Origin of the sequence: Nonomuraea sp. NPDC051191, assembly GCF_044455665.1 — a bacterium.
Lineage (GTDB): Bacteria > Actinomycetota > Actinomycetes > Streptosporangiales > Streptosporangiaceae > Nonomuraea.
This window is the reverse complement of sequence record NZ_JBITEZ010000002.1, coordinates 280,656-335,491: the sequence shown is the minus strand read 5'-3', so window position 1 is coordinate 335,491 and position 54,836 is coordinate 280,656. Positions and strand designations below refer to the sequence as shown.

Here is a 54,836-nt window from a genome sequence, read left to right as displayed (position 1 = left end):
AGTCGGTGGGGGCCGCTTTAACTACCCGGAATTTCGTGCTAAACGTGGCAATATCCCGTTCGGAGTTCCCATCAACCGGCCATGCCGGCCTGGCGCCCTGCTCTGATCACCGTCCAGGCCGTTGTCACAGAACGTCACAGAACGTCACAGAACTTGCACGGCGTACGCGTTCACCCCCCCCCAGGACGCCCGGCGCCCGCCCGCGTGCGGGCGCCGCCTCCTGCTGGACGAGAAGGGGAACCACCATGACCCTGCCCCTCGCCGCCACCCCCGCCGTCGAACCCGCGCCCGCCCGCCGCCGCGGGCTCGTGCTGCTGCTCAGCGCCCTCGCCGGATTCCTGCTGACCGTCGTGTGGTCGGCCGAGTTCGTGGACCAGACGATCGGCTCGACGGTCGCCGACACGATGCTCGGCCACGACGCCGACGCCACCCCCATCGCCGGGACGCTCTCCGGCATCGTGTTCGCCTTCGCCTCCGGCCTGGCGGGCTCGTTCACCGCGTGCAACATCGCCGCGCTCGGCGCGGTCGCGCCCCTCGTCGGGGCCAGGCCGTCGGTCGGCGCCCGGATCCGCGGGACGCTGCGCCCGCTCGGCTGGCTGGCCGCCGGCGCGCTGACCGTGTCCGGCGCGTACGGCGTCGTGGTGGGCATCGTCGGCACCTCCATGCCGCAGTTCGCCACGGCCAGACCCGCGCCGGGCACCCTGTCCCCCGGCCTGGTCCAGGCGATGGTCACGTTCGGGCTGATCGGGCTGGCCTTCCTCTACCTGGGCCTGGCCGCGCTCGGCTACCTGCCCGACCCGCTGTCCCGCCACCCGAGCGCCCGCATGGCCGTCATGGGCGCGCTGATCGGCGGCTTCCTGATCGGCCGCCCGTTCCCGCTGTTCCGCCAGCTCTTCAGGGACGCCGCCGAGAGCCACAACCCCCTGTACGGCGCGCTGGCCTTCATGCTCCAGTCGGCCGGCAACATCGTCGTCATGGCGGTCCTGTTCATGCTGCTCGCCCTGGCCACCGGGGGCCGCGCGCACCGCTGGCTGACCGCGACCCCGGCCCGCCTGGCCCTCATCACCGGCGCGGCGCTGGTCGTGGCCGGGGTCTTCACCCTTCTGTACTGGGACGTCCGGATCCTGGCCCGCCGCGACCTCATCTGGTACCCGACGGCGCCCTGGAGCTGAGCGGCGCGGCAGCCCGCTTCCTGGCGGGCTACCCGCCGTTTCTGCGGGAAGGAGGAAGGTGACCGTGGGAGGTGCGCGATGAGGGCCGTCATGAACGCCGCGATGCTGCGGATCCGCAGGCACCGGCCGGACCGCAACCCGTTGCGCCGCCGCTCCGACCGGCTGGAGAGCGCCGGGCTGGCAGTGGCGGTGCTCCTGGTCCTGCTCAGCGTCTGGCCGGCGGTGCTGGCCGGCCGGGTCGCCTACGAGGGCGGCCTGCGCGACGCCCGCGTGGGCCCCGGCCACCGCCAGCAGGTGACCGCGACGGTGCTGCGGGAGCCGCGGCCCGTGCGGCCGGGGTTCGGCGAGGCCGCGACCTCCACGGTGCCGGCGAGCTGGACCACTCCGGCGGGCTCGGCCAGGACCGGGCAGGTCCAGGTCCCGGCCGGTACGCGGGCGGGCCAGACCGTGCCCCTGTGGATCGACCCCGAGGGCGACCCGACGACGCCGCCGGCCGGCCACACCGACGTGGTCCTGCGCGGCGTGGGCCTGGCGGCGTTCGTCCAGGTGCTGGCGTGCCTGCTGGTGCTGGGGGCGGTCGCCGCGCTGCGCCGGCTGCTGGACCGGCGCAGGTACGCCGACTGGGACGCCGCCTGGCTGCGCGCCGACGACCGGTGGCGCCGTCCTCGCCGCCCGTAGCCGGGCCATCCGGTTTACCGCCGTACGTCCGGGCAGCCGTACGGCGGAGGAGGCGAGAGATGGAAGCCAAGGAGTGGACCGTGCGGATCCGACTCGCCGAGGACGGCGACGACACCTCGGCGCGGGCGGTCCTGACCACCCCGGACGGCACGACGGCCGAGGGCGCGGGCCACGCCCGCCGCAACCCCGCCGACCCGTCCATGCCGGTGGTCGGGGACGAGCTGGCCGTCGCGCGGGCGCTGGCCGACCTGGCCGGCCGGCTGGCCGGCGACGCCCGGCACGAACTGGGTGACGGCGGCCCGGTGCCGACCCAGTCCTGGTGAGAGCGGAGGCGGCGAAAACGGTTTGACGCGCCTGCCCCCGGCCCGCTGACATGGGCCTCGGACCGTACGGACCGAGGGGGAGCGCATGGGCGGCAGGATGCACGCGGACGAGGCCGACATCGACGAGGCCCTCGTGCGGCGGCTGCTGGCCGCGCAGTTCCCGCGCTGGGCCGGCCTCCCGCTGCGCCGCTTCCCCTCCTCCGGCACCGTCAACGCGGTCTTCCGGCTCGGCGACGACCTGGCCGTCCGCCTGCCGCGCGTCGGGAACGGCGTCGGCGACGTCGCCAAGGAGCGGCGGTGGCTGCCGCTGCTGGCCCCCGCGCTGCCCGTCCCGATCCCCTCGGTGCTCGGCCAGGGCTCACCGGGAGAGGGTTTCCCCTGGCCGTGGTCGGTGTGCCGGTGGCTCGACGGCGAGAACCCGGAGGCGGGCGCGCTCTCCGACGCCGAGGCGCTGGCCGCCGACCTGGCGGCGTTCGTCGCCGCGCTGCGCGAGGTCGATCCCGCCGGCGCCCCCGACGCCTACCGGGGCGGCCCGCTGGCCCGCCTCGACGACGCGACCCGGGCCGCGATCGGCGAGCTCGACGGCCTGATCGACACCGCCGCGGCCACGGCGGCCTGGAAGGAGGCGCTGAGCGCGCCCGGATGGCAGGGCGGGCCCGTCTGGGTGCACGCCGACCTGATGCCGGGCAACCTGCTGGTCCGCGACGGGCGGCTGAGCGGGGTCATCGACTGGGGCACGCTCGGCGCGGGCGACCCGGCCTGCGACCTGATCCCGGCCTGGAACCTGCTGCCGCCCGCCGCGCGCGAGGTCTTCCGCGCCGCGCTCGGCGTCGACGACGCCACCTGGGCCCGCGGGCGCGGCCGGGCCCTGTCCATGGCGCTCATCCAGCTCCCCTACTACAAGGACACCAACCCGGCCATGGCGGCCAACGCCCGGCACGTGATCCGCGAGGTGCTCGGCCGGCCCGTACGCTGACGGGATTCTTGGGTTTTTTCCGGCGAGATGATTGTCTGTCCGGAGGAACTACGAGGAGGCCACCGGTGAGCCGTCAGATCGTTTCAATCGTGGGTGGGAAGGACACCACCGGCGAGAGCGTGTACGAGTCGACCAACCCCGCCCGCCCCGGCGAGGTCGTGGCCCGGGTCGGCCTGGCCGACGCCGCCGCGTTCGCCGCCGCCTGCCGCACCGCCAAGGAGGCCCAGCGCGAGTGGGCCAAGGTGCCGGCGCCGGTGCGCGGACGGGTGATCGCCTCCATCGGGCGGCTGGTCGAGGCCAACGCCGAGAGCCTGGCCCGTCTGGTCACCCGGGAGATCGGCAAGCCGTACGCCGAGGCGCTGGGCGAGGTGCGGGAGATCGTCGACACCTGCGACTTCTTCCTGGGCGAGGGCCGCAGGCTCTACGGTCAGACCGTCCCCTCGGAGATGCCGGACAAGAACCTGTTCACCTTCCGCAACCCGGTCGGGGTGGCCGCGGTGATCACGGCGGGCAACTTCCCCGTGGCCGTGCCCTCCTGGTACCTCGTGCCCGCGCTGCTGTGCGGCAACGCCGTGGTGTGGAAGCCCGCCGAGTACGCCGCCGCCTCCGCCGAGGCCATGTACCGGCTGTTCGCCGCCTCGGGGCTGCCCGACGGGGTGCTCAACGTGGTCTTCGCCGACGGCGCCCAGACCTTCGCGGGGCTGGAGCTGGCCCTGGAGGAGGGCAGCGTGCACAAGGTCGGCTTCACCGGGTCGAGCGAGGTCGGCAGGAAGGTCGGCGAGCTGACCGGACGCCACCTGCAGTCGGCGTGCCTGGAGCTCGGCGGCAAGAACCCGATGGTGATCATGCCGGACGCCGACCTCGACCTGGCCGTCGAGGGCGCGCTGTTCTCCGGCTTCGGCACCGCCGGCCAGCGCTGCACCAGCCTCGGCACGGTCATCGTGCACGAGAGCGTGCACGACGAGTTCGTCGAGCGGTTCGCGCGGGCGGCCGGGGAGGCCAGGATCGGCGACCCCGAGCAGGACGTGCTGGCCGGCCCGCTGCTCGACCAGAAGTTCGCCGACCGGTACGAGGAGTACCTGACCTGGATCCAGCCGCACCACGAGGTCGTCTCGGGCCGCACCGGCAGGATCACCAAGGACAACCCGCGCGGCGACTTCGACGGCGACGGCGGCCTGTACTACCACCCGGTCATCGTCGACGGCGTGCGCCCCGGCGACCGGCTGTTCCTGGAGGAGACGTTCGGCCCGCTCGTCGGCGTCACCACCTTCACCACCCTGGACGAGGCCGTCGAGCTGGCCAACCGCCCCGGTTACGGCCTGTCGAGCTCGATCTACACGACCAACCCCAAGCACGCCTTCCGCTTCCGCGAGGGCATCTCGGCGGGCATGGTCAGCGTCAACAACTCCACCTCCGGCGCCGAGGCCCACCTGCCCTTCGGCGGCAACGGCAAGTCGGGCAACGGCAGCCGCCAGTCGGGCGTGTGGGTGCTCGACCAGTTCACCCGCTGGCAGGCGATGAACTGGGACTTCTCGGGCCGTCTGCAGAAGGCGCAGATGGACGTGGCGGAGATCGTCCCGGATCTGGAGTTCCGGATCTGAGAAAGGCGAAGCCGCCCCCGGGCGCCGGGGGCGGCTGTCACGCGTACGGGCGGATCAGACCTGGCCGGCCTTCTCCAGGGCCGCGCAGCAGGTGTTCACCAGCAGACGGGTGACCACGTACGGGTCGACGTTGGCGTTCGGGCGGCGGTCCTCGATGTAGCCCTTCTTGTCCACCTCGACCTGCCACGGGATGCGTACGGACGCGCCGCGGTTGGACACGCCGTAGGTGTACTTGTTCCACGGGGCGGTCTCGTGGTGGCCGGTCAGGCGCAGCTCGATGTCGGCGCCGTACTGGGAGACGTGCTCCATGGGCTTGTCGCCCTCGCCGAGCGACTCGCAGGCGGTGATGATGGCGTCGTAGCTCTCGCGCATGGCCTTGGTGGAGAAGTTGGTGTGCGCGCCGGCGCCGTTCCAGTCGCCGCGGGCGGGCTTGGCGTCGAGGGTGGCCTCGACGCCGAACTCCTCGGCCGTCCGGTAGAGCAGGTAGCGGGCGACCCACATGTGGTCGGAGACCTCAAGGGGGCCGGCCGGGCCGATCTGGAACTCCCACTGGCCGGGCATGACCTCGGCGTTGATGCCGGAGACGGCCAGGCCGGCCGTCAGGCAGCGGTCGAGGTGCAGCTCGACGATGTCGCGGCCGAACACGGCCTCGGCGCCCACACCGCAGTAGTAGTGGCCCTGCGGGGCGGGGAAGCCGCCCTCGGGGAAGCCGAGCGGGCGGCTGCCCTTGAAGAAGGTGTACTCCTGCTCGATGCCGAACCAGGACTCCTGGTCGGCGTACCGCTCGGCGATCGGGCGGAGCAGAGCGCGGGTGTTGCTGGAGTGGGCCTGCCCGTCGATCTCCTCGACCTCGCACAGGACGAGCACGTTGTCGCCGCCGCGGATCGGGTCGGGGCAGGTGAACACCGGGCGGAGCACGCGGTCGGAGGCGTGGCCCTGGGCCTGGTTGGTGCTGGAGCCGTCGAAGCCCCAGACCGGAGGCTCGGCACCGTCGGCCAGGATCTTCGTCTTAGAGCGCAGCAGAGCCGTGGGCTCGGTGCCGTCGATCCAGATGTACTCAGCCTTGTAGCTCACGGTGTTCCTTTCGGGATTTCTCTCAGCCACGCCGAGTCTTATGGACGGCCATTTCCCGGTTTTTGCCCGAATGTGAACGCCGTGTTAATCGTGCCGCCAACCGTGTCCTTATTAGGGGGTAAATCCAATAAGGGCGGTTAGCTGGGGCAGGTCGGCCGTCCGGGGGACGGCGGCCGTACGACGATCGAGGCCGGGGGATGATGATCATGGAGGATGTCTGGTTCGGCGCGTTCCTCGCGCCCGAGGCGGCGGGCGCCGACCGGGTGATGCGCCACGCGGAGCTGGCCGACCGGCTGGGCCTGGACCTGGTCGGCGTCCAGGACCACCCCTACCAGGCGGGCTTCCTCGACTCCTGGACCCTGCTGGCCTCGATCGCGCAGCGCACCGAGCGCGTCCGGCTGGTGCCCGACGTGGCCAACCTGCCGCTGCGCCCGCCCGCCGTGCTGGCCAGGGCCGCCGCCTCGCTCGACGTCCTCAGCGGCGGCCGGGTGGAGCTGGGCCTCGGCGCGGGCGCGCTCTGGGACGCCATCGCCGCCATGGGCGGGCGCCGCCTCTCCCCCGGCGAGTCGATCGACGCGCTGGCCGAGGCGATCACCGTCATAAGGGCGCTGTGGACGCCGGGCGACCCGGTGACCTTCTCCGGCGCCCACCACCGCCTGGAGGGCGCGCGGCCCGGCCCGTTCCCGCCGCACCCGATCGGGATCTGGATCGGCGCGACCAGGCGGCGGATGCTGGAGCTGACCGGGCGGACGGCCGACGGCTGGCTGACCTCCTCCTTCCACAGCCCGCCCGACGCCGTGACCGCGCAGGCCAAGATCATCGACACGGCCGCCGAGGACGCCGGACGCGACCCGGCCTCGATCCGCAAGGTCTACAACCTCTGCGGCAGCCTGTCGCCGCTGCGTGGTGAGGGCTTCCTCGACGGCCCGGCCGCCCTGTGGGCCGAGCAGCTCACGGAGCTGGTGTTCGAGGCGGGCATGAGCGGGTTCGTGCTGGCCCCGGGGGTGGAGGCCGAGCGGGACCTGCGGGTGTTCGCCGAGGAGGTCGCGCCCGCCGTACGGGAGGCCGTGGCCGGGGAACGCGGCCGGCCCGCGCCAGAACCGGTCCGGCGGCCGGTGCTGATCCCCGACCTGGACGAGGCCGGCCGCCCGAGGACGGCGGAACGCGCCCCCGGCCCCCTGCCGCCCGGCCAGGCCCGGCCCGGCCGCCGCCTGGTGGACGTGCACGACGGCTACCGCGCCCAGCTCCGCCAGGTCAGGGACGCCGTCGAGCAGGTCGCGGCCGAGACGGCGGCCCCCCACCCGGACGGCGGCCGGCTCGCGGTGCGCCAGAACCACTGGACGCTGGGCGTGTTCTGCGCGACCTTCCGCCGCCTGCTGACCATGCACCACGAGATCGAGAACGGCCGGACCTTCCCGGCCCTCACCGAGCACGACCCCGCCCTGGAGCCGGTGGTCAAGAAGCTGGAGCAGGAGCACGAGGTCATCGCCGAGCTGCTGGCCCGCCTGGACCGGGCGTGCGCGGAGCTGATCGCCGACCCGGCCAGGATCGACCGCGTGCGGGCCGGCGTCGAACGGCTCTCGCAGGCCCTCGCCTCGCACTTCGCCTACGAGGAGGAGGAACTGGCCGAGGCCGTCGGCAGCCTGGAGATCGGCCTCTAGCCCGAGGAGCCGTCGTGGACGTGTCCGCGCCCGTGTGGTGGCTGACGATCCTGGGGATCGCCGGCCTGCTGCTGTTCGACTTCTTCTTCCACGTACGGCGGGCGCACGTCCCCACGCTGCGCGAGGCGGCCGTCTGGTCGAGCCTGTACGTCGGGATCGCGCTGCTGTTCGGCGTGGGCGTGTGGGCGTTCGGCGGCGCCGAGCCGGGCGCGGAGTACTTCGCCGGGTACGTGACCGAGAAGGCGCTGTCGGTCGACAACCTGTTCGTCTTCCTCGTCATCATGGCGAGCTTCCGGGTGCCGCGCGCCGACCAGCAGAAGGCCCTGCTGTTCGGGATCGTGTTCTCGCTGATCGCCCGGACCGGGTTCATCCTCATCGGGGCCGCGATGATCGAGACGTTCGCCTGGGTGTTCTACGTCTTCAGCCTGATCCTGCTGCTCACCGCGGGCAACCTGCTGCGGCCCGAGGGCAGCGAGGGCCACACCGACAACTTCATGGTCCGCCTGGCCCGCAGGGTGTTCCGCGCCTCCGACACCTACGACGGCGACCGGCTGTTCACGGTGCGGGACGGCAGGCGGGTGATGACGCCGATGCTGCTGGTCATGGTCGCCCTGGCCGGCACCGACGTGCTGTTCGCGCTCGACTCCATCCCGGCCATCTTCGGCCTCACCCAGAACGTCTACCTGGTCTTCACCGCCACCGCCTTCTCCCTGCTGGGGCTGCGCCAGCTCTACTTCCTCATCGACGGCCTGCTCGACCGGCTCATCTACCTCGCCTACGGGCTGGCGGTCATCCTGGCCTTCATCGGCGTCAAGCTCGGGCTGCACGCGCTGCACGAGAACAACGTGCCGTTCGTCAACGACGGCGAGCCGGTGAACGTGACCGAGATCAGCACCGGGCTGTCCCTGTCGGTGATCGTCGGCGTGCTGCTCGTCACCGTGGCCGCCTCGCTGGCCAGCCCCCGCGGCCGGGCGCAGAACGTGCTGTCGGCCGTGCGCCGGCACGCCCAGGACTACCTCGACGTGGAGAAGGACCCGGCGCGGCGCGAGGAGGTCTACCGCGACCTGCTCGCGGCCGAGGCGCGCCTGGGCGAGCTGCCGGACCGCCAGCGGGCCCACGCCACCCGGGACGAGTCGCTGGCGGCCCTGGTGGCCCGGGCACACGCCGAGCACGACGCTTCTACGTCTGGGTGACCTGACGGGAGGTCAGCGGCGCCGCGATGTGCTCCAGCGGGGTTCGCTCCGCCTTCACCCCGAACGCGATCTCCACCAGCCCCGCCGCCACCATCATCGCCGCGCCGAAGCAGTAGCCGTAGAACAGCCTGGTCGGGTCGGGGTTGTGCTGGTCGCCGATGAGCGAGGCGAAGACGGTCGGCCCGAACGCCCCCGCGACCTGCCCGAGCGCGAAGAAGATCGCGATGGCCTGCGCCCGCAGCTCGATCGGGAAGATCTCGCTCACGGTCAGATACGCCGAGCTGGCCGCCGCCGAGGCGATGAAGAAGATCACCGACCAGAGCACGGTCTGCGTGACCGCCGTCAGCAGCCCCTCCTTGAACAGCCACCCGGTCACCGCCAGCAGCAGCCCTGAGGCGATGTACGTGCCCGAGATCATCTGCCTGCGCCCGACCGTGTCGAACAGCCTCCCCAGCAGCAGCGGCCCGAGCAGGTTCCCGGCCGCGAAGGCGAACATGTACTGCGGCACCGAACCCGCCGGGACGCCGTAGAAGTGCGTCAGCACCAGCGCGTACGTGAAGAAGATGGCGTTGTAGAGGAACGACTGGCAGATCATCAGCGTCGCCCCCAGCACCGAACGCTGCGGGTAGGTGCGGAACAACGTCCTGGCGACCTGCGACAGCGGCGCGTGGTGCTCGGGGACGACCTCCAGCGCCTGGTCCTGCGGCACCGGCTCCAGCCTGACCCGGTCCTCCCGCTCGACCTCCCGCTCGATGCGGCCGACGACCTCCTCGGCCTCCTCCTCGCGGCCGTGCGTCATCAGCCAGCGCGGGCTCTCCGGCAGGTGCCTGCGCAGCCGCCAGATGGCCAGGCCGATCACCGGCCCGACCACGAACCCCAGCCGCCAGGCCCAGTCGGGGTCCAGCGGCCCGCCCGGGTGCAGCAGCAGGAACGTGGCCGAGGTCGCCAGCAGCGACCCCAGCCAGTACGTGCCGTTGATGGCCAGGTCGACGTGGCCCCGGTAGTGGGAGGGGATCATCTCGTCGATGGCGGAGTTGACGGCCGCGTACTCACCGCCGATGCCCGCCCCGGCCACGAAACGCAGCAGCAGGAAGCTCCACACGTCCCACGACAGCGCGGTCAGGCCGCTGGCGACCAGGTAGATGCCGAGCGTGAGGATGAACAGCTTCCTGCGGCCGAGCCGGTCGGACAGCCAGCCGAAGTAGAGCGCGCCGACCACCTCGCCCATCAGGTAGACGGTGGCCGACAGGCCCACCTGCGTGGAGGTGAAGCCGAGCGTGTCGGGACGCTGCAGGAACGCCCCGACGTTGCTGGCGATGGTGATCTCCAGCCCGTCGAGCACCCAGGCCACGCCGAGCGCGATCACCAGGCGGGTGTGGAACGGCGCCCACGGCAGGCGGTCCATCCGGGCGGGGACCAGGCTGCGCACGACGCCGTCCTTGCTCATGCCTCCCTACTCTAGGTGACCGGGCGATCACCCGTCGGCGCGGGCGCCGTTGCCGTTGCCGTCGTAGCCGAGCAGTCGCATGGCCGTGTCCGGGTCCATGGCCGCGGCCAGGAGCTGGGCCCGCCGGTGGGCCTCGTCGCGCTCGCGTTCCGCCTTGGCCTGCGCCGTCCGTACGCCCCTGACCGCCACGAACGCCAGCCCGGCGCCCACGATCACCCCGACGACCACGACGAACAGCAGGAGCAGCAGGGCCGGCGAGGCGAGCGCGGGAGCCGCCGCGACGCCCGCGCCCGGCGTTGTGCCGGACCCTGTGATAGGCGCTGTGCCGAACACTGTGCCGAACACTGTGCCGGTCACCGCGAGCCCCGCGATGAGGGCCAGCGCGATCAGGCCGAGCAGGCTGGCCACGACCAGCCAGACCCGCCCGGCACGCCGCCGCCGCCGGGGCTCGGGGACCGCCACCGGGGAGCCCACCAATGGAACCGTGCCCGGAACCGCGCCCGGGACCGCGGCCGACGCCACACCCGCCACCGGGACCGCGGCGGGTCTCGGGCCGGGCGACCAGGGCACGAACTCGGGCCGGTCCACGGCCTGCGCCACCCCCTGGTCGAGCCGGGTGACCTCCGCCGTGATCACCTGCGCCACCGCCGTGCCGGCGCCCGCCGCCGGAGCGGCGAAGGCCGCCGCCCGTGGCTCGGCCCGCTCCTCCACCGGGCCGGGCAGGTCGCGATCGATGCGGCTGTGCTCCTTGTGCGCCCTGGCCGCGTCGTGGTGGTAGTCCTCAAGCTGCTCGTAGAGCTCGTCGGAGGCGTAGATCGTGCCGTTGACGAGCGGTCCGGGCTCCCTGCGGATGACGGCCACCACGTCGTCGCCATTGAGCGTCTTGTGCGTCTCCAGCGCGTGTGCCAGGCACAGCACCTCCCTGCGGTGCTCCTCCAGCAGCCGCTCGGTCTTCTCCAGCAGCCGCACCAGGTTGAACTCGATCCGCTCGCCCAGCACGTCGGGCGTCAGGTCGGGCTGGGCGCGCACCGGCTCGCGCTCGGTGATGCCGATGCCGCCGCCCGCGCCGCCCCGGCCGCGCACGGACTTGCCGCCGTGGATGTCCAGCTCCTGGAGCGCGGGCAGCGAGGTGACGCCGGACCCCATCCCCCAGTACGACTCCATCAGCGCGGTGAGGAACGTGGCCGCGTGCAGGTCGCCGGAGACGCCGGAGGAGTTGTCCTCGCCGAAGAACATGCGCTCGCCGGCCAGCGAGGCCAGGGAGACCATGATGTCGGCCTCGTACTCGGACTTCCAGCGGGTGAACTGGTCCTCGGGCTTGATCGAGGCGACCATGCCCAGGTAGTCGGCGCCCTTCTCGATGGTGGCGATGTCGATCTCCAGGTGGAACCGGGTCACGTACGCCACCACCGCGTGGCACGCCTCGTGCACGGCCACCGCGTGCCGCTCGCGCTCGATGTACTCGACGTCCTCGGGCGGGCCGAGCTGCTTGAGCCGCTTGGCGCGCAGCACGTCCGACCAGGTGATGACCTCCCGCCCGTCGCGGATGGCGGTGATCAGCGACTCGTTGACCAGGTCCTTGATCGTGGCCCCGGTCGCGTACGGCGTGATCGTGGCCAGCTTGTCGACCTGCTCCTCGGTGAGCTCGTGCTCGACCTTGTCGAAGTAGCCCTGGTACGTCCGGACCCGTCCGGCCTTGGACGGGTAGCCGACCTTGTAGATGCGGTCGATGCGGCCCGGCCGCAGCAGCGCCTCGTCCAGCGCGTCGGGCCGGTTGGTAGCCATCATGACGAGGATGCGGTATTTGGGCGGCGGCTTGGGCCGCATCCCGAGCAGCCGCCTGACCAGCCGGTTGAAGAAGCCACGCGGCTTCTTGAGCCCGGACAGCTCGGTGAGCAGCGCCTGGAGGGTGCCGGGGTCGCCGCTGTTCATCATGCCGCCGCCGGCGAAGAAGCGCTCGCGCCAGGTGCCCGGCGGGTCGTCGGCCTCGCGCCGCCCCTTGAAGGCCAGCACCGAACGGGTCTCCTCCGACAGGTACGTCATCCCGTGGCAGCCGGAGTGCGCCGAGAAGCCGCCCTGCCCGGGAGGCCCCTGCTGGGCCAGCTTGCCGCGCTTGCCGAGCGAGTCGGCCTCGTCGAAGAAGACGATCACGCCGCCGTACCGCAGCGCCAGCTTGCGCAGCTTCCTGAACAGGCCCTTGACCTTCAGGATGCCGATGCCCATGAACATGTTCGTGAAGGCTCCCGGATCCACGAACACGTACGGCTTGCCGGTCTCGCCGGCCACGGCCTCGGCCATCAGGGTCTTGCCGGTGCCGGGCGGGCCCCACAGCAGCAGGCCGCTGGGCACGTATCCGCCGCGTCGCTCGATCTCGTCGGGCCGCTCCAGGAAGACGATGTTCTCCTGTACCCGCTCGACCACGTGGTCCTGGCCCCAGACGTCGGCGAAGCGGGTCTTGATGTCGTCGGGGAAGTACGTCTCCACGCCGCCCCTGGACAGGAACCAGAACAGGCCGACGAACTGGATGATGACGAAGAAGAACAGGAAGACGATCTGCATCAGGAACGGCAGCGCCTGCCAGATCAGCGTCGGCGCCTGCAACAGCGCGACGAACGGACTGACGTCCAGCACCGCCCCCGCCACGAGCGCGGTCAGCGTGACGAAGAAGGCGATCTTCAGGGCTCTGGAGATGCGGTACCTGGTCCAGTCGTCGAAGCGCCGGTGCGTCCACCGTTCGAACCCGCCGAAGACCTTCTGGCTCCAGAACCGGTGGTAGCCCGACCAGTGCTCGCTGACCAGGAAGTGCAGTTGCCGCGCGGCCTCGGCGCCGAGCAGCCAGAAGATCCACTGGTACTCGTAGCCGATCTTCTGTGCCGCCTCGGGGAAGGTCACCACGCCCGTCCAGTCGGCCATCACCTTCCAGGTGAGGATCAGGTAGGCCAGGACCAGCGCGACGAGGAACTTGCTCCGGTCCCAGAACTGCATCTTCTTCCTGGTCACGGAGTCCGGGTCGGAGGGCCCGCTGCCGGGGGCGCGCAGCCCTTCGTGCTGAATGGTGGTGGTCACTGGCGCTCCCTCATCCGGGCACCCGGAGCAGCTTGAAAGAACCCGCGATCTTGTCGAACTCGGCGCCGCGGTCGCGGAAGCAGGTCGCCTGGCAGCCGATGAGCATGACCGAGACCGTCGCGCCCTTCTCGTCGAGAATCGCGGTCTGGTCGAACGTCTGGACGCCGAGGCCGATCTGGTAGTTGAAGCGCACCCGTACGCCCTTGGCGCCGTCGTCCAGAATGAGCACGTCGTCGCTGAGGAGCTCGAAGTTCGCGAACATCGGCGGCCGGCCGGTGGTCGTGACCTTCTGCTCGTACAGCTCGCGCATCGTGTCGGTCACCGGCAGGACGAAGTCGCGCAGCCGGTTGAGCGAGATCGCGTCGCGCTGCTGCTCGGTGAGTTTGTGCACGGTCGCGTACACGAAGGGGTCGGACGAGCTCAGCAGGTGGTTGACCGACGGCTCGGACGACTGGTCGAACGCCGTGGACCAGACCCGCTGCGCGCGTGTCGCCGCCGCCAGCGAACCGGGTTGGTCACCCGTCAGATACAGTTCGATCGGATAGGCGTTGAGCTGGGTGAACGAGGCGGGCACCTTGAAATAGGTGGTGCCTTCCCTGTCCCGTACGTAGGTGAAATCCGGCTGCCCGCAGGCCGACAGCATGAGGATCGCGACCATGAGCGCGATCCAAGCCCGTGTCTTTTTCACCAGGGCTTACCTCCGCTTTACGGACCAACGCAGTTGTTGTGCCCGCTTTCATGCGGAATGAGGCCGGATGCGCGCTGAGAAATCTTGACCAAATCTTGGCCATTGATTGGCTTTACTTGTTACAGATCGACAAAACCTGGTATGCGCCAGGCCGACACACTCTACGGTCGCCCGGGATACAACGTTCCTGCAACCCCCATTGGTTCACCACAGGAAGTAGCAAAGGATATGAGGACGCCCATCCCGAGCCTCGGAGCGCACCATGAAAGAACCCGCGACGGAGACCGTGGACTCCTTCGGCATGACGGCTGAGCGGCAGTTCGCCGACCTGTGGTCCAGGACCGCCCTGTCGGTCAAGGAGCGCCGGCTGCTCCTGCTCGGGCTGCTCGTCGGACAGGGGCTCGACGACATGACCGGCGTGCAGCTCGACGTCGCGCTGCGTGCGGGCGACCTGAGCGAGACCGAGCTGCGCGAGGTGGTGGTGTTCCTGACCCACTACGCCGGATGGACGCGCGGATCGCGGCTCAACGACCAGGTCGAGGAGCTGATCGAGCGGGTCAGGCAGGCTCGATCCGGTAGAGCGGACCCCGCAGGCTGAGCGCGTACAGCTCGCCGTCGAGCCCCTCCCCGAACGACGAGAGCTGCTCGACCCTGCCGATCTCGGCCGCCTTCGACGGCTCGCCCGCGGGCGCGGCCCTGACCCAGCCCGCGCAGAAGTCCCCGTACAGGAAGCTGCCGCGCAGCCAGGACAGCGCGGCGCCGCGGTAGACGTACCCGGCGATCACCGAGCAGTTGCCGTCCTTGTGCAGCGGGTAGGTGATGACCGGCTCGGTCAGGCCGCGGCCCGTGCCGCCACGGAAGGGCCGCTCGCCCTCGCGCAGGTTCCAGCCGTAGTTCTCGCCGCCCTTGGAGGCGGCCGGCTGGTGGTCGACCTCCTCCGCCGAGTCCTGGCCGACGTCGCCGATCCACAGGTCGCCGGTCCGCCGGTCGAAGCCGAACCGCCAGGGGTTGCGCAGGCCGTAGGCCCAGATCTCGGCCCGCGCGCCGTCCTTGCCGACGAACGGGTTGTCCTCGGGCACCTTGTACGGCCTGCCGCGCGGGTCGATGCGCAGGATCTTGCCCAGCAGCGTGCCGAGGTCCTGGCCGTTGCCCTGCGGGTCGCCCGCGCTGCCGCCGTCGCCGAGCCCGACGTAGAGGTGGCCGTCGGGGCCGAAGGCGAGCTGGCCGCCGTTGTGGTTGGCGTAGGGCTGCTCCTGGGTGAGCACGTCGCGCCGGCCGGTGGCGCGCCGGCCGTCGAAGGCCCATTCGGTGACGTGGGTGGCGCCGCGCGCGTCGGTCCAGTCGAGGTAGAGCCAGCGGCCCGAGGGATGGAAGGCCACGCCGAGCAGGCCCTGCTCGTTGCCGCCGCTCACCTCGCCCGACAGGTCCACGACGACGTCGCCGTCGGTGGCGCGCAGCCGGCCGCCCTGTTCGGCGACGTAGAGCCGCTCGTCGCCCGCGCGCACGGCGAGGGCGACCGGCCGCTCGAACCGGCCGAGCTCGCGGAAGCGCACCTGCCCGGGAGCGCTCTTCGGTTCCGGGCTCGCCGGCGTGGAAGCCCGGGTGGAGGCCGGCGGGGCGGGCGGGGCGGAGGACACGGTGGCCGGGCCGGGTGGCGGCGAGGCGGCCGAGCAGGCGGTGAGGGCCAGGAGGAGCACGGCCGCGAGGGGGCGCACGCCGTCCATACTCGCACGCCTGATCGGGGACGTTAAGGTTCAGAGCATGCCTACCGCATTGATCACGGGCGCCACCGCCGGCATCGGCGCCGCCTTCGCCCGCCGCCTGGCCGCCGACGCCTGCTCGCTCGTCCTGGTCGCCCGCGACGAGCGGCGGCTCGTCCAGGCCGCCGACCAGCTCAAGCTCAGGTACGGCGTGAACGTCGAGGTGCTGCCCGCCGACCTGGCCACCGAGGAGGGCCTGGCCAAGGTCGAGTCGAGGCTCCGCGACGGCGTCGACCTGCTGGTGAACAACGCCGGCTTCGGCCACCCCGGCGACTTCCTCAAGGTGCCGGTCGCCGACGAGCTGCGCATGCTCAAGGTCCACTGCGAGGCCGTGCTGCGGCTCACCCTGGCGGCGCTGCCCGCGATGCGCAAGCGCGATCGGGGCGCGGTGATCAACGTGGCGTCGGTCGCGGCGTTCTTCTCGCGCGGCACCTACAGCGCGTCGAAGGCGTGGGTGGTCAACTTCAGCGAGTCCGCGGCCAACGACGTGCGCAACCCGCGGATCAAGATCATGGCGCTGTGCCCCGGTTTCGTGCGCACCGAGTTCCACCAGCGGGCGTCCATGGACACCTCGGGCATCCCCGGGTTCCTGTGGCTGAAGGCCGACAACGTGGTCAGGGACGCCATGCGCGACCTCGCGCTCGGCAAACGGGTCTCGGTGCCCGACCTGCGTTACAAGGCCATCGTCGCGATCGGCAAGCTGGTGCCGCACAACCTGGCCGGGCGCGTGTCGGCCAGGCTCGGCCGCCGCTGACGCCGGGCGTACGACAAAGTGGGCCCCCGCCGCGGGAGGGGGTCGCGGTGGGGGCCCGGGACGGCCGTGAGGAACTCACGGCCGGGAACCGGCAGATCCGGCTGGACCTGCTAGCGGTTGGCCTCGTGACCGATGGCCAGGCCGCTCGTCGGGTCGAAGAAGTGCAGGTTGTGCGTGTCCAGCACCAGGTCGATGCGCTGGCCGGGACGCGCGTGGCTGCGGGCGTTGACGCGGGCGGTCCACAGGGACTTGTCGCCCACGAGCGGCAGCGCCGCCTCCTCGTCGTCGCCCGTGTCGGCGGCGGCGACGGTGTCCTTGTGCTCGACCGGCGGGGCGTCGATCAGGAACAGCACGTTGATCTCGGAGCCCAGCTCCTCGGTGACCTCCGCCTTGACGGGCAGGGTGGCCCAGCCGTTGGCGTGGTTGCCGGCCGAGTTGGCGTCCTCGAAGTCGGACGGGCGGATGCCGAGGATGACCTTCTTGCCGATGTACTGGTCGAGGCCCGGCTTGTCGGCGAACGCCGAGTCGGGGATCGGCAGGCTGATGTCGGCGAAGCGCACGGCCGCGCCGTTGTCGCGGACCAGCTCGGCGGTGACGAAGTTCATCGAGGGCGAGCCCATGAAGCCGGCGACGAACAGGTTCACCGGCTTGTCGAACAGGTTCTGCGGGGTGTCGACCTGCTGGAGCAGACCGTCGCGCAGGACGCAGACGCGGTCGCCCAGGGTCATGGCCTCGACCTGGTCGTGGGTGACGTACACGGTGGTGACGCCGAGGCGCTCGTGCAGGGTGTTGAGCGAGGCGCGCATGGAGACGCGGAGCTTGGCGTCGAGGTTCGACAGCGGCTCGTCCATGAGGAAGGCCTGCGGCTCGCGGACGATGGCGCGGCCCATGGCGACACGCTGGCGCTGACCACCGGACAGGGCGGCCGGCTTGCGCTTGAGGTAGGTCTCCAGGCCGAGCATCTTGGCGGCCTCGTTGACCCGCTTCTGGATCTCCGGCTTGGGCATCTTGCGGAGCTTGAGGCCGAAGGCGAGGTTCTCCTCGACCGTCATGTGCGGGTAGAGCGCGTAGTTCTGGAAGACCATCGCGATGTCGCGGTCCTTGGGCGGCAGGTGGTTGACCACCTTGTCGCCGATGGCGATCTCGCCGCCGCTGATGTCCTCCAGGCCGGCGATCATCCGGAGCGCGGTCGACTTACCGCAACCCGATGGGCCCACCAGCACCATGAACTCGCCGTCCTTGATCTCAAGGTTCAGCCCGTTCACGGCCTTCACGCCACCGGCGTAGATCTTGTCGACGTTCGTCAGAACGATGGATGCCATGACATTCCTTCGCGCTCCAGGGCGATCGGCCCGGATGTTGGTTCTCGGTTCCCGTGGATACGTTTTCACGTATCTCACCCGAAACGGACATCGGTGTCAAGGGGTACCGCGTGACCAGCCCTTGTGGGAACGGTGACCTTCCAGTGGGACGGAATCCATGATGGAATCGTTTCCATGGAGAAGCGGGCGACGATCAAGGATGTGGCCGAGGCGGCCGGCGTGGGCGTCGCGACCGTGTCCCGGGTGTTGTCGGGCGGCTCGGCCAGCCCCAGCACCAGGGAACGGGTCCTGGCCGTCGCCGCCCAGCTCGACTACCGGCCCAGCGCGCTCGGCCGCAACCTGCGCCAGCGCCGCACCGGCGGCCTCGGGCTGCTCGTGCCCGACCTCACCGACACCTTCTACGGCCAGCTCTCCGAGGGCGTGCTCGCCTGCGCCCGGTCGGCGGGCGAGCCGGTCGTGCTGGGCTCGACGGGCGGCGACCCCGAGCAGGAGGCCGAGCTGATCGGCATGCTCCTCGAACAGAGCGTCGACCGGGTCATCGCGGTGCCCTCCGGCGACGCCGAGACGTGGGCGCCGGTGATCAGGGCGGGCATGACGGTGGTCTTCGCCGACCGCCTGCCGCCCGAGGCCGGACGCGAGGAGGAACACGACCGCGACCCCGCCGAGAGCGCGCTCGACGATCTCATGCTCCTCGACGGCGTGTCCCCCCGGGGGCGCGTCCCCGAGGTCGCCGCGCGTCCGCCGGACGTGCCCGCCGTCCTGGCCGACGACCGCGCCGGCATCCGCACGGCCGTGCGCTACCTCAGGGGCCTCGGCCACCGGCGCATCGCCTTCCTCGGCGGCCCCGGGCACGACCGGCGGGCCGACGCCTTCCGCGAGGCCGTGGGCGCGCCGGTCGACGAGGAGCTGGTGGTCTTCGGCACCGGCAGCCGCGACTCGGCGTACGCCGCCGCCTCGGGCCTGTTCCAGAGCCGTCCCGACCTGTCGGCCGTCGTCGCGGGCGGGAACGTCCTGGGCGAGGCCGCCGTGCTGGCCGCCCGCGAGCTGGACCTGCGGGTGCCGCGGGACGTGTCGCTGGTGATGTACGACGACGTGCCCTGGGCCGAGCTGTGCGCCCCGCCGCTGACCGTGATCGCCCAGCCGGGGCGGGACATGGGGTACCGGGCGTGCGAGCTGGTGCTGCGCGAGGGCACCCGGCGGGCCCGCTCGGTGGTCCTGCCCACCGAGCTGATCATCCGGGGGAGCTGCGGCCCTCGCAGGTGAACGAGGGCTCCCGTACCTCTCAACCCCGTAGTACCTCAGAGCTACGCGGAAGGTGCATCCTCCAGCGGGAAGCCGACTACAAGGCGTGATCCCTACCTTCGGTGCCGGAAGGAAGAACCGGCACGAAAGGGATATCCGCCATGGCCTCGCTCAGGAACCGTCTGCTCGCCGCGCTCGTCACCGCCTCGGTGGCGCTGCCGGCGTCCGGCGCGGGCGGGTCCGCCGGGGTGCCCGCGCCCGTTCCCGCCGCCGTGGCGCCGCTGGGCGCCGCGACCCCCGCCGCGCTCGCCGAGCGGTACGCCGCCGGCCGTACGGCCGTCCTGGCCGCCGAGCACACCGCCGCCGCGCGGGGGCACCACCTGCGGGCGGCGGCGCTGCGGGCCATGGCGGACCCGTCGCGCACGTTCCTGTCCTTCGACGGGCGCGACGGCGGCCGGACCGTGGAGGTCTTCGGCGACCTCGCCACCGCCCGGCGGATCGCCGTCCTGGTGCCCGGCTCCGACACGAACCTCGACCGGTACGGCCTCCTGCGCGCCGGCGCGACCCGCCTGCGCGAGGCGCTCGGGGACGGCTCGGCGGTCGTCGCCTGGGCCGGGTACCGCACGCCCAGCACGCTCAGCCTGGACGTGCTCACGCCCACGCGGGCCGACGAGGCCGTGCCGGGGTTGCGGGCGTTCGTCCGGGAGCTGCGCGCGCTCAAGCCCGACGCCCGGCTGTCGCTGGTGTGCCACTCCTACGGCTCGGTGGTGTGCGGACGTGCCGCGCCCGGCCTGGACGTGGCCGACATCGTCCTGATGGGCAGCCCCGGCGCGGGCGTCCCCGACGTCGCCGCGATGCGCACCCGCGCGGCCGTGTGGGCCGGGCGCGGCGGCGGCGACTGGATCGGCGGCGTGCCGCACGCGCTGGTCGAGCTGCCGTTCGTCACGTTCGGGCTGGGGGCCGACCCGGTCTCGCCGGGGTTCGGCGCCCACGTCTTCCCGGCGGGGGACGGCGGCCACAGCGACTACCTGCGGCCCGGCTCCCCCGCGCTGACGGCCGTCGCCCGCATCGTCTCCGGAAAGGCCGCCCACGATGGCTGACTCCTCCCTGCCCGATTCCCCCCTGTCCGCCCCCTCCCACCGCACGCCCCGCGCCCTGCGCGGCCGCCCGTCGGACGGTCGGCGGGGGCTCGTCGCGCGGATCGAGGCCGGGACGCCGCCGGAGCGCGACCGGGCACTCGACGCCCTGCGGGCCCTGGCCATCCTCGGGGTGGTCGCCGGGCACTGGCTGGTGACCGCCGTGGTCACCGACAGCGGCAGCCTGCGCGTCACCAGCCCGCTCAAGGCCCTACCGCAGCTCGCCCCGGTGTCATGGGCGTTGCAGATGCTGGCGATCTTCTTCCTGGTCGGCGGCCTGGTCGCGGCGAAGGGCTACACGTCGGCGCGGGCGGCGGGCATCGGGTACGGCCCGTGGCTGCGCGGCCGGCTGGGCCGGCTGTTCCGCCCGGCCGCGGTCGTCCTGGCGGTGTGGGCGGCGGCGGCGGTCGCGATGCTCGCCTCCGGTGTGTCGCTGGAGGAGGTCCGGGTGCTGGTCAGGATGGCCGTGGCCCCGATGTGGTTCCTGCTGGTGTTCGCCGCGCTGACGGCGGCCACGCCGCTGGTCGCCCGCCTGCACCCGGTCTGGCCGTTCGCGGCGGTCGTGGTCGCCGACGTGCTGCGGTTCGGGCCCGGCGGCCCGGCGTGGCTCTGGTGGGTGAACGTGGCGGCCGGATGGCTGGTGCCGTACTGCCTGGGCGCGGCCTGGGCCCGCGGGGAGCTGCGGAGCCGGGCCACCGGCTGGACGCTGCTGGCCGGCGGCGGGGCCGGGGCCGTGGCGCTGGTGGTGTGGGGCGGCTATCCGGCGACCATGGTCGGGGTGCCGGGCGCCCCCGTCTCCAACCTGGACCCGCCCTCGCTCGCGGCCGTCGCCTACGGGCTCGCCCAGTGCGGCGCGGCGCTGCTGCTGCTCGGCCCGCTGCGCAGGCTGCTGCGCCGCCCCGCCGCGTGGGCGGCCGTGGCCGTCGCCAACCTGGCCGCCATGACGATCTTCCTGTGGCACCAGACCGCGTTGATCGTGGTGACCGAGCTGGGCCTGCTGGCGAGCCGGGTGCTGCCCGGCCCGCCGGGCAGCATCCAACTGCCCGGCCTGCACACGGTTCCCGACGGGTTCGGCTGGCTGGCGGCCCGGCTGGCCTGGCTCCCGGCGTTCGCGGTGGCGCTGCTGGTGTGCTGCGCCGCCTTCCACGCCTACGAACGCCGCGGCGCCCGCTAGAGCCCGCTAGAGCCCGCTAGAGCCCGCTAGAGCAGCTTCTCGATGGCCGAGACGACGGCCGGGTCGTCGGGGGTGGTGCGGGGACGGAAGCGGCCCACGACGTTGCCCTCGCGGTCGAGCAGGAACTTCTCGAAGTTCCACTGGACGTCGCCCGCCGCACCCTCCTCGTCGGCGGTCTGGGTGAGCTCGGCGTAGAGCGGATGCCGGTCGGGGCCGTTGACGTCGGCCTTGGCCAGCAGCGGGAAGTCGACGCCGTACGTCGCCGAGCAGAACTCCTGGATCTCCTCCGCCGTGCCGGGCTCCTGGCCGGCGAACTGGTTGCAGGGCATGCCGACCACGCTGAAGCCGCGCGGGCCGAAGTCCTGCTGAAGCTTGACCAGGCCGGTGTACTGGGGGGTCAGGCCGCAGCGGGAGGCCACGTTGACCAGGAGCACGGCCTTGTCCCCGGCGAGGTCGCCGAGCGTGGTGGGGTCGTCCGCGAGGGTGCGGAGCGGGATGTCGCGAAGGCTCATGATCTGAAGCTTACAGAACGACGCCGGCCGCAGATTGTGACCTATTCCTCATTTTTCCCCTAAAACCCCTGAATATCCACTATTCGTGATCTTGTAATTTCTCCCGATTTTTCATGGTCAATTAGGAAAGAAGGTCGTTTGTCAGGCAGGGTGACGCGGTCCCCGTCACCTTCGAAAGGGAATCCGCATGCCCATGCTCCGCCGTACCGGTGTCCTGGTCCTGGCCGCCACTCTCGTGGCGGCGACCGGCACCACGGCCGCACAGGCGCAGACCTCCCAGAGCAGCGGCAGGAACAAAGCCATCGCCAAGTCCCTGCTCGCCCAGCGCGGCTGGGGTGCCGCGAGCTACGGCTGCCTGGTCAGACTCTGGGCCAGAGAGAGCGGCTGGAACCACAGGGCCGGCAACCGGTCGGGCGCCTACGGCATCCCGCAGGCACTCCCGGGCCACAAGATGGCCTCCTCGGGCGCCGACTGGCGCACCAACCCGCGTACCCAGATCAGGTGGGGTCTGGGCTACATCAAGCAGCGGTACGGCTCGCCGTGTCGCGCGTGGGCGCACTTCCAATCCCACAGTTGGTACTGAGTCAAACCCCAGGTATGTCCGCGTTTTTCCTCAAGGACATGCCATATAGGCGACGGGCAGGGCAATCCCGGCCCAGCGAGATCGCCTTTTATCCGAATTGAGCGCGCAAACTCCTGTCCTTCGCGTGTCGCGATCGCAGCCCGCGGTCACGGCCCGTAATAGGAATCGTGCTAGAGGACACGTCGTGGCGCCTTCCGGGCCGTCCAGCACGATCGGGCGGTACAGGATCCCGGGGGGCCGCGCGGACCCTCCGCGTCCGAGCCACGGACGCCGGACGGCAGGGCGCCCCCGCGGGGGCGCCCGTCCGCACGCGACCCGGAAGCAAGGATCGCCTTGGACAGCAAACGCGTGCTCAGCGGCACTCTTCTCACTATCAGCGCGTTCGGCGTCACGACCGGTGCGGCCTGGGCGGAGTCCCAGCCACCGATGATCAAGATGCGGACCTGGACAACGTCAGCGCAACCGAAGATCGCGGCCGTGAGGCCCGCCGGAAGAAACAAGAAGATCGCCCTGGGACAGGTCGTCCAGCGTGCGTGGAACTACCGGGAGTTCCGCTGCCTGGACAACCTGTGGACCAGAGAGAGCAATTGGAACCACCACGCGCTCAACAGATCGTCGGGCGCCTACGGAATCCCGCAGGCGCTGCCCGCGGGCAAGATGAGCGGCGCGGGCAAGGACTGGAGGTCCAACCCCGAAACGCAGATCCGCTGGGGCCTGGCCTACATCAAGGGCAGGTACGGCAGGCCCTGCGGCGCCTGGGGACACTGGAGATCGCACAACTGGTACTGATCTCCCGCTCCGGAGGGCACCCGGGCCCGCCTCGGGTGCCCTCCTACTGGCCCGCGTGCACCGCGATGGCCTGGATCAGCAGCTCGACCCCGAACTCGAACTCCGCCTCGTGGTCGCACTCGGTCAGCAGCGGCGCCAGCGCGCTCACCTCGGGGAACAGCGCCGGATCGACCTCGGCGGCCTCGACCGTCCGGCTGTGGACGGGCGCGAACGTGGGCGTCACGCCGACCTCGCGCAGCAGCGAGCCCACGATGAAGGCGATGAACATGCGCAGCATGCGGACGGCGTCCGGCCCGTCGAAGCCCGCGCCGCGCAGCGTGGCCAGCGCCCGCTCGACCGGCAGCAGCCCGGCGTGGGAGTGGAGCTGACGGCTGACCACCACCATGGTCGAGCGCGGATGGTGATGGGCGATCTGCCGGAAGGCGCGGGCCTGCGCCCGCACCCGGTCGGTCCAGTGGGCGTCGGGGTCGTCGGTGAACTCGATCCCGCTCAGCACGCTCTCGGCCACGCCGTTGAGCAGGGCGTCCTTGTTCGGCACGTGGTTGTACAGGGACATCACGCCGACGCCGAGCTCGGCCGCGATGCGGCGCATGGAGACCGCGTCCGCGCCCTCACGCTCGATGAGGTCGATGGCCGCGGCCACGATGCGCGGCCTGGACAAGGGCTCGGTGGTCATAGCTCATTCTATTGACGCACGTACACCGTACGTGCAAGGGTCGAGCCGTGGACGTACACCGTACGTAATCCCCCTCGCGGAGGTCCCTATGTCGACGCACGATCTCTACACCCTCCCCGCCGAGCTCTCCACCTGGGACGTCGGGATGGCCGGCGCCAGCCGGTTCACCTGGGAGTACGACGAGGGCCGCGATCGCATGCTGGCCTTGTACCAGAAGGGCAAGGACAAGCAGTGGGACTCGACCAAGCGCATCGACTGGGACCTGGAGGTGGACCCGTACAACGTGCTCGGCATCCCCGACACCACGATCGCCATCTACGACACCCCGCTGTGGCACCGGCTCGGCCCCCAGCAGCGCCAGGACGTCCGGCTGCACGGCGCGGCCTGGCAGTTCTCCCAGTTCCTGCACGGCGAGCAGGGCGCGATGATCTGCTCGGCCCGGATCGTGGAGTCGGTCCCCGACCTCGACTCCAAGTTCTACGCCGCCACCCAGACCATGGACGAGGCCCGCCACGCCGAGACCTACGCCCGTTTCCTCCAGGAGAAGGTGGGCCTGGCCTACCCGATCAACGAGCATCTCAAGGCGCTGCTGGAGAGCACGCTCAGCGACTCCCGCTGGGACATGCCCTACCTCGGCATGCAGGTGCTCATCGAGGGCCTGGCCCTGGCCGCGTTCGGCGTGATGCGCGACATCACCACCAAGCCGCTGCCCAAGCAGATCCTCGCGTACGTGATGCAGGACGAGGCCCGGCACGTCGCCTTCGGCCGCATGGCGCTGCGCGACTACTACCAGAACCTGTCGGAGTCCGAGCTGCGCGAGCGCGAGGACTTCGTCATCGAGGGCTGCTACCTGATGCGCGACCGGCTGCGCGGCGCGGAGTCCTGGGAGCACCTGGGCCTGTCCAGGGCCGAGACCGACGAGGTCATGCGGGCCACCGACCAGTCGGAGTACCTGCGGCTGTTCCGCTCGCTGCTGTTCAGCAGGATCGTGCCGTGCGTCAAGGACATCGGGCTGTGGAGCCCCCGGCTGCAGCAGGCGTACGCCGACATGGGCGTGCTGGAGATGGCCGGCCAGTCGCTCGACGCCCTCATGAAGCAGGACGAGGACATCGCCGACCAGCTGGACGCGGCCCGCTTCGCCGCCGAGGAGTCCGAGCGGCACGCCGAGGTCGCCGACACCATCGCCCTCGGCTCGACCACCCCCTGACCGGCGGCGGGCCGAACGGCCTGACCTCAGCGTCCGCCGTAGAAGCGCCGGTGCAGCGCGTGCACCTCGTCGGCCAGCTCTGGGACGGGCCCGTCCACCGTCACGCCCGGCGCGACGGCGTTGACCGGCAGCGTGCTCACCGGCGGCGCCGGCACGCCGAGCTCGCCCAGCCAGTCGGCGAGCTGGGCCGACGACGCCACGTAGACGATGCGTCCCAGCCCCACCCAGGCGTGGGCCGCCGCGCACATCGGGCAATGCTCGCCGGAGGTGTAGACGGTGGCCGCCGCCCGCTCCGGCGGGGTCAGGTTGGCCGCCGCCCAACGTGCCAGCTCGAACTCCGGGTGCCGGGTGCGGTCTCCCCCGGCCACCCGGTTGTGGTCCTCGGCCAGCACGGCGCCGTCCCCGGCGACCAGCACCGACCCGAAGGGCTCGTCGCCCGACTCAAGCGCCTCGGCGGCCAGCTCGACACAGCGGCGCAGGTACGGCAGTTCACTCTGGTCGATCATCACGACTTCCTGTCCGGTGAGAAAAGGTGAGCGGAAAGGACAGCCCCGTTGGCCTACGCCGCACCCGAGCCGCAGGTGGACGTGTTGCCCGGCCGCCGCGACGGTGGCGGAGGCGGGGCCGGCGGCCAGGTCATGGGGGTCTCGTTTCCGCACGTTACCTGCAGAAACCCCCACATTTACCGCAAAAAATGGGTTGATCCCACGTATTAACCTGGATGGGATGCCTCCCGATACTGACACACCTCGCCGTCCCCTGCTCTCCTCCAACTCCCTGTGGCGGATGAAGTCCTACCTCCGCCCGTACGCCGCCAGACTGGTGCTCATCTGGCTGGCCGCGATACTCAGCATCGCCGCGAGCATCGCGCTGCCCCTGATCAGTGAGAAGGTCATCGACGGCCCCGTGACGCGGGGCGACTCCGACGGGCTGCTCCCGCTCGGGCTCATCGCCCTGGGCGTGGGCGTCGTGGAGGCCGGGCTGATCTTCCTGCGGCGCTGGACCCAGGTCAAGCCCGTCCTCGGGCTGGAGACCGCGATCCGCGACGACCTCTACGAGCACCTTCAGCGCCTGCCGATGGGTTTCCACGGCGACTGGCAGTCGGGCCAGTTGTTGTCGCGGGCCACGACGGACCTGTCCACGATCCGCCGCTTCCTCGGCTTCGGCATGCTCTTCCTGGTGATGAACGTCCTCCAGCTCATCACCGTGACCGTGCTGCTGCTGAACAAGTACTGGCCGCTCGGGCTGCTGGTGCTGGCCTCGGCCGTGCCGATCGTGTGGACGTCCCTGCGGTTCGAGAAGCGGTACATCAAGATCTCCCGGCAGGTCCAGGACGAGCAGGGCGACCTCGCCACGCTCGTCGAGGAGTCGGCCATCGGCATCCGTACGATCAAGGCCTTCGGCCGCCGCCACCACGTCTACGACCGGTACGACGAGGCGGCCCGCAAGGTGTACGGCAGCTCGGTCGACAAGGCCAACCTGTCGGCGAAGTTCTTCGCCTTCCTCGAAGTGATCCCCAACGTCACCCTCGCCCTGGTGCTGCTGCTCGGCGCCCTCGCGGTGGGCTCCGGCTCGATGACGCTGGGCACGCTGGTCGCCTTCACCACCCTGATGCTCCAGCTCGTCTGGCCCATCGCCAGCCTCGGCTACATCCTGGCCATGGCCCAGGAGGCGATGACCTCCGCCGACCGTGTCATGGAGGTCATGGACACCGTCCCGGCCATCGAGAGCGGCACCCGCACGATCGAGCTGCCCCGCGGCCACCTGCGGTTCGAAGGCGTCGGGTTCACCTTCCCCGGCGCGGACGGGCCGGTGCTGCGGGACGTCTGGCTGGACGTGCACCCCGGCGAGACGGTGGCCGTCGTCGGCGCGACCGGCGCCGGCAAGACCACGCTGACCGCGCTGGTGCCCCGGCTGATCGACCCCACCGTGGGCCGCGTCACGATCGACGGCGAGGACGTGCGCGCCCTCGACCTGACCACGCTGCGCTCGCTGGTGGCCACCGCGTTCGAGGAGCCGACGCTGTTCTCGATGAGCGTGCGCGAGAACCTCATGCTCGGCCGGCTCGACGCCACCGAGGAGGAGCTGGCCGACGCCCTCCGCACCGCGCAGGCCGGTTTCGTGTACGACCTGCCCTGGGGCCTCGACACCCGCATCGGCGAGCAGGGCCTGTCGCTGTCCGGCGGGCAGCGGCAGCGGCTCGCCCTGGCGCGGGCGGTCCTGAGCAGGCCGCGCGTCCTCGTCCTCGACGACACCCTGTCCGCGCTCGACGTGGAGACCGAGGCGCTGGTGGAGGAGGCGCTGCGGCACGTCCTGCGCGAGGCGACCGGCATCGTGGTCGCCCACCGCGCCTCGACCGTGCTGCTGGCCGACAAGGTGGCGCTGCTGCGCGACGGCACCATCACCCACGTCGGACGTCACCACGAACTGCTGGCCGACGTGCCCGAGTACCGCGAGCTGCTGGCCCAGGACGCCGACTTCGACCCCTCGGAAGGAGCGCTGCGATGACCACCGCCCCCGTCTCCTCCTGGCGCGGCGTCGCCTCCGAGGAGCAGGACGAACTGCCGGAGAAGGTCTCGGTGCTTCTGCGGGAGCGCTCCCGCAGGCTGCTCGGCGACCTGCTGCGCCCGTACCGCAAGCCCATCGCGCTGCTCACAGCGATCATCGTCGTCTCGAACGCCGCTGCGCTCGCGATCCCGTACCTGGTCAAGGTGGGGATCGACGACGGCATCCCGCCGATGACCAGAGGGTCCGGGCCGAGAATCCTGCTGATCGTGGTCGGGGTGATCCTGGCCGCGGCCGTCACGCAGGCGCTCACCCGGAAGGCGTTCCTGCGCCTGTCGGGGAAGATCGGCCAGAGCGTGCTGCTGGAGCTGCGCAGGCGGGTGTTCGACCACTTCCAGCGGCTGTCGCTCAGCTTCCACGAGAAGTACACCTCGGGCCGGGTCATCTCCCGGCTGACCTCCGACATCGAGGCCATCTCCGAGCTGCTCCAGTCGGGCTTCGACGGGCTGGTCAAGGCGGTGCTGACGATGTTCGGCACGGCCGGCCTGCTGCTGATCCTCGACGTGCACCTCGGCCTGGTGGCGCTGGTCCCGCTGCCGCTGCTGCTGCTGTTCACGCGGTGGTTCCGGCGCCAGTCGGTGATCGTCTACCGGCGGACGCGGGAGACGGTGGCCCTGGTGATCGTGCACTTCGTGGAGTCGATGACCGGCATCCGCGCGGTGCAGGCGTTCCGCCGGGAGCCGCGCAACCAGGAGATCTTCGCCCAGCTCAACGACGACTACCGGGACGCCAACGCGCGCAGCATGCTGCTGGGCGCGGAGTTCATGTTCGGCATCAAGCTGATCGGCAACCTGACCGTGGGCGGGGTGCTGCTCTACGGCGGCTACCTGGCCATCAACGACGAGGTCACCGTCGGCGTGCTGGCCGCGTTCCTGCTGTACCTGCGGCAGTTCTACGAGCCGATGCAGGAGCTCAGCCAGTTCTACAACACCCTGCAGTCGGCGGGCGCGGCCCTGGAGAAGCTGTCCGGGGTGCTGGAGGAGGAGCCGGGCGTGCCGGAGCCGCGGCGGCCCGAGCCGCTGCCCCAGCCGGCCCGCGGCATGGTCCGCTTCGAGGACGTGCGGTTCGCCTACGTCGAGGAGATGCCGATCCTGCCCGGCCTCGACCTGACGATCCCCGGCGGGCAGAGCGTGGCGCTGGTCGGCGCGACCGGCGCGGGCAAGACCACGCTGGCCAAGATGATCTCCCGCTTCTACGACCCGACCGCGGGCCGCGTCCTGCTCGACGGGGTCGATCTGCGCGACCTGGACGAGACGACGCTCCGCCAGGCCGTGGTCATGGTGACGCAGGAGAACTTCCTGTTCAGCGGCACGGTCGCGGACAACATCAGGTTCGGCCGGCCGGACGCCACCGACCGCCAGGTCCGCGAGGCGGCCAAGGCGATCGGCGCGCACGAGTTCGTCGCCGGCCTGCCCGACGGTTACGACACCGAGGTCGGCAAGCGCGGCGGACGCATGTCGGCGGGCCAGCGGCAGCTCATCGCGTTCGCCAGGGCGTTCCTCGCCGACCCCGCGGTGCTCATCCTCGACGAGGCCACCTCCAGCCTCGACGTGCCGAGCGAGCGGCTGGTGCAGCGGGCGCTGCGCACGATCCTCGCCGACCGCACCGCGCTGATCATCGCCCATCGGCTCTCGACGGTGGAGATCGCCGACCGGGTGCTGGTGATGGAGGCCGGCCAGGTCGTCGAGGACGGGCCGCCCGACCGGCTCATCGCCGCCTCGGGCCGCTTCGCCGGGCTGCATCGGGCCTGGCTGGAGAGCCTGAGTCAGTGATCCGGGACACCATCGGCCCGCCGCGCGGGCGGCGGGCTAATGGTGGACGGGCGTGACGGCCACGAGGCTCCGGTAAAGCTCGTACCCGATGAACAGGGCGACGGGCACCCCGATCGCAACGAGCAACCGGCCGGCCAGGGGCGCCCCGGGCAGGGGCGCCTTCCGCTCCTCCAGCGGCGGGCCGGACGCCGTGCCGAACCCGGGCGTGAGCTCGGGCAGCAGCGCGGGCAGCACTTCCGGCTCAGGCCGCAGCTCGGGGTGCCTGGCCAGGTAACCGCTGGGGAACGACGTCACGTGATAGCCGCCGCATCCCGGGCAGCACGCGCCCGACGAGGGAGGTTGCACGGCAACGCCGGAGCTGAGCCAGATCTCGACCTCGTTGCCGTGGTCGTCGGCGAAATGCCGGACGACGAATTCCTCCTCCCAGACACGCAGACAGCGAAGGCACTCGAAGGGCCAGGTCTCGCGGGTCTCGAACCCGTCGCGCACGAGGATCACCCCCGGCTGGGATTCGGTGGTCTAGGTGGTCTAGACCTGAGTCTGCGCCTGACCGCGCGCCTCCGCAAGGCGTAATTTATGACACTTCAAGCTACGAAACGCTCACCAAGTGTCATGGTTTACCGGCGATTTTCGCTACTTGTCCGCCCACCTCCGGGACCGGCGTCAGTACGGACGTCGCGGCGGAACCGGGCTGAGCAGCGGCGTCGCGTCCGGCACGCCGGGTTCGGCCGCCCGGAAAAGCTCCGGATGACGGGCCAGATACCCGGCCGGGAACGTGGTGGTCTGCTGACAGCCGCAATGCGGGCAGATCACCCCGGACGACGGCGGCGGCACCACCAACCCGTCCCTGAGCCAGATCTCGGCGGCGTTCCCGTGCTCGTCGTCGACGTGCCTGACGAGGTAGTCCTCTTCCCAGACGTGCCAGCAGCCGCGGCACTCCAAGGGCAGGGTCCTGCGTTCTTCCTCCACTGAGGTCACCCCCTCCCTACGAGTGTCCGCCTCCCCTCCCGCCTGCCGCAAGCCGGGGGTCACCGAACCGTGAGCACGAAGGTGGCAGCCCCCAGCACGACGCTGAGGGTGCCGAGCCAGGCGAACAACGCGTCGAGACCCGCGTCGATGGGCCGTCCGCCGTGCAGGGCCTCCTGGACCCGGCGGAACCGCACCCCGGTCCTGATCAGCAGGACGGCGCCGCAGAGCGCGGCCAGCGCGAACCCCGCGACGGCCACGGCGGGCAGGCCGTGGCGCACCGCGAGCCCGGCGGCGCCGAGCCCGCCCGTGGCCAGCGCCATGGCGGTACGCACCCAGGCGAGCCGGGTGCGCTCGCTCTGCAGGCCCTCGTCCCAGATCTCCTGTGACATCTACACCGACAGGATGATGAGGACGAGGGCGATGACGGCGACGGTGGCGACGCCGTACCCGAAGACGGCCGCGAGGGCGGGTGGCGGGAGCGGCGCCTGGTTGCGCAGGGCGCGCTGGATGTTGCGCCAGCGCGGATAGGCCATGCCCGCGGCCAGCGCGGACAGCGACACGAGCATGACGGCCAGCACTGTGCGGACCCACGGCACGAACACGTCCGCGGGGACCGCCGCCATGGCCACCCCGCCCGCGCTGAGCGCCAGCGCCGTGCTCAGCCACGTGAGAAAGGTGCGTTCGTTGGCCAAGGTGAAACGCGGGTCGGGCTCCATGCCTTATATGGTAATTCGTCCCCTTTTCCCCTAGAGAAGCCGGGATTTCAGCTGCACGCCTTGGCGACCTGCCGCGCGTAGTCGACCGCTTCGCCGGCCACCTTCTGGGCCGCGTCGACGGCGTCGTTGACGTTCTGCACGTCGATCCCACTCAAAGTCTTGGCAAGATCTTCGCTGGCCTGCTTGAGCGTGGTGTTGGCGGCCTTGTCGGCCACGTCGTTGAGCTTGCCCGCGGCGTCGTCGAGCGCCTTGTCCATGGCCTTGGGGTCGTCGGTGAGGTCCTTGACCTTGGCGGCCAGGTCGGTGACGATCTTCGGCGCCTCCAGGCACGCCTGGGCCTTGTCGATCGTGTCGTTGACCTCGCCGCACCCGGCGGCCAGGACGCATACGGCGAAGAGCGCCAGGGGAACGAACCGGCTCTTGATGAGTCGCATACCTCGACCTTACCCAGCGCTCCTGGGCACGCGGCGGCCCCGAACCCCTGGGAATCCCCTGATCTCCACCACACACCAGCCGTACCGCCCTGGGATCATAGCTGTACCTCCCGTCCACCGGGGAGGGCCCGGGTCGGGGCGTCCGGACGGTCAGGACAGGAGGCCCGATCGGTGGCCGGCGGACGCGAAGGCGGCCGTGATGCGGTCGAGCTGCGCGTCGGTGTGGGTGGCGGTGATGCTGACCCGGATGAGCGCCCGCCCCGGCGGCACCCCCGGCGACACCATGGCCGTGGTGAACACCCCTTCGTCGAACAACTCCCGCCACAACCGGAAGCACAGCAGGTCCTCCCCCACCGCCACGGCGATGACCGGACGCTCCGACGGCACGACCGCGTACCCCAGCCCCGCCAGCTCGCCGCTCAACCGCCCGGCCGCCGCGCGCAGCCGCCGTCGCCGTTCGGGCTCGGCCGCGACGATGTCCAGGGCGGCCAGCGCCGCGGCGGCGCAGGCCGGGGGCAGCGCGGCGGTGAACACCATGGACCGCGCGTGATGACGCAGGTAGAGGATGATCTCCTCCGGCCCCGCGACGGCGCCGCCGACCGTGCCGAGCGACTTGGAGAAGGTGATGGTCTGCACGTCCACGGCTTCCTCCAGGCCGTGCGCCTCGGCGGCGCCGCGTCCGCCGTCCCCGAGCAGGCCGACGTCGTGCGCGCTGTCCATCACGACGCGGGCGCCGTACGCGCGGGCGAGCTTGGCGATGCCCGGCAGGTCGCACACGTCCCCGGAGGTGGAGAACATGCCTTCTGTCACGATCATCCGGCCGGCGTCCGGGTCGCACGCGTCCAGCAGGCGTTCCAGGTGGTCCAGGTCGTTGTGCCGGTAGCGGCGTAAGCGGGCCCCGCCCAGGCGTACGGCGTCGATGAGGCAGGCGTGCACCAGCCGGTCGCCGATCACCACGTCGCCCGGCCCCAGCAGCGCGCCCAGTGCGAGGTTGGCCAGGTAGCCCGCGCTGGTCACCATGACCGCCGGACGCCCGAGGAACGCGGCGAGCCGCGCCTCCAGCTCCTCGTGCAGCGCGAGGGAGCCGTTCGCCAGCCGCGACCCGCCGCTGCCCGTCCCGAATCGCCGGACCGCCGCGACGGCCGCCTCCTTGACGCGGGGATCCCCCGACAGCCCGAGGTAGTCGTTGGACCCGGCCTGCACCAGCACCCGCCCGCCGACCACCACCTCCCCGTCGCCCGGCCGCTCCTCGACGGGGTGGTAGTAGGGATAGACGCCCAGATCCTTGACCGGCCGATACTCGGGCAGACGACACTTCGCGAACACATCGGTCATGACTTCTCGCTCCCCTTGGGTGCGGGCCCCTGAGAAGAAGTCTGATCGACCACCCTGCGAACCGCGCGCCTGGCAGCGGTCCTCCGGATGTCGTCGCTGGTCAGGACACGCACAAGAGGTCCGGACGGCAGAGGACGACGCCCGCGTTCTAGGATCTGGTTCATGGCAATGTGCGAGCATCTTTCCCAGGCCGACGACCCGGCGGCGAAGACCCCTGAGGGCTGCGAGGAGTGCCTGGCCATCGGCAGCCGGTGGGTGCACCTGCGGCGCTGTCTCGAGTGCGGCCACATCGGCTGCTGCGACTCCTCGCCCAACAAGCACGCGACCAAGCACTTCCACGAGACCACGCACCCGGTGATGCAGTCGTACGAACCGGGCGAGAGCTGGCGCTGGTGCTTCGTGGACAACCAGATGGGCTGACCTCGCAAGACCCTAACCTGCCCTGCCCTGCACGCGCAGGGCGGCGGCTCTGAGGAAGGCGTCTGTCGGGGTCAGCGTTCGAGGATGGCCTCCTCGAAGTCGAGCTGGGCCATCACCTCGCGCAGCACCTCGTCGTCGAGGCGGCGCTCGTCGCGCAGCCGCACGAACACCTCACGCTCGGCCGTGAGCATGTCACGGCGCAGCCGCCGGTAGAGGCTGCTGGGGGTCTCGGCGCCGCCCTGGGCGGTGCCGCCGCCCAGACGTTCCCACGCGGTCAGCGAACGCCGCCACGACTTCTCCTTGAGCTGGTCGATGACCTGTTTCTTGATCTCGTCGGGCTCGCCCTCCTGCTGGACCAGCCGTTCGAGCTCGGCCAGGCCCGCCTCCAGCGCGGCCTGCTGGGCGGCCGCCTCGGCCAGCGTGTCCTCGTAGCGCTCCTGCTCGCTCGACACGCGCAGCTTCCTGATCAGCGCGGGGAACGTCATGCCCTGGATCAGCAGGGTGCCGATCACCGTGGTGAACGTCAGGAAGAGCAGCATGGCCCGGTCGCGGGCCGGGATCTCCGGCGGGATGGAGAAGGCCGCCGCCAGCGACACCACGCCGCGCATGCCGGCCCAGCCGAGGATCACCGTCTGCTGCGGGCTGGGCGGCGACGCGCCCCGCCGTACGAGCTTGACCAGCGGGGTGAAGGCGAACACCCACACGAACCTGGACACGATCGTCACCCCGAGCACCGCCAGCGCGTATCCGGCCACCTGCCAGGGGCCGTAGCCGGTGATGCCCTTGACCACGGTCACGAGCTGCAGCCCGATGAGGGCGAAGACGATCGACTCCAGGAAGAAGTCGGTGACCTTCCACACGGCGTCGGACACCAGCCGGGTGCCGAACCCCCGCTGGTGCATGCGGTTGCCCAGGTAGAGGCCGACGACCACGACGGAGATCACGCCCGAGGCGTGCACCGGCTCGGGACCCAGCCCGGAGACGTGCACGGACTCGGCCGCGAGGTAGGCCGCGAACGGGATCAGCAACATCAGCGTGTTCTCGACCAGCGAGTCGCGGGTGTGCTGGAACACCCACGCGAACACGAACGCCAGCGCCAGCCCGATCGCCACCCCGCCCAGCGCCGCGAACAGGAACTGCGCCACGCCCTGGAGCAGGTCGATGCTGCCGCCCACGGCCGCCCCGATGGCCACCCGGTAGGCCGTCAGCGCCGTGGCGTCGTTGAACAGGCTCTCGCCGATGAGGATCGTCAGCGACCTGCGCGGCAGCCCGAGCCGCCGGCCCACGGCGACGGCCGCCACGGCGTCGGGCGGCGCGATGATCGCGCCGAGCGCGAACGCTGCGGCGAGCGGGAGCTGCGGCAGCAGCAGGTGGACGACCAGCCCCACCACGGCCGTGGTGAACAGCACCAGGCCGATCGACAGCAGCGCCACGGCCCGCTTGACGTCACGCAGGCGCAGGTAGGAGCTGTCGAGCGCGGCCGAGTAGAGCAGCGGCGGCAGGAACACGAACAGCACCAGCTCGGGCTGCAACGGCACCGACGGCACCAGCGGCGAGACCAGCAACCCGGCCGCGACCAGCAACAACGGGGCCGGCCAGCCCCGCCGCCGCGCCACGGCCGCCACCGCGACCGCGCCACCGGCCATCAGCAGCAGTTGCAGGCCCATGGTCGGATTCAAGGACGCTCCTCCAGCTCACCCGGGTGGATGCCGAGAGCGTACCGGGCGGGCGGGAGGAGGGTGTCACCACTCCCGGCGGTCGCGCCCGTCGTCGTAGTCCTGCTGCTGGTCGGGGCGCAGGCGTTCGCCGGTCGAGAACAGGGGGTCGCCGACATAAGGGCGGCCCATGTTCGGGTCGGACGACTGCGGCGGGTACTCCTGGCGGCCGAGCGCCAGCAGCGGGTCCACCGGGTTGGGCGGCGGGGACTGCTGGTAGCCCTGGTAGGTGTCGGCCGCGCGGTAGGAGTCCTGGGCGGGCGCGGGGTTGTGCCTGCGGCCCGCGCCGGGGATGCCGTGCATGGGCGTGCCGAGCCCGGCCGTGCTCTGGGCCTGGGCCTGAGGCTGGGACGGAGATGGGGAAGCCGGCTGCTGGTAGGAGCCGTACGAGTCCGAGTGGTACTGCTGGGCCGGCGGGAAGGGGTCGGCGGCCTGGGACGGGAAGCCGAGCGGGTCGGTGCTCAGCGGCTGCGGGCGGCGCTGGTCACCGGGGAGCTGGTAGACCGGCTCGCTGCTGTCGACGTACTGGGGACCGGTGAAGGGGTCGCCGGCGTACTGGGGGCCGCTCAGCGGGTCACCCGTGTACTGCGGGCCGCTGTAGGCGTCACCCGTGTACTGGGGGCCGCTCAGCGGATCGCCCGTGTACTGCGGGCCGCTGAACGGGTCGCCGGTGTAGTGGGCGCCGCTGTGCGGGTCGCCGGGGTACTGGGCGGCGGGCTGCTCCACGTACTGGGGGCCGGTGAAGGGGTTGCGCTCGCCGTACGACGGCGTCTCCCTGGGCCCGGTGGTCTCGCTGTAGGAGGCCACCAGCTTGTCCTGCGGCGCCGGGCCGCGCGCCACCAGCACGTCGTTGGGCGACAACGACGCGGTGGGCCGCTCGTCGAGCGCGGACGGAGGCTGCTGCTGGGCGTGGTGGGACGGCCGGTGGTACGTGCCGGTGCCCGGCATGACCTCGGTGCCCGGATCGGCCGCGGGCACCGCGGGCTGCTCGCCCGTGGCCTCGGCGAAGCCGTCGTCGAGCGTGTCGAGCAGCCTGCCGACGTCCTCCATCGGCATGCGGAAGCTCGCTGTGCACATCTCCCCTCGCCACAGGCTGAGGACCAACGTGCCCTCATGCCACGTGACCCGGAGGCACCGCTCCTGACCTCGTGCATCGAAGAAGACTTCGCCGAACGACGGCAACGGGACAACTTCCGACATGGCAGACATACTGCTTTAACCAGCCTTTATTCGTCCACTCAACCCCGGAAAACCCTACCTAAACGGTCTCACCACTGAGACCGTAAACCCCACTGACCACACGAGCAAGATCGTCCTGACCAGTTGGAGTTCCGATCGACAGTGTGCCACGCGACCCGCGAAAGGGGCCCGTGAACGCCGGGATGCGCATGGCCGAACACACCGCGTCCGGCGCGTCGGCCCGGGATTGCGGGTACCGTTGACGACCGTGCCGGACTCCCATCTCCCGTCAACGGACGAACTGCTCAGCATCGCGGTCGGCGCTCTCGGAGGGAGCGAACGGCAAGGCCAGATCACCATGGTCAAGGCCGTCCAGAAGGCCATCGACGACGAGGAGCACCTGGCCGTCCAGGCGGGCACGGGCACCGGCAAGTCGCTGGCGTACCTGGTGCCCTCGATCCGGCACGCCATGGACAGCGACACGCCCGTCGTGATCTCCACGGCCACCATCGCGCTGCAGCGCCAGCTCGTCGACCGCGACCTGCCCCGGCTGGCCGAAGCGCTGGGCAAGGAGCTGCCGCACGAGCCGACGTTCGCCATCCTCAAGGGCCGGCGCAACTACCTGTGCCGCTACAAGGCGACGGCGGGCTGGCCCGAGGAGGACGAGCAGGACCAGCTCTTCGACCCGCGCGAGGTGAGCGCCACCGGCCGCATGGTCCAGCGCATCCAGGAGTGGGCCGACGAGACCGAGACGGGCGACCGCGACGAGCTGGTGCCCGGGGTGAGCGAGCAGGCCTGGCGGCAGTTCTCGGTGAGCGCGCAGGAGTGCCTGGGCGCCACCCGCTGCCCGAGCGGCCCCGAGTGCTTCGCCGAGCTGGCCAGGGCGCGCGCGGGCGAGGTCGACGTCGTGGTGACCAACCACGCGCTGCTGGCCATCGACGCCATGGGCGACCTGCCGGTGCTGCCCGAGCACGAGGTCGTCGTCGTCGACGAGGCCCACGAGCTGGTTGACCGGGTGACCTCGGTGGTCACCGCCGAGCTGTCGGAGGCGTCGGTGATGCTGGCCGTGCGCCGCGTCGGCCGGCTGATCGAGCAGCCGCTCGCCGACCAGCTCATGGAGGCGGGCGAAGACCTCAAGGCGCTGCTGGCCGCCGCGCCGCCCGGCCGCATCGACGAGCTGCCGCAGGTGCTCGGGCTCACGCTGCAGCTCATCCGCGACACCGCCTGGCGCTGCGTCACCGCCATGGGCCCGCGCAACGCCGACAAGGACGACCCCGACAAGGCGGGCCAGCGCAAGGCCGCCTTCACCGCGCTCGACGAGGTGCACGACACCGCCGTCCGCATGCTCGACGCCTACGGCCACGCCTCCGAGGCCGACCGCGCCGAAGTGGTCTGGCTCGACGGCGCCACCGACCGCCGTCCGCCCATGCTGCGGGTCGCGCCGCTGAGCGTGAGCGGCATGCTGCGCGACCGGCTGTTCGGCGAGCGCACGGTGGTGCTCACCTCCGCCACGCTCGCCCTCGGCGGCACGTTCGAGGGGCTGGCCGCGCAGTGGGGGCTGGGCGACAGCAAGCGCTGGCAGGGCATCGACGTCGGCTCGCCGTTCGACCACCCGCGCGCCGGCATCCTCTACGTCGCCAAACACCTCCCCCAGCCGGGCCGCGACGGGCTTCCGGAGCAGTATCTCGACGAGATCACCGAGCTGATCGAGGCGGCCGGCGGGCGCACGCTGGGGCTGTTCTCCTCGATGCGGGCCGCCAAGGCCGCCACCGAGGCGCTGCGCGAGCGGCTCGACGTGCCGCTGCTGTGCCAGGGCGACGACTCCACCATGCTGCTGGTCAAGCAGTTCGCCGAGGACGAGCCGACCTGCCTGTTCGGCACGTTGTCGCTGTGGCAGGGGGTCGACGTCCCGGGGCCGTCGCTGCGGCTGGTCATCATCGACCGGGTCCCGTTCCCGCGTCCCGACGACCCGCTCACCTCGGCCCGCCAGCGCCACGTGGCGGCGCGCGGCGGCAACGGATTCATGGCGGTGGCCGCCAACCACGCGGCCCTGCTGCTGGCCCAGGGCACCGGCCGGCTGCTGCGCGCCCAGAACGACAAGGGCGTCATCGCGGTCCTCGACCCGCGCCTGGCCACGGCCCGTTACAGCGGTTTCCTCCTGGGCTCGCTGCCGCCCTTCTGGCGCACCACCGACCCGGCCGTCCCCCGCGCCGCCCTCAAGCGCCTGTCCACCGAGTCCTGACCTTTTCAGGCAGGTCACGGCACACCACGGAGAGGGGCGAGGCGGGCTCGCGTCGCGGCGGCCCGCCGGTGAAGGGTCAGCGGGCGTTTCCTGGACGGCCCCGGGCCGGAGTACGGCGGGTGGGCCGACCAGGCGAAGCCGTACGGGAAAAGGCCCTGACCCGGCGGCGGGAAAGCTAGAACGGGGTGAGGTCGGGGCGCTTCGGGGTGAGGCCGTCGCCGGAGGAGGTGCCGCGCAGGCGGCGGGACATCCACGGCATCAGGTGCTCGCGGATCCACAGGGCGTCCTCGCGGCGCCGCGCCCGAGGGTCGACCATGCGCTCCGGCCACTCCTTGCGCCAGTCGTCGAACGGCACCCCTAGCACGTCGAGCACGCGGGCGGCCACCAGCCGATGTCCGTCCTCGTTCATGTGCAGGCGGTCGGCGCTCCAGGCCCGCCAGTCGCGCAGCCCCTGCATCGACCACTGGTCGACCAGCCGGCACCCGTAGAGGTCGGCGATGGAGCGGATGTGCAGGTAGAAGATGGCGAACCGGCCGCGCAGACGCCGCATCAGCGGCGTGTCACGCGGGTCGACCCCGGTGAACAGCAGCACGTCCGCGCCTCCGGCCCGCAGGTCGCGCACCGCGCGGGACAGGCGCTTGGCCATCACGTCGGGGTCGCTGCCCGGCCGCAGCAGGTCGTTGCCGCCTGCGCAGAAGCTCACCAGGTCGGGGCCCATCTCGACGGCCCTCGGCACCTGCTCGGCGATGATCTGGTCGAGCAGCTTGCCGCGGACGGCCAGGTTCGCATAGCGGAACGCCGGGTCGTCCGCGGCGAGCCGTTCGGCGACCCGGTCGGCCCAGCCGCGGTAGTGCCCGTCGGGGCCTGGATCGTTCAGTCCTTCCGTGAAACTGTCCCCGAGGGCGACGAAGGACTTGTATTGCCTCATGAGCTGCTGTTCATCTCCGCGATAGCGTGTAGCGCCAGGACGTAGGACTGTAGTCCGAATCCGGCGATCGTGCCCGTCGCCACCCCGGCGACGACCGAGGTGTGGCGAAACTCTTCCCTGGCCGCGGGGTTGCTGATGTGCACCTCGACGAGCGGGGCGGTGCGCTGGGCGATGGCGTCGCGCACGGCGTAGGAGTAGTGGGTGAAGGCGGCCGGGTTGAGCACGACGGGGATGCGGCCGTCGGCGGCCTCGTGCAGCCAGCCGATCAGCTCGGCCTCGTCGTCGGTCTGGCGCACCTCGACGTGCTCGCCGAGCTTGCGGCCGGTGTCGCGGCACAGCTCGGCGAGGTCCTCAAGCGTCTCGGCCCCGTAGACGTCGGGCTCGCGGGTGCCGAGCCTGCTCAGGTTGGGGCCGTTGAGCACGAGGATCATCGCGCGATCTCCTTGTAGGCGGCTTCGAGCAGCTCTTCGGCGGGGTCTTCGAGCCGGGCGGGCCTGGCCAGGTCGTCGAGGACGACGAAGCGCTGCTTGGCGCCGCGGTTCTTCTTGTCCAGCCGCATGTGGTCGCGCAGCCGCGGCCAGGCGTCGGCGCGGTAGGAGACCGGCAGGCCCACGGAGGTGAGGATCGCGCGGGTGCGGCCCACCAGGTCGGCGCGGCCGGACAGCCGGGACAGCTCGGCGGCGTAGACCATGCCGACGGCGACGGCCTCGCCGTGGCGGATCGTGTAGTGCTCGTCGCGCTCGATGGCGTGGGCGAGCGTGTGGCCGTAGTTGAGGATCTCGCGCAGGCCCTGCTCGCGCAGGTCGGCGCCCACGACGTCGGCCTTGACGCGGATCTTGCGCTCGATCAGCTCGCGGGTGTGGGGGCCGTCGGGCCTGGTGGCGCCCTCGGGGTCGGCCTCGACGAGCGCGAGGATCTCCGGATCGGCGATGAAGCCGCCCTTGACGATCTCGGCGAGCCCCGCCACGTAGTCGGCCTTCGGCATGCCGGGCAGCACGGCCAGGTCGCAGAGCACCCCGGCGGGCGGCAGGAACGTGCCCACCAGGTTCTTGCCCTCGGGGGTGTCGATGCCGTTCTTGCCGCCGACGGCGGCGTCGACCATGGCCAGCAGCGTCGTCGGCACGAGCACGACCTGCACGCCGCGCAGCCAGGTGCCGGCCACGAACCCGGCCAGGTCGGTCGTCGCGCCCCCGCCCACGCCGACGACGGCGTCGGAGCGGGTCAGGCCGTGGCGGCCGAGCGCGGACCACAGGCCGGCGGCCACCTCGGGCGTCTTGCACGCCTCGCCGTCGGGGACGGGCAGGTCGGCCACCTCGTAGCCGGCCTCGGCCAGCGCCGCGAGAACCGGGCGGGACAGCTCGGGCAGGCCCTGCGGGCGGACGACGGCGACCGTGCGCACACCCGGCCTGAACAGGCCCGGCAGCTCGGCCTGCACGCCGCTGCCCACCACGACGTCGTAGGGGCTGTCGCCGGAGACGGAGATCCGCGTCGCGGTCATGCCGGCAGGCCCTCCAGGATCTCGTCGGCGAGCTCGCCGGGCTCGCGCTTGTCGGTGGCGAGCGTGACGACGGCCAGCCGCTCGTAGACCGGCCGCCGCTCCTCCATCAGCTTCTTGAGCTGGCTGCGCGGGTTGAGCACGAGCAGCGGCCTGGCCGAGGCGAGGCCGACCCGCTGGACCGCGTCGGCCAGGCCCACCTGGAGGTAGACCACGTGGTGACCGGCGAGCAGGGCCTGGGTCTCCTCGTTGAGCACGGCGCCGCCGCCGAGCGACAGGACGCCGTCGTGCTCGGCCAGGGCGCGGCGCACGGCCTCGTGCTCCAGCTCGCGGAAGCGGGCCTCGCCGTCCTCGACGAAGATGTCGGCGACCGGCTTGCCGGCCACGGCCTCGACGTCGGCGTCGGTGTCGCGGAAGGCGACGCCGAGCCGCTCGGCGAGCAGCCGTCCGAGCGTGGTCTTGCCGGATCCGGGCGGGCCGATGAGCACGGCTCTGGTCATTGGTCGCTCACCTCTTCTCGTTCGCGCCGCGAGGCCGTCACTTGATCACCATCGAGGAGAGGTAGCCGGACAGGTTGCGGGCGACCTCCTCCACCGAGTCGCCGCCGAACTTCTCCAGGGCCGCGTCGGCCAGCACCAGCGCGACCATGGCCTCGGCCACGATGCCCGCGGCCGGGACGGCGCACACGTCGGAGCGCTCGTGGTGGGCCTTGGCGGCCTCGCCGGTCTTGACGTCGATGGTGGCCAGGGCCCTCGGCACGGTGGAGATGGGCTTCATGGCGGCGCTGACCCGCAGGACCTCGCCGTTGGTCATGCCGCCCTCGACGCCGCCCGCGCGGTTGGTGACGCGCTTGACGCCGCTCGCGGCGGTGTACTCGATCTCGTCGTGGGCGCGCGAGCCGGGCCGCCGGGCGGTCTCGAAGCCGTCGCCGACCGCGACGCCCTTGATCGCCTGGATGCCCATGAGGGCCGCGGCGAGCCGGGAGTCGAGCCGGCGGTCCCAGTGGGTGTAGCTGCCCAGGCCGGGCGGCAGGCCGTAGGCGAGCACCTCGACGACGCCGCCGAGCGTGTCGCCGTCCTTGTGGGCCTGGTCGATCACGGCGACCATGGCGGCGCTGCCCTCGGCGTCGGAGCAGCGGACCGGGTCTTCGTCGATCCTGGACAGGTCGCCGGGGCCGGGCAGGATCTCGGTGGGCGTCTGCGCGCCGCCGATGGAGGTGACGTGGCTGAGGATGTCGACGCCGAGCGCCTGCTTCAGGAAGCGCCTGGCGACCTCGCCGAGCGCGACGCGGGCGGCGGTCTCGCGGGCGCTGGCCCGGTCGAGCACCTGGCGGGCGTCGTCGAAGCCGTACTTCTGCATGCCGGCCAGGTCGGCGTGGCCGGGGCGGGGGCGGGACCGCGGCGCGTTGCGGCCCAGGCCCTCCAGCTCGGCCGGGTCGACCGGGTCGGCCGACATGACCTTCTCCCACTTGGGCCACTCGGTGTTGCCGACGCGGACGGCGACCGGGCTGCCCATGGTGCGGCCGTGGCGTACGCCGCCGACGATCGTGACCTGGTCCTGCTCGAACTTCATCCGGGCGCCGCGGCCGTAGCCGAGCCGCCGGCGGCGCAGGGCCTCGTCGATCGCGGCCGTGGTCACCTCGACCCCGGCGGGCAGTCCTTCGAGGATGGCAACGAGTTCGGGGCCGTGGGACTCTCCGGCCGTCAACCAGCGCAACATGACTCCAAGTCTTCCACGTGCGGCCGGGTGGGATGTCCGTCGTTCACCAGCCGAGACAGAGCACCACAAAAGCCCCGAGCAGCATGAACGGCCCGAAAGGGAACTGGGTGTGCCGGTCACCCCGCCGGGTGAGCAGCAGCGCCACCGCGTACAGCGCGCCGAGCGCCTGCCCGGCGAACGCCGCGGCCACCCACGCCTGCCAGCTCGTCGCGGCCGCCGCCATGCCGATGAGGCCGGCCAGCTTGACGTCGCCGAGCCCCATCGCGTCGGGCCGGGCGAACCACAGCAGGCCGTAGACGGCCGCCAGCGCCGCCGCGCCAAGGAGCGCGCGCGGCAGCTCCCCGGTGGGGAGCAGGGTCAGTGCGATGATCGGGTACGCGGGCAGCGTGATCGCGTCGGGCAGCAGGGTGGTGCGCCAGTCGATGACCGCCAGCGCCGTGCCGGCCAGCGCGAGACCGGCGTACGGCGGCCCGGCGAGCCAGGCGGTCAGGGCCGTCACGGCGGCGGTCAGCACTTCCACGCCGGGCGGCCAGGGCGGCGGGGGCGCGAGGTCGTCGTAGGAGTCGGCCAGGGCCCTGACCTGGCGTCCGGCGACCAGACCGAGCAGCGCCATCAGTGCGACCACGAGCCGACCTTAATGCGGCGGCCCGGCGGCCGTCCCGGGATCGCGCCGGGCGGTCCGGGTATGGCGCTCGCCAAGAGGGAAGCCGCGCCCCGGCGGGCCTTCGCGCCCCGGACGGTGGGCCACGACGCACTCCGGCGGTCATGGGTTCGGGGGCGATCCCCCAAGGAACTTTGATCGTCCGGGCCGGGGTGGCACGCGCTCCGGAGGGTCGTCGGGAACCTACTTTCTGTCGTGGCCCCCCCGGAAGAGTGACCGAGAGGAAGACCCATGTTCCGTGGCATCCTGGCCGGCGGCCTCGCGCTGAGCGCCGCAAGCCTCATCATGACCGGCCCCGCCGCGTACGCCGACCTGCAGGCCCCGTACGCGCGGGCCGCGGCGATCGTCGACGCGGACGGCGAGCTGAACAACGGCAAGAACATCCTCAAGACGTGGCGGGCCTCGACCGGCCGCTACTGCGTGATGGTCGACAAGCACGTCACCACGTCCGCCGCGGTGATCCAGATCACTCCGCGGGCGCCCCGCCGCCTGCCGTTCATCGCCTACCGGAGCCCGTCGGCGACCTGCCACGAGACCAACACCATCACCGTCGGCGTCTACGACACCAGCACCGGCCGGCTCGCCGACGGCGGCTTCGACCTGACCATCTCCTGATCCGAGAACCGAAGGAGCACCCGATATGAACATCATCCGGCGCGCCGCCGTCGCCGCGCTCGCCGCGGCCGCCGTCCTGACTCCGGCGGCGGCGCACGCGGACACCCCGTACGCCCAGGCCTCGGCCGTCGTCGAGGCGGACGGCACGGTGGCCGACAGCAAGAACGTCGAGGAGGTCAAGCGCCTGTTCCGCGGGACCTACTGCGTGATCCTCGGCGAGGACATCGACTACGACGGCGCCGTGGTGATCCACGTGACGCCGACGGGCCGGGCCACCTACCCGCGTTCGCTGGCGGTGCAGCGTGGGGCGGCGATCTGCGGCGGCCACTACCGGGCGGTCGCCGTCTACAGCCAGCTCGCCAACGGCGTGGCGGCCGACACCGGGTTCTACCTGACCGTCTCCTGAGGACGTCCGCGGACGCCCCCGGCCGGTGACCTGCACCGGCCGGGGGCGTCGGCGCGTCCGGCCGTCCGCGGGGACGGGCGCGTGGAGGGCGGTGTCAGCCGCTTCTGCGGGAGAACCAGCGGCGGCGGGGCGGGGCCGGCTCCATCCTGGCGACGGTGACGCCGCTGAGCTGGTCGACGGTGCCGGACTCGACCGCGGCCAGCGCCCGCAGCACCTCGCCCTCGATCACGAACTGCACCGGCCCGGCCACGTCGACCACGACCGCCGCGGCCTCCTCGTGCACGGCCGCCCGGCAGACCTGGAGCGTGCCGGTCTGGATGGGCCGGGCGTCCTCGCGCCACCTGGTCAGCGCGTCGGTGCCGGTGAAGGCGAGCACCGCGTGCCTGCCGTCCGCGCCGACGAGCTTGGGCAGCGCCATCTCGCTCTCCTTCTCCTGGCGCAGCCCGTGCTCGCCGACCTCGGACTCGGTCAGCAGGGCGACCACCGGCACCAGCAGCCGCGCGCCGCTCAGGGCGGCCAGCACGTCGGCGGGGCCGCACGTGCCCGCCTCGTAGGCGGCCAGGGCGGCGGCCACCGCGGGAGCGGCGCTGCCGTCGTCGTCGGGGTCGAGTGGTTGCGGGATGGTCGGCACAGCGAATGAGACTACCCGCGGCTGCCCACGCTCCGGTTCCCGGCGCGGTCCTGCCGGTGCGGGGCGTGATGCCCTGGCGCTAGCCGAGGTCGGCGATGGCCGCGACCGGGCCGCCGCCCGAGGGCCCCTGGTGCACGGCGGCCACCGAGACGAACACCGCGGGGTCGCCGGTGACCGAGGCCGCCACCCCGCCGACGGCCGCCTTGATCTGCCGGTGCCAGTGCACGTCGGAGTCGTCCAGCATGATGTTGCGCCGCCCGCGCACCCGCCCCGACGGGTCGGCCTCGCACTTCATGAACACGTTGACCAGCCGCCCGCCGAGGTCGGAGGGGTGGGGGCGGTCGGGCAGCGGCAGACCGGCGTCCCTGATGGCGTCCCAGATGCCGTCGGCGTCGAGCGCGTCCTTCATGATGCTGTGCCCGATGCGGTAGCGCCCGCCGATGCCGCGCACGTTCCCCACCAGCACGATCTGCGCCCGGTCCAGCTCCACCCCGGACGAGCACGAGGCCACCGACGAGTACAGCGACAGGTCCTTGTGGATCTGGTCGGCGGCCGGCATGTCGATCTCGCCGAGCGCGACCGCGATGCCGAGCGCGGTGGTGGAGTTGGACAGGTCCATCGACGGGCCGGTCTCCTCGATGGCGGTGTCCTGGCCGCGGCTCCTGGCCTCGGTGATCGTGGCCAGGGTGAGCAGCGGCGTCTTGGTCTGCACGTAGTGCACGTCGCGCGGGTCGTCGATGCCGGCGATCTTCATGGCCTCCCGCACCCCGGCGGCCACCTTCTCCACCATCGCCGGGCGGCCGATGTCCTCCGGCAGGATCACCTCGCTCATCGCCACGCCCACCGACAGGCGCGGCTCGTCGCCGGCCGGGGCGTCCGCCGTGGTGGCGAAGACGGTGGCGTGCGGGCTGAGGACGCCGTCGGTGCCGCCCGACCACACCAGCGGCACGCTCTCGGGGGACGGGTGGCCGTGCTCGGCCAGGACCTCGCGGAAGGCGCGGTCGGCCAGGATGCGCGTGTAGTCGTTGACGCCGCCGTTGCCCTCGGTCTTGCCGATCACCGCGAGCACCCGGCGCGCCTCGATCACCCCGTCCGCGATGAGCCGTGACAGCCCGGAGGCGTCGGTCACGCTCTCGATCGGCACCTTTCGCACTTCAATCGGGTCCGGCATGCGTTGCCCCTTCTCCAGTACCGGCTTCCCCACCGTCGCGACGCTAGCCGAGCGGCCCGGCGAGGTTCATGGGCAATGTCTGCCCATGAACGGCCGCCGCGATGTCAAGGTGCGCTCGCCTCTCAAGCTCTCGGCGGAACCTCGAAGCTCACAAAAGCACCGAAGGTAGTGTTCCCGGATGTGATTCGCGAAGCCCACGTCAACGGCATCAAGCTCGTCTACCGCGAGGAGGGCGACCCCGCCGCTCCCCCGCTGGTCCTCGTCCACGGCAGGACCGCGAACCACAACGACTGGAACGGCATCACCCAGCACTTCGCCGCCCGCCACCACGTCCTCGCCCCCGACCTGCGCGGCCACGGGGCCAGCGACCGGCCCGGCGAGTACGCGGTGGGCACGATGGCCGAGGACATCGTGGCGCTCCTCGACCACGTGGGCCTCGGCCGCGTCCGGCTGGTCGGGCACTCGCTGGGCGGCATGGTGTCCTACCACGTGGCCATGCGCCACCCGGGACGCGTCGAGCGGCTGGTGCTGGAGGACGTCACGCCGCCGTACCCGATCGAGGGGCGGCAGCCTCTCGTGGAGGACGACTCCACCGGGTTCGACTGGCGGATGATGCACCAGACCGAGCCGTACATCGTCGATCCCGACCCGGCGCTGGCCGCCGAGCTGGGCAGGATCACGGCGCCCACGCTGGTGCTGTCGGGCGGGCGGCAGAGCCCGTTCGACGCCCCCGCGCTGGCCCGCCTGATCCCCGGCGCCGAACTGGTCACGATCGAGGCCGGGCACCTCGTCCACGCCACCGAACGGGCCGCCTTCCTGGACGCGGTGGACGCCTTCCTGGACGGGTGAGCCCCGGACGTCCGGAGCTCTATGCTGGTCACCCCCCACGATTCTCGGAGACCCGCTGTGTCCAGCCCCCCACCGGCTCCCCGTCCCGGCATGACCCCGGAGCGGGTCGGGATGTTCAGCGACGCGGTGTTCGCGATCGCCATCACGCTGCTCGTCCTGGAGATCCCCCGCCCGGCCGAGGAGGACTTCCGTGACCTCGCCGGTTTCCTGGGCCACCACCAGGGCTCCTTCGTGGCGTTCGTGCTGGCCTTCCTCATGCTGTGGTTCAGCTGGCGGGCCCACCACACGCTCTTCGACCAGCTCCACCGGGTCTCCCAGCCGGTCCTGCTGCTGCACGTGCCGCTGCTGCTGTTCTCGGCGTTCCTGCCGTACACGATGAACCTGTGGAGCGAGATGTCGGCGACGGACGTCGACGTCCAGGCGTCCAAGGGGGTCGCGCTGGCGCTGTTCGCGGGGACGGAGGCGATCCTGATGTTCTGCCAGGGCGCGCTGTTCACGCTGGCCCTGTCGCAGGGGCTGCTCAACGGCAACGCGAACAGGCGGCGCATGGGCACCTCGGCCTGGGTGTACTGGGGGTGCGGCGTGTTGTGGGCGGCCAGCGCGGTCCTGGCCTTCGGCGTCGGCGAGAACTCCACGTACGTGTGGATGGCCACGCCGGTCGTGGTCGCGGTCATCGTGTTCGTCCGCAGGCGGCTCGCGCCGGCCGCGATTCAGCCGGATGTCACGGGGCAAACGTGACCCCAATGTCACAAAGATCCGCCAAGGTGGAAAGGTGCGAACGAGGCTCAGCGATCACGTAAGGGAACGACTGGGCACATTCGGCCTTATGGCGCCCTCGATCGTGCAGTGCGCGGTGGGCGCGGCGCTGGCCTGGATCGTCGCCGTCGACCTGCTCGGGCACGCCCGGCCGTTCTTCGCGCCGATCTCCGTGCTGATCTGCGTCGGCGTGGGGCTCGGCCAGCGGCTGCGGCGCGTCGCCGAGCTGGTGGTCGGCGTGAGCCTCGGCGTCGGCGTCGGCGACCTGCTCGTGTCGTGGATCGGCTCGGGGCCCTGGCAGCTCGCGCTGGTCGTCGGGCTGGCCATGGCCGTCGCGCTGCTGCTCAACGGAGGGGCGCTGTTCGTCGCGCAGGCGGGGTCCTCGGCCGTGCTGGTGGCCACGCTGCTGCCCGGCGAGAACGCCGGCGGCCTCGACCGCATGGCCGACGCCCTCACCGGGGGTGTCATCGGCGTCGCGGCGGTCGCGCTGATGCCCGCCAGCCCGTTCACGATCGCGGCCAAGCATCTGTCCGGCGTGCTGGACGCGCTGTCGACCGTCCTGGAGCAGGCGGCCGAGGCGATCGAGAAGCGGGACGTCGACCTGGCCGCCGAGGCGCTGGATGAGGCGCGCACGACGCAGGCGGCCGTCGAGGAGTTCGCGATGGCGCTGGAGACCAGCAAGGAGATCACCATGATCTCGCCGCTGCACTGGCACCGCCGGGCCGCGCTGGCCCGGTACGAGACCGCCGCCGTGCCCGTCGACCTGGCCCTGCGCAACGCCCGGGTGATGGTCCGCCGCACGCTGGCGGCGCTGGGCGAGGCGAGCCCGCCGCCCACGGCGCTGGCCGAGGCGATGCGGGAGGTCTCGGAGGCGGCGCTGCTGCTGCAACTGGAGCTGGCCGCCGGGCGTGATCCCCTGCTGGCCCGGCAGGCGCTGCTCGCGGTGGCCGGCCGGGAACGGCCCGAGCGGCTGGGCTTCTCCGCACATGTCATCATCGCGCAGCTGCGCTCGATCGCGGTGGACCTGTTGCAGGCCACGGGCCTGGAGCACGAGGAGGCCAGCCAGGCGCTCACGCCGCTCGACGAGCCCCAGGCCGGCTAGCCCCGCACGCCCGCCCCCACGCGTCCAGCCCCGCACGTCGGGCCCCGCACGCCCGCCCTCACGCGTCCAGCCTCGCACGTCGGGCCCCCCGCACGTCGAAGGCGGGCGCCCGTACGGGCGCCCGCCTTCACGGTCTCGCGAGGAGGTCAGACCGTCAGGAGTGCGGCCTCGGCCTCCAGGGTCGCGGCGGTGGCGTTGATCACCGCGGCCACCCGCAGCGCCTCCTGAACCTGCTCACGCGGCATGCCCGCGCCCCGCAGCACCTGCTCGTGCGACTCCAGGCAGCGGCCGCAGCCGTTGACCGCGGAGACCGCCAGGCACCACAGCTCGAAGTCCGTCTTGTCCACGCCCGGGTTGCCGATCACCGACATCCGGAGCCTGGCCGGCAGCGTCGCGTACGTCTCGTCGCCGATCAGGTGGGTGGCGCGGTAGTAGACGTTGTTCATCGCCATGATCGACGCGGCCGCCTTGGCGGCGGTGAACGCCTCGGCCGACAGGTGGTCGGCGGCGTCCTGCGAGAGCTCGGCGATGACCCGCGCCGACCTGGTGGCCAGCGCGCACGCCAGGACCGCGCCCCAGAGCTGCTGGTCGGTCAGCGACGAGGTGGTCGTGACCGAGCCCAGGTTGAGCCTGGTGTCCTTGGCGTAGTCGGGCAGGAGCGACTTCAGGGTGTCGACGCTCACTGGGCCAGCAGCTTCTGGGCGTCGAGGCCGGCCTCGCCCTTGTTCCAGTTGCACGGGCACAGCTCGTCGGACTGCAGGGCGTCGAGGACCCGCAGGACCTCCTTGACGTTGCGGCCCACGGAACCGGCGGTCACCATCGAGAACTGGATCTCGTTGTTCTGGTCGACGATGAACGTGGCGCGCTGGGCGACGCCGTCCTGGCCGAGCACGCCGCAGGCCTCCGACAGCTCGCGCTTGATGTCGCTCAGCATCGGGAAGGGCAGGTCGCGCAGGTCGTCGTGGTTCTTGCGCCAGGCGTGGTGCACGAACTCGGAGTCGACGGAGACGCCGAGCACCTGGGCGTCACGGTCGGCGAACTCGCCGTTGAAACGGCCGAACTCGGCGATCTCGGTCGGGCAGACGAACGTGAAGTCCTTCGGCCAGAAGAACACCACGCGCCACTTGCCCTCGTAGGTCTTGTGGTTGATCTCAGCGAACGCCTTGTCGGGGTCGAGGTCGACACAGGCCGTGAGTTCGTACTCGGGGAAGCGGTCACCGACGGTGAGCAAGTTCCTTCTCCTTTGGAGGAAGTGCGGGTCAGGGCACCTACGTTGCCGCACCTACCATTGATTCGAGAAATCGAGCAGTCGAACCAATCTGAGAGGTGATTCCTATCAGTGAGCCCACGCCCACCCTCGCTCAGCTGCGCTCCTTCCTCGCCGTGGCCGAGCATCTCCACTTCAGGGAGGCGGCGACGGCACTGAGGATGAGCCAACCCACCCTGTCCGGAAATATCGCCTCATTGGAGGAGATATTGGACACACAGCTCCTGGAGCGGACCACCCGGAAGGTGCTGCTCACGCCCGCCGGCGAGCGCGTGGCCGAGCACGCCTGGCGGGTTCTGGCCGCCGTGGAGGACCTGATGGGCGAGGCCGCCCAGAACCGCGAGCCGTTCAGCGGCCCGGCCCACCTCGGCGTGATCCCCACCGTGGCGCCGTACGTGCTGCCCGCGCTGCTGCCGATGTTCGCCCAGCGCTTCCCGCACCTGAAGCTGACCGTCCACGAGGCCAAGACGGACACGATCGTGGAGGAGATCCGCGAGGGGCGGCTCGACCTGGTCCTGCTCGCCCTGCCGACGGACGTGGGCGGCCTGGTGGAGGCGCCGCTCTACGACGAGGAGTTCCTGCTGGCCCTCCCCCGCGACCACCCCCTGGCCGCCGACCCGGCCCCGCTCGACCGCGACGCGCTCAAGGGCCTGGACATCGTCCTCCTCAACCAGGGCCACTGCCTGCGCGAACAGGCCATCGACGTGTGCCGCGAAGTGGGCGCGCGGGCCACCGCGACCACGTACGCGACCAGCCTGCCGACGCTGGTGCAACTCGTGGCGGGCGGTCTGGGCGTGACGCTGCTGCCGGAGTCGGCCGTGCCGGTGGAGACCGGCAAGCGGGTACGCCTGTCGCTGCGCCGCTTCGCCGCCCCGGCCCCGGGCCGCACGATCGGCCTGGCCTACCGCGCCTCCTCGGCCCGCGTGAGCGAGTACGCCCAGCTCGCCAAGGCCATCCGCACCGCCATCCGCCAACGCCGCCTCCCGGTCAAACTCACCTCCTGAACGCACGCAGCGCCGCGGCGATCTCCGCCGCGGCCTTGGTCATCAGGTCGGGATGGGCGTCACGCCCGAACAGCGAGGTCCGCGGCCTCCAGGAGCCCGAGGTCGCACACCTGGACGAGGCCGCCCACCGCGACACGGGCGATGCGCAGCCCCTGTTCGAGGCTGACGTGGCGGACGCCGGTTCGGGGTCAGCGGGGGACGAGGTGGAAGAAGGAGCCGTCGGTGGGGGTGGGGGTGGGGTCGGAGAGGTCGTCCAGGCGGGTGGTCGCGTCGGGCGGGAGGGCGAGGTCGAAGGCGGCCAGGTTCTCCTGGAGCTGCCGTACCGAGCGCGGCCCGAGCAGCACCGACGTGACGCCCGGACGGCCCGCGACCCAGGCCAGGGCGACCGCGGCGGGGTCGGCCCCGAGTCCGGACGCGACCTCGGCCAGCCCTTCGGCGACGGCCAGGTTGCGGTCGTTGAGCAGCGACTGCGCCCAGCGGGTCGCGCCGGGCATCGCGGCGCCGAGCAGGCGGCCCATGCGGCTGTCCGGGTCGGGGATCTCGCCGCGCCGGTAGCGGCCGGTCAGGACGCCGCCGCCGAGCGCGCCGTACACGACCGTGCCGAGGCCGAACCGGGCGCAGGCGGGCAGGATCTCGGCCTCGACGACCCGCTGGATCAGCGAGTACTGCGGTTGCAGGCTCACGAACGGCGTGCCGCCCACCCGTTCGGCGGCCCACTGCGCCTCGACGAGCTGGGCGGCGGTGAAGTTGGAGCAGCCGAGGTAGCGCACCTTGCCCGAGCGCACGAAGCCGTCGAGGGTGGCCATCGTCTCCTCGATGGGCGTGCCAGGGTCCCACTGGTGGCACTGGTAGAGGTCGATGTAGTCGGTGCCGAGGCGGCGCAGGCTGGCCTCCAGGGCGCGGGTGAGGTGCCGCCGGGACAGGCCCCGCCCCTCCGGGCCGACCGGCATGGCACCCTTGGTGGCCAGCACGACCCACTCGCGCCGGCCGCGCAGCGCCCGGCCGACGATCTCCTCGGTCTCGCCCCGGTGGTAGAGGTCGGCGGTGTCGATGAAGTTGCCGCCCGCGTCGAGGTAGGCGTCGATGACGCGGCCCGCCTCGGCCTCGTCGCCCGCGGCCAGGCCGTACTCGGTGCCGAAGTTCATGGTGCCGAGGCACGCGCGGGAGACGCGCAGCCCGGAACGTCCCATGGTCTGGAAGTCCACGAAAGCCCCTAGAATCGGAATGACTGTTCCGCTTGGATGCCGGGAACGATACGGAACAACGGTTCCGGATGTCAACGCGAGGAGGAGCCATGCGTGCCGACGCCCGGCGCAACCGTGCCCGCGTGCTGGAGGCGGCCGAGGTCGTGCTGGCCCGCGACGGGCTCGACGCCTCGATGCGCGAGATCGCCACACTGGCCGGGGTGGGCGTGGGGACGATCTACCGCCAGTTCCCCACCAAGGAGGCCCTGTACCAGGCGATCGTGACCGACCGGCAGGAGCGGCTGGCCGCGATGGCCGAGGAGCTGGCCGGCGCCGCCGACGCGGGTGCGGCCTTCTTCGAGTTCTTCGACCGCATCGTGGCCCACTCGACGGTCAAGAGGATCCTGGTGGACGCCCTGGCCAGCGCCGGCATCGACGCCAAGGCGGGCGCGCCCGACATCAAGGGCGCGATCAGCGCGCTGCTGGTGCGCGCGCAGGAGGCCGGGGCGGTGCGGGGGGACGTGGGCATGGCGGAGCTGCTCGCCCTGCTCAGCGCCGCCTGCCTGGCGGCGCAGCACAACAACTGGAGCGACGACCTGCGGACCAGAGCCCTGGCCGTGATGTTCGACGGCCTGCGCAGGCCCACTTCTGCGTCAGGCGCCTGAGCCCGGCTACCCCTGGGACAGGCGCTTGAGCCGGGTGACGGCCTCGTCGATGACCTCGTCCTTCTTGCAGAAGGCGAAGCGGACGAAGTGGCTGCCGCGTTCGGGGTGTTCGTAGAAGACCTGCGTGGGGATGGCCACCACCCCGGCCAGCTCCGGCAGGCGACGGGTCAGCTCCAGGCCGTCGGTGAAGCCCAGCGGCCGGATGTCGGTCTGCACGAAGTACGTGCCCGCCGGCCTGAGCACCTCGAACCCCGCCGCCGCGAGCCCGTCCATCAGCCGGTCGCGCTTGTCCTGGAGCCCGGCGCGCAGGGCGGCCACCCACTCCAGCTCGGTGCGCAGCCCGTACGCCACCGCGAGCTGCCAGGGCGCGCCCGCGGTGAAGGTGAGGAACTGCTTGACCGTCGAGACCGCCCGTACCAGCTCGGGCGGCGCGCACACCCAGCCGGTCTTCCAGCCGGTGACCGAGAACGTCTTGCCCGCCGAGGAGATCATGACCGTGCGCTCGCGCATGCCGGGCAGCGTGGCCAGCGGGACGTGCTCGACGCCGTCGAAGGTGAGGTGCTCGTAGACCTCGTCGGTGATCGCGATCAGGCCGTGCTCCTGGCACAGCTCGGCGATGACGGTCAGCTCGTCCCTGGTGAAGACGGTCCCCGTCGGGTTGTGCGGCGAGTTGACCAGGATCGCCCGGGTACGCGGCGTGACGGCCGCGCGCAGCTCGTCGGGGTCGAAGGTGAACCGGCCGTCCACCGGCCGCAGCGTCACTGCCGCGAGCCTGGCCTGGGCCAGCGCGATCGAGGCCGCGTAGGAGTCGTAGTACGGCTCGAAGGCGATCACCTCGTCGCCCGGCTCGCACAGCGCCAGCACGCTCGCCGCGATGGCCTCCGTGGCGCCCACGGTGACCAGCACCTCGCCCGCGGGGTCGTAGTCGAGCCGGTAGTGGGCCATCCGGTGCTCCGAGACCGCCTGCCGGAGCTCCAGCACCCCCGGCCCCGGCGGGTACTGGTTGGCGCCCGAGGTGATCGCCTGCACCGCGCGGTCGAGCATGGCGGCCGGGCCGTCGGTGTCGGGAAAGCCCTGTCCGAGGTTGATGGCCCCGGTCTGCACGGCGAGCGCGCTCATCTCGGCGAAAATTGTCGTGCCGAAGGCGCGCATCCTGGAAACAAGTGGTTCCGTCACGCCCCCACACTATTAGTCTCGTCTCGTGATCATCCGGGTCGTGCTAGCCCTCGCCCTGAGCGTTCCCCTTCCCATGCGTGACACGCCCCCTCCCGTCGAGGCCGTGCCCTGCCCGGTCGCCGTGCCGGAGCACACCGTCTGCGGCTTCCTGGCGGTGCCCGAGCGCCGCGACACGCCGGGCCGGACGGTCAAGGTCGGGTACGCCGTCCACACCTCGACGGCCCCCGCCCGCAGGCCCGACCCGATCGTGTACATGGGCGGCGGGCCCGCGTCGTCGTCGTTGCAGCTCACCGGGTTCCTGAGCCAGATGTTCCCCGACCGCGACGTGGTGACGATCGAGCAGCGCGGCGGGAAGTACTCGCGTCCGGTGCTGGGCTGCCCCGAGACGGCCGAGGCGATGCTCGGACGGCTGCGCAGGCCGCGCGCCGACGTCGCCGCGGCGGCCCGGCGCTGCCGGGCCCGCCTCCAGGAGCAGGGCATCGACCTGCGCGGCTACAACACCAAGGAGATCGCCGCCGACGTGGTCGCCCTGCGCCAGGCGCTCGGCTACCCCTCCTGGAACCTGTTCGGCGTCAGCTACTCGACCCGCGTCATGACGGACGTCGCAGCGGCCGACCCGGAAGGCGTGCGCGCGGTCGTGCTGGACTCGTTCCTGCCCGAGTCCGTGGCCTGGTACGACGACGCCGACCGCAACCTGCGCGACACCATGGCCGCGCTCGGCACGGGCGACGCCTTCGACCGGCTGGTGTCCCGGCTCAACCGCGCCCCCGCCCGGGTGCCGGCCACCGATCCGCTGCTCGGCCGCCCGTTCACGGCCACGATGTCC

General features: G+C 71.8%; 56 protein-coding genes (1 of these 56 only partly in view). 27 read left to right on the top strand and 29 right to left on the bottom strand.

Annotation, left to right across the window (positions count from 1 at the left end; genetic code table 11):
• Nucleotides 1-245: 245 nt before the first annotated feature.
• From ACIA8R_RS06225 to ACIA8R_RS06205, 5 genes are all read left to right on the top strand, one after another.
• On the top strand, nt 246-1,172 hold the full coding sequence (locus ACIA8R_RS06225) for a hypothetical protein (protein WP_357701261.1): 927 nt from the start codon (nt 246-248) through the stop codon (nt 1,170-1,172).
• Between the two features lie 78 nt (nt 1,173-1,250).
• Complete coding sequence (locus ACIA8R_RS06220) at nt 1,251-1,850, top strand: hypothetical protein (RefSeq protein WP_397036870.1); 600 nt, start codon at nt 1,251-1,253, stop codon at nt 1,848-1,850.
• A gap of 80 nt (nt 1,851-1,930) precedes the next feature.
• Nucleotides 1,931-2,173: a dsRBD fold-containing protein gene (locus tag ACIA8R_RS06215; RefSeq protein ID WP_397036868.1), complete on the top strand. Its 243-nt coding sequence runs from the start codon at nt 1,931-1,933 to the stop codon at nt 2,171-2,173.
• An 85-nt stretch (nt 2,174-2,258) separates the two neighbouring features.
• Nucleotides 2,259-3,149, top strand: a complete 891-nt coding sequence (locus tag ACIA8R_RS06210) for an aminoglycoside phosphotransferase family protein (protein ID WP_397036866.1) — start codon at nt 2,259-2,261, stop codon at nt 3,147-3,149.
• Between the two features lie 89 nt (nt 3,150-3,238).
• Complete coding sequence (locus tag ACIA8R_RS06205) at nt 3,239-4,750, top strand: aldehyde dehydrogenase family protein (protein ID WP_364089675.1); 1,512 nt, start codon at nt 3,239-3,241, stop codon at nt 4,748-4,750.
• Nucleotides 4,751-4,804: 54 nt separating this feature from the next.
• On the opposite strand, the gene glnII is transcribed toward ACIA8R_RS06205, so the two are convergent.
• Complete coding sequence (gene glnII, locus ACIA8R_RS06200) at nt 4,805-5,824, bottom strand: glutamine synthetase (protein WP_357701270.1); 1,020 nt, start codon at nt 5,822-5,824, stop codon at nt 4,805-4,807.
• Nucleotides 5,825-6,030: 206 nt separating this feature from the next.
• Between glnII and ACIA8R_RS06195 the strand changes: the two genes are divergently transcribed.
• A complete protein-coding gene (locus ACIA8R_RS06195; RefSeq protein WP_397036863.1) occupies nt 6,031-7,485 on the top strand; it encodes an LLM class flavin-dependent oxidoreductase in 1,455 nt (484 codons plus the stop codon).
• A gap of 14 nt (nt 7,486-7,499) precedes the next feature.
• Nucleotides 7,500-8,678 carry a TerC family protein gene (locus ACIA8R_RS06190; RefSeq protein WP_397036862.1) on the top strand — a complete coding sequence of 393 codons (1,179 nt, stop codon included), beginning with the start codon at nt 7,500-7,502 and terminating at the stop codon, nt 8,676-8,678.
• On the opposite strand, the gene ACIA8R_RS06185 is transcribed toward ACIA8R_RS06190, so the two are convergent.
• From ACIA8R_RS06185 to ACIA8R_RS06175, 3 genes are read right to left on the bottom strand one after another with little or no spacing between them, the layout of a single operon-like run.
• Nucleotides 8,665-10,125 (bottom strand): MFS transporter, encoded by a 1,461-nt coding sequence (locus tag ACIA8R_RS06185; protein WP_397036860.1) that lies wholly within the window; start codon nt 10,123-10,125, stop codon nt 8,665-8,667. The two genes, ACIA8R_RS06190 and ACIA8R_RS06185, sit on opposite strands and share 14 nt — an antisense overlap.
• Before the next feature lie 27 nt (nt 10,126-10,152).
• Nucleotides 10,153-13,191 (bottom strand): AAA family ATPase, encoded by a 3,039-nt coding sequence (locus ACIA8R_RS06180; RefSeq protein ID WP_397036858.1) that lies wholly within the window; start codon nt 13,189-13,191, stop codon nt 10,153-10,155.
• Nucleotides 13,192-13,201: 10 nt separating this feature from the next.
• Nucleotides 13,202-13,879: a hypothetical protein gene (locus ACIA8R_RS06175; protein WP_357701280.1), complete on the bottom strand. Its 678-nt coding sequence runs from the start codon at nt 13,877-13,879 to the stop codon at nt 13,202-13,204.
• A gap of 262 nt (nt 13,880-14,141) precedes the next feature.
• On the opposite strand from ACIA8R_RS06175, the gene ACIA8R_RS06170 reads away from it, so the two are divergent.
• Nucleotides 14,142-14,477 (top strand): carboxymuconolactone decarboxylase family protein, encoded by a 336-nt coding sequence (locus ACIA8R_RS06170; RefSeq protein WP_357701282.1) that lies wholly within the window; start codon nt 14,142-14,144, stop codon nt 14,475-14,477.
• Here ACIA8R_RS06170 and ACIA8R_RS06165 read toward each other — a convergent pair.
• Nucleotides 14,437-15,594 carry a PQQ-dependent sugar dehydrogenase gene (locus ACIA8R_RS06165; protein WP_397036855.1) on the bottom strand — a complete coding sequence of 386 codons (1,158 nt, stop codon included), beginning with the start codon at nt 15,592-15,594 and terminating at the stop codon, nt 14,437-14,439. The genes ACIA8R_RS06170 and ACIA8R_RS06165 overlap by 41 nt on opposite strands.
• 46 nt (nt 15,595-15,640) lie before the next feature.
• Between ACIA8R_RS06165 and ACIA8R_RS06160 the strand changes: the two genes are divergently transcribed.
• Entirely contained in the window at nt 15,641-16,393 is a 753-nt protein-coding gene (locus tag ACIA8R_RS06160) for an SDR family oxidoreductase (protein ID WP_357701286.1), read from the top strand.
• Nucleotides 16,394-16,503: 110 nt separating this feature from the next.
• Here ACIA8R_RS06160 and ACIA8R_RS06155 read toward each other — a convergent pair whose 3' ends face one another.
• Nucleotides 16,504-17,715 (bottom strand): sn-glycerol-3-phosphate ABC transporter ATP-binding protein UgpC, encoded by a 1,212-nt coding sequence (locus ACIA8R_RS06155; RefSeq protein ID WP_357701288.1) that lies wholly within the window; start codon nt 17,713-17,715, stop codon nt 16,504-16,506.
• Between the two features lie 174 nt (nt 17,716-17,889).
• Here ACIA8R_RS06155 and ACIA8R_RS06150 point away from each other — a divergent pair, with 174 nt between their 5' ends.
• The 3 genes from ACIA8R_RS06150 (at nt 17,890) to ACIA8R_RS06140 (ending at nt 21,267) form a co-directional block, all read left to right on the top strand.
• Complete coding sequence (locus ACIA8R_RS06150) at nt 17,890-18,978, top strand: LacI family DNA-binding transcriptional regulator (protein ID WP_357701290.1); 1,089 nt, start codon at nt 17,890-17,892, stop codon at nt 18,976-18,978.
• Between the two features lie 140 nt (nt 18,979-19,118).
• Complete coding sequence (locus ACIA8R_RS06145) at nt 19,119-20,057, top strand: alpha/beta hydrolase (RefSeq protein ID WP_397036852.1); 939 nt, start codon at nt 19,119-19,121, stop codon at nt 20,055-20,057.
• A complete protein-coding gene (locus tag ACIA8R_RS06140; protein ID WP_397036850.1) occupies nt 20,050-21,267 on the top strand; it encodes an acyltransferase in 1,218 nt (405 codons plus the stop codon). Before ACIA8R_RS06145 ends, ACIA8R_RS06140 begins: the two co-directional genes overlap by 8 nt.
• A gap of 26 nt (nt 21,268-21,293) precedes the next feature.
• Here the strand turns inward: ACIA8R_RS06140 and ACIA8R_RS06135 are convergent, their stop codons facing one another.
• Entirely contained in the window at nt 21,294-21,779 is a 486-nt protein-coding gene (locus ACIA8R_RS06135) for a glutathione peroxidase (protein WP_364089705.1), read from the bottom strand.
• A gap of 187 nt (nt 21,780-21,966) precedes the next feature.
• On the opposite strand from ACIA8R_RS06135, the gene ACIA8R_RS06130 reads away from it, so the two are divergent.
• Both ACIA8R_RS06130 and ACIA8R_RS06125 read left to right on the top strand, forming a co-directional pair.
• Nucleotides 21,967-22,362 (top strand): transglycosylase SLT domain-containing protein, encoded by a 396-nt coding sequence (locus ACIA8R_RS06130; protein ID WP_364089708.1) that lies wholly within the window; start codon nt 21,967-21,969, stop codon nt 22,360-22,362.
• Nucleotides 22,363-22,839: 477 nt separating this feature from the next.
• A complete protein-coding gene (locus ACIA8R_RS06125; RefSeq protein WP_357701299.1) occupies nt 22,840-23,151 on the top strand; it encodes a transglycosylase SLT domain-containing protein in 312 nt (103 codons plus the stop codon).
• A gap of 43 nt (nt 23,152-23,194) precedes the next feature.
• Here the strand turns inward: ACIA8R_RS06125 and ACIA8R_RS06120 are convergent, their stop codons facing one another.
• Nucleotides 23,195-23,827: a TetR/AcrR family transcriptional regulator C-terminal domain-containing protein gene (locus ACIA8R_RS06120; protein WP_357701301.1), complete on the bottom strand. Its 633-nt coding sequence runs from the start codon at nt 23,825-23,827 to the stop codon at nt 23,195-23,197.
• A gap of 88 nt (nt 23,828-23,915) precedes the next feature.
• On the opposite strand from ACIA8R_RS06120, the gene ACIA8R_RS06115 reads away from it, so the two are divergent.
• Nucleotides 23,916-25,034 (top strand): ferritin-like domain-containing protein, encoded by a 1,119-nt coding sequence (locus tag ACIA8R_RS06115; RefSeq protein ID WP_364089712.1) that lies wholly within the window; start codon nt 23,916-23,918, stop codon nt 25,032-25,034.
• Between the two features lie 26 nt (nt 25,035-25,060).
• Here ACIA8R_RS06115 and ACIA8R_RS06110 read toward each other — a convergent pair whose 3' ends face one another.
• Complete coding sequence (locus ACIA8R_RS06110; protein WP_397036847.1) at nt 25,061-25,540, bottom strand: nucleoside deaminase; 480 nt, start codon at nt 25,538-25,540, stop codon at nt 25,061-25,063.
• Nucleotides 25,541-25,760: 220 nt separating this feature from the next.
• Between ACIA8R_RS06110 and ACIA8R_RS06105 the strand changes: the two genes are divergently transcribed.
• Together ACIA8R_RS06105 and ACIA8R_RS06100 are read left to right on the top strand one after the other, a co-directional pair.
• The gene (locus tag ACIA8R_RS06105) at nt 25,761-27,542 is read left to right on the top strand and encodes an ABC transporter ATP-binding protein (protein WP_397036845.1); all 1,782 of its coding nucleotides are present in this window, start codon (nt 25,761-25,763) and stop codon (nt 27,540-27,542) included.
• Entirely contained in the window at nt 27,539-29,371 is a 1,833-nt protein-coding gene (locus ACIA8R_RS06100; protein ID WP_397036843.1) for an ABC transporter ATP-binding protein, read from the top strand. The genes ACIA8R_RS06105 and ACIA8R_RS06100 overlap by 4 nt, the downstream gene beginning before the upstream one ends.
• A 36-nt stretch (nt 29,372-29,407) precedes the next feature.
• Here the strand turns inward: ACIA8R_RS06100 and ACIA8R_RS06095 are convergent, their stop codons facing one another.
• The 6 genes from ACIA8R_RS06095 to ACIA8R_RS06070 all read right to left on the bottom strand — a co-directional run bounded on the left by ACIA8R_RS06095 (nt 29,408) and on the right by ACIA8R_RS06070 (nt 32,825).
• A complete protein-coding gene (locus tag ACIA8R_RS06095; protein WP_357701311.1) occupies nt 29,408-29,860 on the bottom strand; it encodes a hypothetical protein in 453 nt (150 codons plus the stop codon).
• 174 nt (nt 29,861-30,034) lie between these two features.
• Entirely contained in the window at nt 30,035-30,349 is a 315-nt protein-coding gene (locus tag ACIA8R_RS06090) for a hypothetical protein (RefSeq protein WP_357701313.1), read from the bottom strand.
• 50 nt (nt 30,350-30,399) lie between these two features.
• Entirely contained in the window at nt 30,400-30,729 is a 330-nt protein-coding gene (locus tag ACIA8R_RS06085) for a DUF202 domain-containing protein (protein ID WP_397036840.1), read from the bottom strand.
• On the bottom strand, nt 30,730-31,056 hold the full coding sequence (locus tag ACIA8R_RS06080) for a DUF202 domain-containing protein (protein WP_357701315.1): 327 nt from the start codon (nt 31,054-31,056) through the stop codon (nt 30,730-30,732).
• 47 nt (nt 31,057-31,103) lie between these two features.
• Complete coding sequence (locus ACIA8R_RS06075; protein WP_364089726.1) at nt 31,104-31,490, bottom strand: hypothetical protein; 387 nt, start codon at nt 31,488-31,490, stop codon at nt 31,104-31,106.
• A gap of 150 nt (nt 31,491-31,640) precedes the next feature.
• A complete protein-coding gene (locus ACIA8R_RS06070; protein ID WP_397036838.1) occupies nt 31,641-32,825 on the bottom strand; it encodes an aminotransferase class I/II-fold pyridoxal phosphate-dependent enzyme in 1,185 nt (394 codons plus the stop codon).
• Nucleotides 32,826-32,987: 162 nt separating this feature from the next.
• On the opposite strand from ACIA8R_RS06070, the gene ACIA8R_RS06065 reads away from it, so the two are divergent.
• Complete coding sequence (locus ACIA8R_RS06065; protein WP_357701320.1) at nt 32,988-33,245, top strand: UBP-type zinc finger domain-containing protein; 258 nt, start codon at nt 32,988-32,990, stop codon at nt 33,243-33,245.
• A gap of 71 nt (nt 33,246-33,316) precedes the next feature.
• Here the strand turns inward: ACIA8R_RS06065 and ACIA8R_RS06060 are convergent, their stop codons facing one another.
• Both ACIA8R_RS06060 and ACIA8R_RS06055 read right to left on the bottom strand, forming a co-directional pair.
• Complete coding sequence (locus ACIA8R_RS06060) at nt 33,317-34,924, bottom strand: Na+/H+ antiporter (RefSeq protein WP_357701322.1); 1,608 nt, start codon at nt 34,922-34,924, stop codon at nt 33,317-33,319.
• Between the two features lie 63 nt (nt 34,925-34,987).
• On the bottom strand, nt 34,988-36,016 hold the full coding sequence (locus ACIA8R_RS06055) for a hypothetical protein (RefSeq protein ID WP_364089735.1): 1,029 nt from the start codon (nt 36,014-36,016) through the stop codon (nt 34,988-34,990).
• A 391-nt stretch (nt 36,017-36,407) separates the two neighbouring features.
• On the opposite strand from ACIA8R_RS06055, the gene ACIA8R_RS06050 reads away from it, so the two are divergent.
• On the top strand, nt 36,408-38,381 hold the full coding sequence (locus tag ACIA8R_RS06050) for an ATP-dependent DNA helicase (protein ID WP_364089738.1): 1,974 nt from the start codon (nt 36,408-36,410) through the stop codon (nt 38,379-38,381).
• A gap of 175 nt (nt 38,382-38,556) precedes the next feature.
• On the opposite strand, the gene ACIA8R_RS06045 is transcribed toward ACIA8R_RS06050, so the two are convergent.
• Genes ACIA8R_RS06045 through ACIA8R_RS06020 form a run of 6 tightly spaced genes read right to left on the bottom strand, consistent with a single transcriptional unit; the run spans nt 38,557 to nt 43,148 of the window.
• Nucleotides 38,557-39,309 carry an SGNH/GDSL hydrolase family protein gene (locus ACIA8R_RS06045; RefSeq protein WP_357701328.1) on the bottom strand — a complete coding sequence of 251 codons (753 nt, stop codon included), beginning with the start codon at nt 39,307-39,309 and terminating at the stop codon, nt 38,557-38,559.
• Nucleotides 39,306-39,740, bottom strand: a complete 435-nt coding sequence (gene aroQ, locus ACIA8R_RS06040) for a type II 3-dehydroquinate dehydratase (protein WP_357701330.1) — start codon at nt 39,738-39,740, stop codon at nt 39,306-39,308. The genes ACIA8R_RS06045 and aroQ overlap by 4 nt, the downstream gene beginning before the upstream one ends.
• A complete protein-coding gene (gene aroB / locus ACIA8R_RS06035; protein ID WP_357701332.1) occupies nt 39,737-40,807 on the bottom strand; it encodes a 3-dehydroquinate synthase in 1,071 nt (356 codons plus the stop codon). Before aroB ends, aroQ begins: the two co-directional genes overlap by 4 nt.
• Nucleotides 40,804-41,304 (bottom strand): shikimate kinase, encoded by a 501-nt coding sequence (locus ACIA8R_RS06030; RefSeq protein ID WP_364089746.1) that lies wholly within the window; start codon nt 41,302-41,304, stop codon nt 40,804-40,806. Before ACIA8R_RS06030 ends, aroB begins: the two co-directional genes overlap by 4 nt.
• A 37-nt stretch (nt 41,305-41,341) precedes the next feature.
• Entirely contained in the window at nt 41,342-42,523 is a 1,182-nt protein-coding gene (gene aroC, locus ACIA8R_RS06025) for a chorismate synthase (RefSeq protein WP_357701336.1), read from the bottom strand.
• Between the two features lie 43 nt (nt 42,524-42,566).
• Nucleotides 42,567-43,148 carry an A24 family peptidase gene (locus ACIA8R_RS06020; protein WP_357701338.1) on the bottom strand — a complete coding sequence of 194 codons (582 nt, stop codon included), beginning with the start codon at nt 43,146-43,148 and terminating at the stop codon, nt 42,567-42,569.
• A 267-nt stretch (nt 43,149-43,415) separates the two neighbouring features.
• Here ACIA8R_RS06020 and ACIA8R_RS06015 point away from each other — a divergent pair, with 267 nt between their 5' ends.
• Nucleotides 43,416-43,799, top strand: a complete 384-nt coding sequence (locus ACIA8R_RS06015; RefSeq protein WP_357701340.1) for a hypothetical protein — start codon at nt 43,416-43,418, stop codon at nt 43,797-43,799.
• A gap of 25 nt (nt 43,800-43,824) precedes the next feature.
• The gene (locus ACIA8R_RS06010) at nt 43,825-44,205 is read left to right on the top strand and encodes a hypothetical protein (protein WP_357701341.1); all 381 of its coding nucleotides are present in this window, start codon (nt 43,825-43,827) and stop codon (nt 44,203-44,205) included.
• Nucleotides 44,206-44,299: 94 nt separating this feature from the next.
• Here the strand turns inward: ACIA8R_RS06010 and ACIA8R_RS06005 are convergent, their stop codons facing one another.
• Nucleotides 44,300-44,836 carry an SseB family protein gene (locus ACIA8R_RS06005; RefSeq protein ID WP_357698286.1) on the bottom strand — a complete coding sequence of 179 codons (537 nt, stop codon included), beginning with the start codon at nt 44,834-44,836 and terminating at the stop codon, nt 44,300-44,302.
• 79 nt (nt 44,837-44,915) lie between these two features.
• A complete protein-coding gene (locus ACIA8R_RS06000) occupies nt 44,916-46,007 on the bottom strand; it encodes a ring-opening amidohydrolase (RefSeq protein ID WP_397036832.1) in 1,092 nt (363 codons plus the stop codon).
• A 180-nt stretch (nt 46,008-46,187) separates the two neighbouring features.
• On the opposite strand from ACIA8R_RS06000, the gene ACIA8R_RS05995 reads away from it, so the two are divergent.
• The 3 genes from ACIA8R_RS05995 to ACIA8R_RS05985 all read left to right on the top strand — a co-directional run bounded on the left by ACIA8R_RS05995 (nt 46,188) and on the right by ACIA8R_RS05985 (nt 48,714).
• Nucleotides 46,188-46,856 (top strand): alpha/beta fold hydrolase, encoded by a 669-nt coding sequence (locus ACIA8R_RS05995; protein WP_397036830.1) that lies wholly within the window; start codon nt 46,188-46,190, stop codon nt 46,854-46,856.
• Between the two features lie 90 nt (nt 46,857-46,946).
• On the top strand, nt 46,947-47,594 hold the full coding sequence (locus ACIA8R_RS05990) for a TMEM175 family protein (protein WP_397036828.1): 648 nt from the start codon (nt 46,947-46,949) through the stop codon (nt 47,592-47,594).
• An 88-nt stretch (nt 47,595-47,682) separates the two neighbouring features.
• The gene (locus tag ACIA8R_RS05985) at nt 47,683-48,714 is read left to right on the top strand and encodes an FUSC family protein (protein WP_364089759.1); all 1,032 of its coding nucleotides are present in this window, start codon (nt 47,683-47,685) and stop codon (nt 48,712-48,714) included.
• Nucleotides 48,715-48,860: 146 nt separating this feature from the next.
• On the opposite strand, the gene ACIA8R_RS05980 is transcribed toward ACIA8R_RS05985, so the two are convergent.
• Together ACIA8R_RS05980 and ACIA8R_RS05975 are read right to left on the bottom strand one after the other, a co-directional pair.
• Nucleotides 48,861-49,397, bottom strand: a complete 537-nt coding sequence (locus ACIA8R_RS05980; RefSeq protein ID WP_397036826.1) for a carboxymuconolactone decarboxylase family protein — start codon at nt 49,395-49,397, stop codon at nt 48,861-48,863.
• Nucleotides 49,394-49,945 (bottom strand): peroxiredoxin, encoded by a 552-nt coding sequence (locus ACIA8R_RS05975; protein WP_397036824.1) that lies wholly within the window; start codon nt 49,943-49,945, stop codon nt 49,394-49,396. The genes ACIA8R_RS05980 and ACIA8R_RS05975 overlap by 4 nt, the downstream gene beginning before the upstream one ends.
• Nucleotides 49,946-50,040: 95 nt before the next feature.
• On the opposite strand from ACIA8R_RS05975, the gene ACIA8R_RS05970 reads away from it, so the two are divergent.
• Nucleotides 50,041-50,985: a LysR substrate-binding domain-containing protein gene (locus ACIA8R_RS05970; RefSeq protein WP_357698273.1), complete on the top strand. Its 945-nt coding sequence runs from the start codon at nt 50,041-50,043 to the stop codon at nt 50,983-50,985.
• A gap of 188 nt (nt 50,986-51,173) precedes the next feature.
• Here ACIA8R_RS05970 and ACIA8R_RS05965 read toward each other — a convergent pair whose 3' ends face one another.
• Nucleotides 51,174-52,190 (bottom strand): aldo/keto reductase, encoded by a 1,017-nt coding sequence (locus tag ACIA8R_RS05965; RefSeq protein WP_364089767.1) that lies wholly within the window; start codon nt 52,188-52,190, stop codon nt 51,174-51,176.
• 89 nt (nt 52,191-52,279) lie between these two features.
• On the opposite strand from ACIA8R_RS05965, the gene ACIA8R_RS05960 reads away from it, so the two are divergent.
• Entirely contained in the window at nt 52,280-52,834 is a 555-nt protein-coding gene (locus tag ACIA8R_RS05960; protein WP_357698267.1) for a helix-turn-helix domain-containing protein, read from the top strand.
• A 6-nt stretch (nt 52,835-52,840) separates the two neighbouring features.
• On the opposite strand, the gene ACIA8R_RS05955 is transcribed toward ACIA8R_RS05960, so the two are convergent.
• A complete protein-coding gene (locus ACIA8R_RS05955; RefSeq protein ID WP_364089773.1) occupies nt 52,841-54,010 on the bottom strand; it encodes a pyridoxal phosphate-dependent aminotransferase in 1,170 nt (389 codons plus the stop codon).
• Nucleotides 54,011-54,083: 73 nt separating this feature from the next.
• Here ACIA8R_RS05955 and ACIA8R_RS05950 point away from each other — a divergent pair, with 73 nt between their 5' ends.
• On the top strand, nt 54,084-54,836 hold the 5' portion of the coding sequence (locus tag ACIA8R_RS05950) for an alpha/beta fold hydrolase (RefSeq protein WP_397036821.1). Its footprint extends 918 nt past the window's final position; 753 of the gene's 1,671 nt are visible here — the first part of the coding sequence; the start codon lies at nt 54,084-54,086; the stop codon falls past the right edge of the window.

Bases quoted from the DNA above. Each gene is read 5' to 3' on its own strand.
- ACIA8R_RS06225 (WP_357701261.1), top strand. From the start codon at position 246: ATGACCCTGCCCCTCGCCGCCACCCCCGCCGTCGAACCCGCGCCCGCC.
- ACIA8R_RS06220 (WP_397036870.1), top strand. From the start codon at position 1,251: ATGAGGGCCGTCATGAACGCCGCGATGCTGCGGATCCGCAGGCACCGG.
- ACIA8R_RS06210 (WP_397036866.1), top strand. From the start codon at position 2,259: ATGGGCGGCAGGATGCACGCGGACGAGGCCGACATCGACGAGGCCCTC.
- ACIA8R_RS06195 (WP_397036863.1), top strand. From the start codon at position 6,031: ATGGAGGATGTCTGGTTCGGCGCGTTCCTCGCGCCCGAGGCGGCGGGC.
- ACIA8R_RS06185 (WP_397036860.1), bottom strand. From the start codon at position 10,125: ATGAGCAAGGACGGCGTCGTGCGCAGCCTGGTCCCCGCCCGGATGGAC.
- ACIA8R_RS06170 (WP_357701282.1), top strand. From the start codon at position 14,142: ATGAAAGAACCCGCGACGGAGACCGTGGACTCCTTCGGCATGACGGCT.
- ACIA8R_RS06160 (WP_357701286.1), top strand. From the start codon at position 15,641: ATGCCTACCGCATTGATCACGGGCGCCACCGCCGGCATCGGCGCCGCC.
- ACIA8R_RS06155 (WP_357701288.1), bottom strand. From the start codon at position 17,715: ATGGCATCCATCGTTCTGACGAACGTCGACAAGATCTACGCCGGTGGC.
- ACIA8R_RS06150 (WP_357701290.1), top strand. From the start codon at position 17,890: ATGGAGAAGCGGGCGACGATCAAGGATGTGGCCGAGGCGGCCGGCGTG.
- ACIA8R_RS06145 (WP_397036852.1), top strand. From the start codon at position 19,119: ATGGCCTCGCTCAGGAACCGTCTGCTCGCCGCGCTCGTCACCGCCTCG.
- ACIA8R_RS06140 (WP_397036850.1), top strand. From the start codon at position 20,050: ATGGCTGACTCCTCCCTGCCCGATTCCCCCCTGTCCGCCCCCTCCCAC.
- ACIA8R_RS06135 (WP_364089705.1), bottom strand. From the start codon at position 21,779: ATGAGCCTTCGCGACATCCCGCTCCGCACCCTCGCGGACGACCCCACC.
- ACIA8R_RS06130 (WP_364089708.1), top strand. From the start codon at position 21,967: ATGCCCATGCTCCGCCGTACCGGTGTCCTGGTCCTGGCCGCCACTCTC.
- ACIA8R_RS06120 (WP_357701301.1), bottom strand. From the start codon at position 23,827: ATGACCACCGAGCCCTTGTCCAGGCCGCGCATCGTGGCCGCGGCCATC.
- ACIA8R_RS06115 (WP_364089712.1), top strand. From the start codon at position 23,916: ATGTCGACGCACGATCTCTACACCCTCCCCGCCGAGCTCTCCACCTGG.
- ACIA8R_RS06110 (WP_397036847.1), bottom strand. From the start codon at position 25,540: ATGATCGACCAGAGTGAACTGCCGTACCTGCGCCGCTGTGTCGAGCTG.
- ACIA8R_RS06105 (WP_397036845.1), top strand. From the start codon at position 25,761: ATGCCTCCCGATACTGACACACCTCGCCGTCCCCTGCTCTCCTCCAAC.
- ACIA8R_RS06100 (WP_397036843.1), top strand. From the start codon at position 27,539: ATGACCACCGCCCCCGTCTCCTCCTGGCGCGGCGTCGCCTCCGAGGAG.
- ACIA8R_RS06085 (WP_397036840.1), bottom strand. From the start codon at position 30,729: ATGTCACAGGAGATCTGGGACGAGGGCCTGCAGAGCGAGCGCACCCGG.
- ACIA8R_RS06080 (WP_357701315.1), bottom strand. From the start codon at position 31,056: ATGGAGCCCGACCCGCGTTTCACCTTGGCCAACGAACGCACCTTTCTC.
- ACIA8R_RS06075 (WP_364089726.1), bottom strand. From the start codon at position 31,490: ATGCGACTCATCAAGAGCCGGTTCGTTCCCCTGGCGCTCTTCGCCGTA.
- ACIA8R_RS06070 (WP_397036838.1), bottom strand. From the start codon at position 32,825: ATGACCGATGTGTTCGCGAAGTGTCGTCTGCCCGAGTATCGGCCGGTC.
- ACIA8R_RS06065 (WP_357701320.1), top strand. From the start codon at position 32,988: ATGGCAATGTGCGAGCATCTTTCCCAGGCCGACGACCCGGCGGCGAAG.
- ACIA8R_RS06055 (WP_364089735.1), bottom strand. From the start codon at position 36,016: ATGCCGATGGAGGACGTCGGCAGGCTGCTCGACACGCTCGACGACGGC.
- ACIA8R_RS06045 (WP_357701328.1), bottom strand. From the start codon at position 39,309: ATGAGGCAATACAAGTCCTTCGTCGCCCTCGGGGACAGTTTCACGGAA.
- aroQ (WP_357701330.1), bottom strand. From the start codon at position 39,740: ATGATCCTCGTGCTCAACGGCCCCAACCTGAGCAGGCTCGGCACCCGC.
- aroB (WP_357701332.1), bottom strand. From the start codon at position 40,807: ATGACCGCGACGCGGATCTCCGTCTCCGGCGACAGCCCCTACGACGTC.
- ACIA8R_RS06030 (WP_364089746.1), bottom strand. From the start codon at position 41,304: ATGACCAGAGCCGTGCTCATCGGCCCGCCCGGATCCGGCAAGACCACG.
- aroC (WP_357701336.1), bottom strand. From the start codon at position 42,523: ATGTTGCGCTGGTTGACGGCCGGAGAGTCCCACGGCCCCGAACTCGTT.
- ACIA8R_RS06015 (WP_357701340.1), top strand. From the start codon at position 43,416: ATGTTCCGTGGCATCCTGGCCGGCGGCCTCGCGCTGAGCGCCGCAAGC.
- ACIA8R_RS06010 (WP_357701341.1), top strand. From the start codon at position 43,825: ATGAACATCATCCGGCGCGCCGCCGTCGCCGCGCTCGCCGCGGCCGCC.
- ACIA8R_RS06000 (WP_397036832.1), bottom strand. From the start codon at position 46,007: ATGCCGGACCCGATTGAAGTGCGAAAGGTGCCGATCGAGAGCGTGACC.
- ACIA8R_RS05990 (WP_397036828.1), top strand. From the start codon at position 46,947: ATGACCCCGGAGCGGGTCGGGATGTTCAGCGACGCGGTGTTCGCGATC.
- ACIA8R_RS05985 (WP_364089759.1), top strand. From the start codon at position 47,683: ATGGCGCCCTCGATCGTGCAGTGCGCGGTGGGCGCGGCGCTGGCCTGG.
- ACIA8R_RS05960 (WP_357698267.1), top strand. From the start codon at position 52,280: ATGCGTGCCGACGCCCGGCGCAACCGTGCCCGCGTGCTGGAGGCGGCC.